The 56751-nt window shown below is 70.2% G+C and carries 50 protein-coding genes and 1 pseudogene (1 of these 51 only partly in view); 29 read left to right on the forward strand and 22 right to left on the reverse strand.

All coding sequences use genetic code 11. The features are described 5' to 3' along the window. Nucleotides 1-670: 670 nt before the first annotated feature. Entirely contained in the window at nucleotides 671-1531 is an 861-nt protein-coding gene (locus HNQ61_RS25440) for a helix-turn-helix domain-containing protein (RefSeq protein ID WP_170034240.1), read from the forward strand. Further along, nucleotides 1521-3041: an APC family permease gene (locus tag HNQ61_RS25445; RefSeq protein ID WP_170034238.1), complete on the forward strand. Its 1521-nt coding sequence runs from the start codon at nucleotides 1521-1523 to the stop codon at nucleotides 3039-3041. The genes HNQ61_RS25440 and HNQ61_RS25445 overlap by 11 nt, the downstream gene beginning before the upstream one ends. Nucleotides 3042-3410: 369 nt before the next feature. On the opposite strand, the gene HNQ61_RS25450 is transcribed toward HNQ61_RS25445, so the two are convergent. The 6 genes from HNQ61_RS25450 to HNQ61_RS25475 all read right to left on the reverse strand — a co-directional run bounded on the left by HNQ61_RS25450 (nucleotide 3411) and on the right by HNQ61_RS25475 (nucleotide 11135). Further along, complete coding sequence (locus HNQ61_RS25450; protein WP_170034236.1) at nucleotides 3411-5852, reverse strand: zinc-dependent metalloprotease; 2442 nt, start codon at nucleotides 5850-5852, stop codon at nucleotides 3411-3413. A 318-nt stretch (nucleotides 5853-6170) separates the two neighbouring features. Then, nucleotides 6171-6938, reverse strand: a complete 768-nt coding sequence (locus HNQ61_RS25455) for a DUF4344 domain-containing metallopeptidase (RefSeq protein ID WP_170034234.1) — start codon at nucleotides 6936-6938, stop codon at nucleotides 6171-6173. Nucleotides 6939-7084: 146 nt separating this feature from the next. Beyond that, nucleotides 7085-7981, reverse strand: coding sequence for a Nif3-like dinuclear metal center hexameric protein (locus tag HNQ61_RS28385; RefSeq protein ID WP_205761417.1), 897 nt, complete (start codon nucleotides 7979-7981; stop codon nucleotides 7085-7087). After that, on the reverse strand, nucleotides 7981-8763 hold the full coding sequence (locus HNQ61_RS25465; protein ID WP_170034232.1) for a metallophosphoesterase family protein: 783 nt from the start codon (nucleotides 8761-8763) through the stop codon (nucleotides 7981-7983). Before HNQ61_RS25465 ends, HNQ61_RS28385 begins: the two co-directional genes overlap by 1 nt. A gap of 242 nt (nucleotides 8764-9005) precedes the next feature. Next, nucleotides 9006-10244 (reverse strand): ISH6 family transposase, encoded by a 1239-nt coding sequence (locus HNQ61_RS25470; protein ID WP_170034230.1) that lies wholly within the window; start codon nucleotides 10242-10244, stop codon nucleotides 9006-9008. Nucleotides 10245-10628: 384 nt separating this feature from the next. Continuing rightward, the gene (locus HNQ61_RS25475) at nucleotides 10629-11135 is read right to left on the reverse strand and encodes a carboxymuconolactone decarboxylase family protein (RefSeq protein ID WP_170034227.1); all 507 of its coding nucleotides are present in this window, start codon (nucleotides 11133-11135) and stop codon (nucleotides 10629-10631) included. Between the two features lie 196 nt (nucleotides 11136-11331). Between HNQ61_RS25475 and sigJ the strand changes: the two genes are divergently transcribed. Further along, a complete protein-coding gene (gene sigJ, locus HNQ61_RS25480; RefSeq protein ID WP_205761406.1) occupies nucleotides 11332-12222 on the forward strand; it encodes an RNA polymerase sigma factor SigJ in 891 nt (296 codons plus the stop codon). A gap of 654 nt (nucleotides 12223-12876) precedes the next feature. Here the strand turns inward: sigJ and HNQ61_RS25485 are convergent. Continuing rightward, nucleotides 12877-14712, reverse strand: coding sequence for a DegV family protein (locus HNQ61_RS25485; protein ID WP_170034223.1), 1836 nt, complete (start codon nucleotides 14710-14712; stop codon nucleotides 12877-12879). A gap of 254 nt (nucleotides 14713-14966) precedes the next feature. Between HNQ61_RS25485 and HNQ61_RS25490 the strand changes: the two genes are divergently transcribed. From HNQ61_RS25490 to HNQ61_RS25505, 4 genes are read left to right on the forward strand one after another with little or no spacing between them, the layout of a single operon-like run. Further along, entirely contained in the window at nucleotides 14967-15866 is a 900-nt protein-coding gene (locus HNQ61_RS25490; protein ID WP_170034221.1) for a deoxyribonuclease IV, read from the forward strand. After that, nucleotides 15863-16381 carry a CAP domain-containing protein gene (locus tag HNQ61_RS25495; RefSeq protein WP_170034219.1) on the forward strand — a complete coding sequence of 173 codons (519 nt, stop codon included), beginning with the start codon at nucleotides 15863-15865 and terminating at the stop codon, nucleotides 16379-16381. Before HNQ61_RS25490 ends, HNQ61_RS25495 begins: the two co-directional genes overlap by 4 nt. Next, nucleotides 16378-16650: a hypothetical protein gene (locus tag HNQ61_RS25500; RefSeq protein ID WP_170034217.1), complete on the forward strand. Its 273-nt coding sequence runs from the start codon at nucleotides 16378-16380 to the stop codon at nucleotides 16648-16650. The genes HNQ61_RS25495 and HNQ61_RS25500 overlap by 4 nt, the downstream gene beginning before the upstream one ends. Beyond that, nucleotides 16647-17108 (forward strand): NanQ anomerase/TabA/YiaL family protein, encoded by a 462-nt coding sequence (locus tag HNQ61_RS25505; RefSeq protein WP_170034215.1) that lies wholly within the window; start codon nucleotides 16647-16649, stop codon nucleotides 17106-17108. Before HNQ61_RS25500 ends, HNQ61_RS25505 begins: the two co-directional genes overlap by 4 nt. Before the next feature lie 509 nt (nucleotides 17109-17617). Here the strand turns inward: HNQ61_RS25505 and HNQ61_RS25510 are convergent. After that, the gene (locus tag HNQ61_RS25510; RefSeq protein ID WP_170034213.1) at nucleotides 17618-17776 is read right to left on the reverse strand and encodes a hypothetical protein; all 159 of its coding nucleotides are present in this window, start codon (nucleotides 17774-17776) and stop codon (nucleotides 17618-17620) included. Between the two features lie 27 nt (nucleotides 17777-17803). Next, nucleotides 17804-19576 carry an amidohydrolase family protein gene (locus HNQ61_RS25515; protein WP_170034211.1) on the reverse strand — a complete coding sequence of 591 codons (1773 nt, stop codon included), beginning with the start codon at nucleotides 19574-19576 and terminating at the stop codon, nucleotides 17804-17806. A 162-nt stretch (nucleotides 19577-19738) separates the two neighbouring features. Here HNQ61_RS25515 and HNQ61_RS25520 point away from each other — a divergent pair. Both HNQ61_RS25520 and HNQ61_RS25525 read left to right on the forward strand, forming a co-directional pair. Continuing rightward, nucleotides 19739-20071, forward strand: a pseudogene (locus HNQ61_RS25520) (FKBP-type peptidyl-prolyl cis-trans isomerase); the annotation flags it as partial. 205 nt (nucleotides 20072-20276) lie between these two features. Continuing rightward, complete coding sequence (locus HNQ61_RS25525; RefSeq protein WP_170034207.1) at nucleotides 20277-21050, forward strand: hypothetical protein; 774 nt, start codon at nucleotides 20277-20279, stop codon at nucleotides 21048-21050. Between the two features lie 229 nt (nucleotides 21051-21279). Here HNQ61_RS25525 and HNQ61_RS25530 read toward each other — a convergent pair whose 3' ends face one another. Further along, a complete protein-coding gene (locus tag HNQ61_RS25530) occupies nucleotides 21280-21837 on the reverse strand; it encodes a GNAT family N-acetyltransferase (RefSeq protein WP_240978684.1) in 558 nt (185 codons plus the stop codon). Between the two features lie 170 nt (nucleotides 21838-22007). Here HNQ61_RS25530 and HNQ61_RS25535 point away from each other — a divergent pair, with 170 nt between their 5' ends. The 15 genes from HNQ61_RS25535 (at nucleotide 22008) to HNQ61_RS25605 (ending at nucleotide 38645) form a co-directional block, all read left to right on the forward strand. Beyond that, nucleotides 22008-22775, forward strand: a complete 768-nt coding sequence (locus HNQ61_RS25535; protein ID WP_170034203.1) for an adenosylcobinamide-GDP ribazoletransferase — start codon at nucleotides 22008-22010, stop codon at nucleotides 22773-22775. 86 nt (nucleotides 22776-22861) lie between these two features. After that, on the forward strand, nucleotides 22862-23251 hold the full coding sequence (gene gcvH, locus HNQ61_RS25540; RefSeq protein ID WP_170034201.1) for a glycine cleavage system protein GcvH: 390 nt from the start codon (nucleotides 22862-22864) through the stop codon (nucleotides 23249-23251). A 101-nt stretch (nucleotides 23252-23352) separates the two neighbouring features. Then, nucleotides 23353-24045, forward strand: coding sequence for a metal-dependent hydrolase (locus HNQ61_RS25545; protein ID WP_170034199.1), 693 nt, complete (start codon nucleotides 23353-23355; stop codon nucleotides 24043-24045). A 675-nt stretch (nucleotides 24046-24720) separates the two neighbouring features. Continuing rightward, nucleotides 24721-25872, forward strand: a complete 1152-nt coding sequence (locus tag HNQ61_RS25550) for a lactonase family protein (protein ID WP_170034197.1) — start codon at nucleotides 24721-24723, stop codon at nucleotides 25870-25872. Between the two features lie 495 nt (nucleotides 25873-26367). After that, nucleotides 26368-27168: a lipoate--protein ligase family protein gene (locus tag HNQ61_RS25555; protein WP_170034195.1), complete on the forward strand. Its 801-nt coding sequence runs from the start codon at nucleotides 26368-26370 to the stop codon at nucleotides 27166-27168. A 55-nt stretch (nucleotides 27169-27223) separates the two neighbouring features. Beyond that, the gene (locus HNQ61_RS25560) at nucleotides 27224-28855 is read left to right on the forward strand and encodes an ABC transporter substrate-binding protein (RefSeq protein ID WP_170034193.1); all 1632 of its coding nucleotides are present in this window, start codon (nucleotides 27224-27226) and stop codon (nucleotides 28853-28855) included. Nucleotides 28856-29378: 523 nt separating this feature from the next. Then, nucleotides 29379-31103, forward strand: a complete 1725-nt coding sequence (locus tag HNQ61_RS25565) for an ABC transporter substrate-binding protein (RefSeq protein ID WP_170034191.1) — start codon at nucleotides 29379-29381, stop codon at nucleotides 31101-31103. A gap of 4 nt (nucleotides 31104-31107) precedes the next feature. Next, on the forward strand, nucleotides 31108-32091 hold the full coding sequence (locus tag HNQ61_RS25570) for an ABC transporter permease (RefSeq protein WP_170034189.1): 984 nt from the start codon (nucleotides 31108-31110) through the stop codon (nucleotides 32089-32091). A 3-nt stretch (nucleotides 32092-32094) separates the two neighbouring features. Beyond that, nucleotides 32095-33276, forward strand: a complete 1182-nt coding sequence (gene opp4C, locus HNQ61_RS25575) for an oligopeptide ABC transporter permease (RefSeq protein ID WP_205761404.1) — start codon at nucleotides 32095-32097, stop codon at nucleotides 33274-33276. A 104-nt stretch (nucleotides 33277-33380) separates the two neighbouring features. Then, nucleotides 33381-33989 carry a Uma2 family endonuclease gene (locus HNQ61_RS25580; RefSeq protein ID WP_170034187.1) on the forward strand — a complete coding sequence of 203 codons (609 nt, stop codon included), beginning with the start codon at nucleotides 33381-33383 and terminating at the stop codon, nucleotides 33987-33989. Nucleotides 33990-34137: 148 nt separating this feature from the next. Further along, a complete protein-coding gene (locus HNQ61_RS25585; RefSeq protein ID WP_170034185.1) occupies nucleotides 34138-34740 on the forward strand; it encodes a Uma2 family endonuclease in 603 nt (200 codons plus the stop codon). After that, complete coding sequence (locus tag HNQ61_RS25590; protein WP_170034183.1) at nucleotides 34725-35882, forward strand: ABC transporter ATP-binding protein; 1158 nt, start codon at nucleotides 34725-34727, stop codon at nucleotides 35880-35882. The genes HNQ61_RS25585 and HNQ61_RS25590 overlap by 16 nt, the downstream gene beginning before the upstream one ends. Before the next feature lie 246 nt (nucleotides 35883-36128). Beyond that, nucleotides 36129-37187, forward strand: a complete 1059-nt coding sequence (locus HNQ61_RS25595; protein ID WP_170035930.1) for an ABC transporter ATP-binding protein — start codon at nucleotides 36129-36131, stop codon at nucleotides 37185-37187. Between the two features lie 180 nt (nucleotides 37188-37367). Next, nucleotides 37368-37871, forward strand: a complete 504-nt coding sequence (locus tag HNQ61_RS25600; protein WP_170034181.1) for a hypothetical protein — start codon at nucleotides 37368-37370, stop codon at nucleotides 37869-37871. Between the two features lie 216 nt (nucleotides 37872-38087). After that, a complete protein-coding gene (locus HNQ61_RS25605; RefSeq protein WP_170034179.1) occupies nucleotides 38088-38645 on the forward strand; it encodes a hypothetical protein in 558 nt (185 codons plus the stop codon). A 266-nt stretch (nucleotides 38646-38911) separates the two neighbouring features. Here HNQ61_RS25605 and HNQ61_RS25610 read toward each other — a convergent pair whose 3' ends face one another. From HNQ61_RS25610 to HNQ61_RS25635, 6 genes are all read right to left on the reverse strand, one after another. Further along, nucleotides 38912-41011 carry a transferrin receptor-like dimerization domain-containing protein gene (locus HNQ61_RS25610; protein ID WP_170034177.1) on the reverse strand — a complete coding sequence of 700 codons (2100 nt, stop codon included), beginning with the start codon at nucleotides 41009-41011 and terminating at the stop codon, nucleotides 38912-38914. Nucleotides 41012-41156: 145 nt separating this feature from the next. Then, a complete protein-coding gene (locus HNQ61_RS25615) occupies nucleotides 41157-41819 on the reverse strand; it encodes a hypothetical protein (protein ID WP_170034175.1) in 663 nt (220 codons plus the stop codon). A 211-nt stretch (nucleotides 41820-42030) separates the two neighbouring features. After that, on the reverse strand, nucleotides 42031-42513 hold the full coding sequence (locus HNQ61_RS25620) for a DUF4112 domain-containing protein (RefSeq protein ID WP_205761402.1): 483 nt from the start codon (nucleotides 42511-42513) through the stop codon (nucleotides 42031-42033). A 680-nt stretch (nucleotides 42514-43193) separates the two neighbouring features. Next, on the reverse strand, nucleotides 43194-44777 hold the full coding sequence (locus HNQ61_RS25625) for a S41 family peptidase (RefSeq protein WP_170034171.1): 1584 nt from the start codon (nucleotides 44775-44777) through the stop codon (nucleotides 43194-43196). Then, entirely contained in the window at nucleotides 44777-46051 is a 1275-nt protein-coding gene (locus HNQ61_RS25630) for a tetratricopeptide repeat protein (protein ID WP_170034169.1), read from the reverse strand. Before HNQ61_RS25630 ends, HNQ61_RS25625 begins: the two co-directional genes overlap by 1 nt. Before the next feature lie 220 nt (nucleotides 46052-46271). Beyond that, the gene (locus HNQ61_RS25635; protein ID WP_170034167.1) at nucleotides 46272-47480 is read right to left on the reverse strand and encodes a tetratricopeptide repeat protein; all 1209 of its coding nucleotides are present in this window, start codon (nucleotides 47478-47480) and stop codon (nucleotides 46272-46274) included. A gap of 271 nt (nucleotides 47481-47751) precedes the next feature. Here HNQ61_RS25635 and HNQ61_RS25640 point away from each other — a divergent pair, with 271 nt between their 5' ends. The 4 genes from HNQ61_RS25640 to HNQ61_RS25655 all read left to right on the forward strand — a co-directional run bounded on the left by HNQ61_RS25640 (nucleotide 47752) and on the right by HNQ61_RS25655 (nucleotide 50172). Further along, on the forward strand, nucleotides 47752-48351 hold the full coding sequence (locus HNQ61_RS25640; protein ID WP_170034165.1) for a hypothetical protein: 600 nt from the start codon (nucleotides 47752-47754) through the stop codon (nucleotides 48349-48351). A 21-nt stretch (nucleotides 48352-48372) separates the two neighbouring features. Next, nucleotides 48373-48975 (forward strand): sigma-70 family RNA polymerase sigma factor, encoded by a 603-nt coding sequence (locus tag HNQ61_RS25645; protein WP_170034163.1) that lies wholly within the window; start codon nucleotides 48373-48375, stop codon nucleotides 48973-48975. Further along, entirely contained in the window at nucleotides 48972-49358 is a 387-nt protein-coding gene (locus tag HNQ61_RS25650) for a hypothetical protein (RefSeq protein WP_170034160.1), read from the forward strand. The genes HNQ61_RS25645 and HNQ61_RS25650 overlap by 4 nt, the downstream gene beginning before the upstream one ends. Nucleotides 49359-49620: 262 nt before the next feature. Next, nucleotides 49621-50172, forward strand: coding sequence for an NYN domain-containing protein (locus tag HNQ61_RS25655; protein WP_170034158.1), 552 nt, complete (start codon nucleotides 49621-49623; stop codon nucleotides 50170-50172). 328 nt (nucleotides 50173-50500) lie between these two features. Here HNQ61_RS25655 and HNQ61_RS25660 read toward each other — a convergent pair whose 3' ends face one another. The 6 genes from HNQ61_RS25660 to HNQ61_RS25685 all read right to left on the reverse strand — a co-directional run bounded on the left by HNQ61_RS25660 (nucleotide 50501) and on the right by HNQ61_RS25685 (nucleotide 56105). After that, entirely contained in the window at nucleotides 50501-51802 is a 1302-nt protein-coding gene (locus HNQ61_RS25660) for a DUF58 domain-containing protein (RefSeq protein WP_170034156.1), read from the reverse strand. 5 nt (nucleotides 51803-51807) lie between these two features. Further along, nucleotides 51808-52776, reverse strand: a complete 969-nt coding sequence (locus HNQ61_RS25665; RefSeq protein ID WP_205761400.1) for an AAA family ATPase — start codon at nucleotides 52774-52776, stop codon at nucleotides 51808-51810. After that, a complete protein-coding gene (locus HNQ61_RS29375; protein WP_170034154.1) occupies nucleotides 52773-53957 on the reverse strand; it encodes a DUF4350 domain-containing protein in 1185 nt (394 codons plus the stop codon). The genes HNQ61_RS25665 and HNQ61_RS29375 overlap by 4 nt, the downstream gene beginning before the upstream one ends. Next, nucleotides 53950-54582, reverse strand: coding sequence for a DUF4129 domain-containing protein (locus HNQ61_RS25675; RefSeq protein ID WP_170034152.1), 633 nt, complete (start codon nucleotides 54580-54582; stop codon nucleotides 53950-53952). Before HNQ61_RS25675 ends, HNQ61_RS29375 begins: the two co-directional genes overlap by 8 nt. A gap of 170 nt (nucleotides 54583-54752) precedes the next feature. Beyond that, nucleotides 54753-55535: a DUF7847 domain-containing protein gene (locus HNQ61_RS25680; RefSeq protein WP_170034149.1), complete on the reverse strand. Its 783-nt coding sequence runs from the start codon at nucleotides 55533-55535 to the stop codon at nucleotides 54753-54755. A gap of 93 nt (nucleotides 55536-55628) precedes the next feature. Continuing rightward, complete coding sequence (locus tag HNQ61_RS25685; RefSeq protein WP_170034147.1) at nucleotides 55629-56105, reverse strand: hypothetical protein; 477 nt, start codon at nucleotides 56103-56105, stop codon at nucleotides 55629-55631. A 398-nt stretch (nucleotides 56106-56503) separates the two neighbouring features. Here HNQ61_RS25685 and HNQ61_RS25690 point away from each other — a divergent pair, with 398 nt between their 5' ends. Further along, on the forward strand, nucleotides 56504-56751 hold the 5' portion of the coding sequence (locus tag HNQ61_RS25690) for a hypothetical protein (protein WP_170034145.1). The gene runs 130 nt beyond the window's last position; 248 of the gene's 378 nt are visible here — the first part of the coding sequence; the start codon lies at nucleotides 56504-56506; its stop codon lies off the right edge, out of view.

Consider the following 56751-nt stretch of genomic DNA (forward strand, 5'->3'; position numbering starts at 1 on the left):
TGGCGCATCAGCGGCGGCGGCCGCGTGTGGGGCGTCGCCGCGGCGACGCCCCACACGCGGGGTGAATCGGAGGAGCAACCAGGCCTGCGCAGACATAATACGGCTCAGGCGCGCATCCACATAATCATACGAGGCTGGACAAGGGTAGATCCTTCAGTCGCGCACGAGTCGTCGCGTCGGGAGACACGGCACGCGCTCCCTCAGGATGACGCCTCTTGGCGCAGGAACGGTAACACGTGGGGGCGGCTAACGCCGACGGCGTCATCCTGAGGCCCAGGCGCGCTGGACCCGCCCGCGCACCGTCCGTCGCGGGCCGAAGGACCTACCCTTCGCCTGCACCCGTGCCCGGGCGCGGTAGCGGCACGGAGCACCGCAAGGGAACGCCGGGCTCGTGCGTCACGCGACGTTGGCTCGGGCGAGCAGTAGATCCTTTGGTCGCGCATGACTCGGCCCGGCGGACAGGGCGGCGCATGCTCCCTCAGGATGACGCCTCGCGGCGCAGTGGCGCGCAATGGCTTCCGCTTACGGCTTCCGCTTACGGCTCGAGGTGGCGAATCCGTGCAGGAGGGGAGAGCTGGGCGCGGTCTCTAGCGATCCCCCAATCAGGATAGCGGGCGGAGGAGCGGATGCGTAGCTTCGGCGGCCCACCCGCGACCGGAGAATCGCCGCGATGCAGACCACCGCTCCCACCCCGCCTCGCGGCATCCTGCGCACGGGGCCGGCGGACAACGCCTTTCAGCTCGGCCGGCGCATGCCGTCCGCCGATGTGGCGGAGTTCGTCGAACACTTCTGGACGGTGCGGTGGGACCTGCGCGGCCGCGAGCCGCAGCTGCAGGAAACGCTGCCGCATCCCTCCGTCCATCTCACCATCGAAACCGACCGCTCGCGCATCATGGGCGTGGTGCGGCGGCGATTTTCCGTCACGCTGGCGGACGAGGGCTTCGCGTTCGGCATCAAGTTCCGCCCCGGCGCTTTTCAGCCCTTTCTGGGCGCGGCGGTCAGCACCATCGCCGACCGCGAACTCTCGCTCGAGGCCGTCTTTGGCGCGGAAGGTACGGCGCTGGACGCCGCCATCCGCTCGGTTGAAGACACGGACGAGCGCGCGGACCGCGCCGAATCCTTTTTGCGCGCCCGCCTTCCCGCGCCGGACGAGAACCGGCTGCTCGCGCGCCAGCTCGTGGACCGCATCCTGGAAGACCGCGCCATTCTGCGCGTGGAAGACCTGGTGCGGCACACCGGAATGAGCGCGCGCACGCTGCAGCGGCTCTTCAGCCGGTACGTGGGCGCCACGCCCAAGTGGGTCATCCAGCGATACCGCCTGCACGAAGCGGCGGAGCGGCTGGCCTCCGGGCAGGACGCGGCCGGCCCGTCGCTGGCATACGAACTGGGCTACTGCGACCAGGCGCACTTCATCAACGACTTTCGCGCCATCGTGGGCGTATCCCCCGCCGAATACGCCCGCCGCTCCGCCGCCGCACGCTGCCCTCGCGGCGTCGTCCCCATCACCCCTCCCGCCACAGATGCCCGATAATCTCGAAACCCGGCTGGACCGCGGCCTGGGCCCGATGGACGCCACGCTGCTGGTGATCGGCTCCATGATCGGCTCGGGCATCTTCATCACCAGCGCGGAAAGCACCCGGCTGGTGGGCTCGCCCGGGTGGCTGCTGGCAGCATGGGCGCTGGCGGGATTGATGACGATCACCGGCGCGCTGTCCTGCGCGGAGCTGGCGGCCATGTGGCCGCGCGCTGGCGGGCAATATGTGTTTCTGCGCGAGGCATACGGGCCCATGACGGGCTTTCTGTTCGGCTGGGGGATGTGGGTGGTGATCCAGACGGGGACCATCGCCGCCGTCGCCGTCGCCTTTGCGAGCTTTCTGGGCGTGATGGTGCCCGGCGTGTCGGGAACCGCGTATCTGATCGACCCGATCATCTTTGGCCGGTACGCCGTTTCGCTTTCCACGCAGCAGGCCGTGGCGGCGGGAATGATCCTGCTGCTGACCGCGGTGAACATGCGCGGGCTGCAGGCGGGGCGGTGGATTCAGAACACCTTTACCGTCGCCAAGACGGGCGCGCTGCTGGGGCTGGTGGTGCTGGGACTGCTGGCGGGATGGAATGCGCGCGGCGCGGCGTTCACCTCGTCGTGGTGGAACCCGTGGGCGAACGGATGGACGCCGGAAAACGTGCAGCCGGGGCTGGGCGTGGCGGGCGGGCTGGCGCTCGTCCTCCTCCTGGGCCGTGCGATGGTGGGGCCGCTGTTTGCGCAGTCCGCGTGGAACAACGTCACCTTTACCGCCGGAGAGGTGCGCGATCCCGGCCGCACCCTGCCGCGCGCGCTGCTGATTGGATGTGGCGTTGTCGTCGTGCTTTACCTGCTGGCCAACGTGGCGTACGTGGTTACGCTGCCGCTGGACGGCATCCGGGACGCGCCACAGAAGCGCGTGGCGGTCGCCGCGGTGCAGCAGATCCTTGGCCCCGCCGGCGCGCTGGCGATGGCCGTGGCGATCCTGGTGAGCACATTCGGCTGCAACAACGGGCTCATCCTGGCCGGCGCGCGCGTGCAGTACGCGATGGCGAACGACGGCCTCTTCTTTCGCGCCGCCGCACGGCTGAACCGCCACCGCGTGCCCGGCGCTGCGCTGCTGGCGCAAGGGGTGTGGGCCGCGCTGCTGACGCTGCCGCGCACCGTCACCACCGATGCCGCCACGGGTGCGCCGGTGTTCGGCAACGTGTACACGCAGCTGCTGGAGTACATCATCTCCGCGGACCTGGTGTTCTACGGGCTGATGGTGGGCGCGGTGATCCTGGTGCGCCGGCGGCGGCCGGAGCTGGCGCGGCCGTACCGCACATTCGGTTATCCATTGACGCCGCTGGTGTACCTGGTGCTTGCGGCGGTGCTGGTGGCGGATCTGGCGTGGCTTGCGCCGGAGACGAGCGGGATGGGGTATCTGCTGGTGCTGACCGGCGTGCCCGTGTACCTGGTCTGGCGCCGCCGCCCGGCCCCCTCGCCCGCGCTGGCGGATACCGCGCGTCCCGCGGTGTGACGCGCATGGGATGCGCAGCGGAGAGTTCAGCACCGGACGCACAGGATCACGTGGCCCCGGGGTGTGTTGAGCGAATGAATCCGCCGCTCAAACCGCGGTAAGCCCCGATCGTGGCCGCTGACGCGTCCACGATCGGGGCTTCAACTGCGTTCTGGATTACGAGCCGGGCTGGGGTGTGCTCCCTCTCCCACATCCGTTCGTGGGAGAGGGTCGTCGTGCGCAGCACGCGGGTGAGGGCCACCGCCCGCCGCCGCGCACCGAACCCACCTCCACACCGAACGGCTCCCCGCGACCCTGAAACACCCGACCCGCATTCCGCATCCGCCCCAACGAAAAGCGCCCCGCGGACACTCCGCGGGGCGCTTCGTTTCAGAACTCGTCTTCGCTGCCGATGGGCTGCCCGGGAGGCGCATCAGGGACGGCGATGCGCTGCTGCGGCTGGTACGGCCGCTCCACGAAGCGCTTGATGTCGCTCACCAGCAGCGCGCCGTGCGCGTCGTACGGCACCGCGTGCTCCGTGATCATCCGGCTGATGTTGAGCAGCACCTGCTGCGCCGTGGCGCGCACCTGCGGCATCGGCGCCGACTCCGCCAGCACCATCAGCCGCTCCACCACCACGCGCTCCACCGCGCGGTCGATCTCCCGCAGATACTCATCGTCCGGACGCTGGCGGAATGTGCGCTCCACCAGCTGGTTCAGCGTCCACTCCAGGTTGGGCATGCGGCGGTCCAGCGCGCCCTGCTCCACCAGCCGCGCGGCGCGCTCGGGGTTCAGAATCATGCCCACCGTCATGTCCGCCGCGGCGGTGGCGGGCGAGATGGCGTCGAAGCCCATTCCCGTCCACCGGTCGAACAGCTCGCGCGTGGGATCGTACGTCATGGGGCGCGGCGGAATCAGCGCCAGCAGCGGGCGCGGCAGGGCGAGCTCCGCCGGGTCCAGCGTGGCCAGCAGCGCATCCAGCGCCGCGCGCTGCTGCGCGGCGGGCACCGGGGTCAGCGGCGTCTGCCCGTCGCCGCGCAGCGCGTACGTGTAATCCACCCCGCCCAGGGCCTTGCTGGCGGCTTCTACCTGGTAGCGGTGGTGCAGGTACACCGGCACCAGCACCTCTTCCAGCGTGGCCAGCGGGCGCCCGGCACGGATCGCGTTCTGCCCGAAGCGGTCCAGCGCGGCCCGCCGCACCCGCATCGTCCGCCGCAGCTCCGCCGTGGCGTCAGCGCCGTTGTCCCACAGGTGCGCCACGGGGCTCACGCTTCCCGCCGGACGAGCGTCCTGGTCCGTCAGCAGAGTGATGCCGCGCGCCCGCGCCTCGGCCAGCACGGCGTCCAGCGCGGCCTGCTCATTCGCGCCCGCTGGCGGATCCCGGTAGCCCCAAGTGATGGCGACCTTGTCCCACGGGCCGATCTCCGCCGTGTACGCCTCGGACAGATCGATGGTCCCGTCCGCGCGCAGCTGCACCAGCGGATGCGGGTAGTCCATCACCGACGCGCGGCCCTGCGCGCTGGCGATGTAGTTGTGCACCAGCCCCAGCGTGTGCCCCACCTCGTGCGCGGCCAGCTGGCGGATGCGGGCCAGCGCCATGCGCTCCAGCTCCGCAGGCCTCTCCGTTCCCGTCGCGTACGGCGCAAGCAGCCCCTCGGCGATCAGGTAGTCCTGCCGAACGCGCAGCGAGCCCAGGGTGACGTGGCCCTTGATGATTTCGCCCGTGCGCGGGTCGGTGACGGTGTTGCCGTAGCTCCACCCGCGGGTGGACCTGTGCACCCACTGGATCACGTTGTAGCGAACATCCATGGGATCCGCGCCCTCCGGCAGCAGCTCCACGCGGAACGCGTCGCGGTAGCCGGCGGCTTCGAACGCCTGGTTCCACCACCGCGCCCCGTCCAGCAGCGCCGAGCGGATGGGCTCCGGCGCGCCGCGGTCCACGTAGTAGACGATGGGCTCCACCGCTTCGCTCATGGCCGCGGAGGGGTCGCGCTTTTCTAGCCGGTGGCGGGAGATCATCCGCTGGACGATGTCTTCGCCCACCGGCGTGGCGTAGTCGAAGTACGAGATGCCGAAGAATCCGCCGCGCGGATCCGAGCGGCGCGGCCGGTACCCCGGCGGCGGCAGCGCCACGAACGACAGCCGCTGGCGCAGGGTGATGGCCTCCGGCGTGGGCGTCACGTCGCGCACCAGGCTGCCGGGGTTGTCGCCCGTAAAGGTGAGCGTCGCCTCGATCTCCGTGTTCCGCGGAAATCCGCGCGTGTTCTGCAGATACAGCGCGCTGCGCGTGGCGTCCAGCCGGTAGTCGCCCTGGCGGCTGCGGCGCAGCGCGGCCACCACGCCGTGCGCGTCGCGAAGCACGAAGTCCGTCGCGTCCACCAGCACGCGGCCATCGGTTTCCGCCGCGACCGTGAATCCCCAGAGCACGGACTGCGCGAACGACTGCTCCACCGCGCGCCGCTCGTTCTCGTCCGGCGACACCGCGCGGTACGCCTGGTTGGGCTGCACCAGCAGCACGCGCGGGCCCACGCGGTCAAAGCGCACCAGCCGCTCGCCGCCGATCTGCCCGCGGTCCAGGCCAATGTCGTTGGAGCCCAGCCCCGCCGGCAGCGATACGACGTAGATCAGTTCCTCGCCGGTCCGCGGCACCTCCATCCACAGCTTGCCCGCGGACGCGTCCCAGTAGACGGGAACAAAGCCGTCGCGCCGTTCCATTCCACGCGTCTTTTCGGCGATGGAGGGAAGCGGCGCCTGCGCGGCGGCGTGCGGCGCCGGAACAGCGGGCGCGAGCAGCAGGACGGCCAGGACCGCCCATCGTGTGGCAAAGCGCATCAACGGAAACCAGGGAGGGATGTGGCCGGATCGCGACGTGACGCTACAATACGAGCGCCCACCCCGCCGGGCAACAGAAAATCTCGCGTTGCGGCTGCGATCGGTACAAATTGGACACCGTGCGAACAACTTTCGTCGACAATCGAAGTGTGGGGCGGGAGAGGATGAACGGCAACTGCCCTGACGCGGGGGGCGCGGAGGTTGGCGGAGGTGCGCGGGGGAACGGAGCGTCGCCGGAGCGCGTCTGGCGGATTACGAGCGGCCGGGGTGGCCGGGGGACACCCGGCGCCGGCGGGCGCCGGCGCCGGGTCTGGGCGTTCAGCCGCGGAGGTGTGGTTGGATCATCCGGTCCCACCGCTGCGCTGTGTTGCGTGCCTCGGTAATGCAGGCTCGCGCGCGGCTCTCGCTCAGGCGGCCTTCGCTCACCACCCAGTCGTGTTTCGCGGGCGCGTAGCCGTAGATGAGGCAGGTGAGCTTCTGCAGCCGCGCCGCGTCCATTCCGGGTTCGGTCGACCTGGGATGCTCCCAGTTGATCCCGAGCTCGTGGAGCGTGATGGCGCCCCGCAGCATGGTCGAGGTCTCCTCCGGTTCGGCGTCCGCCTCGCGTTCGAGGTCCGCGATGAACAGGTCCGCGGCTTCTTCGGCGGGGAGGGACAGGGGAAGATTCAGTTCGTCGACCAGCGCGTGCCCCATCGCGTGAAGCATGACGGCAAAAAAAGTTTCAAAGAATTCCTCGTCACCTCCTCCATCCGCGCGGATCTCCTCGAGCAGCTTCGTGACCAGCTCGTAGCAGAGCCGGACAGCCGGCCGATCCGGCTGGTAGAACGCGCCGGGAACGCCGCATTCGGCCATTTCCACCGTAATGTTGCGTGGAAGATTGAATTCGCTCATGGTCTCGAGCAGGGAGCCCAGCCGGTCCCGGGACCGGAAGCTCTCCTGAAGGGCCGCGTACGCCGGCGTCCGGACCGTCGGGTACGCAGGCACCCAGCGTCCCTGCGCCGCGGCGCGGGCCGGGGACAGCGCAAGGAGGGCCAGCGTGGCGGCCGTGGTGAGCAGGGTCAGGCGCCTGGGCATGGGGATGTTCATCGGGGAATGAGACGGGTAAACAGATGATGAGGATATGGAGCGCTCCGTATCCGGGCAATGCGCGGGCGGTTCGGAGACTGGATGGAGGTCGTGCGACACCGCCGTCGCGAGCCACCGGGGCACCGGACGGGAGCGGCCTGGCGTCACTACCTGGTGTATGGCGGGATCGGGATGGGCCGGACGTTCTGCCGGGCGGTGCCGGGCGCATCCACGTGGAGGCCGGGGAAGCGCACCGCGAGCAGCGCGGCCAGGAGCGCCAGACCGTGCTCCTCCGATCGTTCGTGGCCGATGGCGACGGCCACGATCCCGGTCTCGTCGATGGCGCGGCGGGCGGGGGCGCGAAGCTGGCCCGTGATGTACAGCCCGGCGCCCTTTTCCGCCGCCGCGCGCACCAGCGCATCCGTCATCGCGCCCACGACCGCAATGCGGTGGATGGTGGGCCCGCCAACAGGCAGCGCGACACCATTTTCCGCCACCCGGGGATCACCATCCGCCTCTGAATTCTCCCCCTCTCCCGCGGAGCGGGGGAGGGGGCCGGGGGGAGGGGGCCCCTCCGGATGCGCGAGGCATGAGGAGCCGACCGATCCCCCGCCGCGCACCTCCTCCACCCCGCCGAATTCCGCCACGAGGCGCGCATGCCACGACGCCGCGCCGGACGGCTGCGCGTCGCCGATCATCCCCACGGGGCGGCCGCGGTGCTCGCCGAACGGTTCCACGCCGGTCATCCCCAGCGCCGCGGCGAGGTGCGGGTTGGCGCCCAGGGTGAGGCGCGCGTCGAACGCCGCGTGCGAGCACAGGATGCCCGCATCGTCCGGCAGGTTCAGCGTTTCCGCGCCCCACGGTCGGTGGAGAAAGACGGCGTCCCACCCCTCGTCCCGCGCGCGATCCGCCACGTCCGCGGTCGGGGCGAGCGCAAAGCCCAGCCGCCGCACCGGGCGGGCGCTGGCGCGAAAGATCGTTGGCGGATCGTCGGGGAAGGCGCCGGTGTCCAGCAGTTCATCCGCCGCACGCGCAAGTTCCGCCAGGGACGGCGCGGAATCCATCAGCAGAAGAGCGGGCCCGCGGGCTCGGACCGGGGGATCCCGTCGTCCCACACCAGGTGCAGCGGGCTGTCGGATTCGGGGCGAAAGTAGTTCTGCACGTAGCGCACGCCCGCGATCTCCTGGTCCGCGGGAATGTGCGTGTGCCCGAACACGTGAACGCGCGATCCGAGGCGCCGGATCTGGCTGTCGAGTTCCGTGGTTCCCGCCACCAGCGGCAGTCCCTTGAAGTGCAGCCACCGCACCGCCGGCACCAGTTCCGTCCGTGGCACGAAGTGGCTGAAGCTGATGACCGGCGCGTCGTACGAGTGCAGGTGCGGCTCGTTCAGGGACAGAAAAAAGCGGTCCGGGCGCTCCGCCTCGCGCGGCCAGCGGCAGAAATACCGGTCTGACCATCCCTCCAGTTCGTCCGCCGCCCCCTCGCCGCGCACATCGAACGAGGCGTGGTACCAGGAAAACAGCGGCACCACCCAGGCTCCGCCCACGCGGCCGGGCGCGGTGCGCACGCCGGCCTGGTCGCACACGCGCAGCACCGCGCGGAACTTGTCCACCGAATCGCGCGGCTCACCGCGTACCCACAGTTCGTGGTTGCCGGGGACGAAAAAGACCTCGCGAAACCGCGACGCCAGCATCTCCAGCGTGTCGCGCAGCACGGAGAGCGAATCGGCGATGTCGCCGGCGACGATCAGCACGTCGTCCGCGTGGCCGGTCAGGGGCGCGCGGGCGAGCGCCTCGCGGTTGACGCGGATGTCGGTGTGCAGGTCGGAGATTGCGTATACGCGCATGACGTGTCTGATATGGAACCCCCGTGCCACGTGCGTGTCCACGCCGGCCGGGTCTCCGAATGTGCTGCTCGTGGCGTCTTTCGGGTTTTCGGTGGATGATGATCCACGATCCGGCGCCGGGGGGCAAGAGCCGGGGCGGTTCGGGCGGGGGACTGTGGGGAAGGTTGGTTCTTGTTTCGATGAGCTACGCGCGGCCGCCTGTCCAGGAGCGAATGAATTGATAGCAAGGCCTTTTGTTGGCATCAGGCATGAGGCACCGGGTGGAAAGTGATCGGCTGGACAGGGAGCCAGACACGATCGAAGTCATCCGGATTGAGCCGCAGGGCGTGCCGCAGCTTGAGCATGTTGTTCACGCCCTTCGTGCTCCACAGCACACCGACGTCGGTCCTGCGGTTTACCTCCCGCATCTCCCGCTCGGCCAGGCTCGTGGTCCGCGCGGCAGAGGGTTCGTCGTACAGGATGCGGCTCACGGAATCCCGCAGCATCGCCTTTGCGCGGCGGTACGGCAACGCCTGCCAGAATGCCTCGAAGCGCAGCTGCTTCACCGCCGGCGGGTCCAGGCTCCACAGGATGGCGTTGAGTTCCTGCACCCGCTTCTTGCGCTCCGCGACGGGTACGTGGTCCAGCGCCATCAGGTGCTTCGACGTGTGTCCCATGTGCCACTCGCAGAGCTGGTGGCGCACACCCGGATGCTGGCGGGCAAGGACTTCCGGGATCCCCGCCTCCCGGTCCGTCACGATCACGTCGGACGCGATCCCGGCAGGCAGCGCCTCCGACCAGCCGACCGGCCCGATGGACCAGCCCGCGATCCGCTTGCGGACACGGGGGCGCCCGTTCTCCGTGCAGCGGCCCAGGATCTGGAATGCAATCCGCACGTCGGTGCCATACCGGCTCTTCCCCGCGGGCACCTTGGTCCCATCCGCCATCGCCACCTTGCAGCCAGGGGCCGGGGTGAAGACGACCTTCTCGCCGCGCGCCTGTACGCACCGGTGCAGCGTGCGTGGCGAGACGCTGCTGCCCAGCCACGTCTTCGCCAGCGAGCAGGTCTTCCCGTACGACTGGTTCGTGACGGCCTCGACCAGCTTGCGCTCCAGTTCCTCGGCGATGCGCTGGCGTGGCCTGATGCCGAGCAGTTCCGCGTATGGGCTCCACGTTCTGCCGCACTCGCGACACGTGACCTGCCGCAGCGCGAAGCACAGCACGCCGGAACTGATGCGCAGCTTCCGCCGGCGACAGCCACGGGCCCCGAGTCTGGCGTCCGGACCCACATGTACCACACCGCACCGGTGGCAGACGATCTCCGCCTCACCCGCGAAGACCCGCTCCAGGTGCTCCTCCTGCGCCTGCTCCACAATCCTGGCCGCAGCCCCCAGGGCGAGCTCCCGGCCGATGCGGGGCAGCCCGTTCGCCAGGTCGTTGATCCCGGCGGCAGACACGGTTACGTTCCACGACAGCTGGATACTGGTTTCCAGCGTGAGCATGAGGCGCCTCCCTTCTCGCGTGATGGGTTCGGTGCCTCATGCTCTTTTTTCACCCCGTTGTCAACATAACGCTACGCTATCAATGAATTCGCCGCTGGAACCGCACGAAGTCCGCCTTCGCGGACTGGGTCCGAGACTTTGTCGGGTAGCCCGGATTCCGGCGATTGAAGAAGGTGGGATGATGGTTTTCGGTGCTGGGCAGAGGCGGCAGGCGCGCGGGGCGGATGGCATGGGACGCACTACCTGATCGCGTCTGTTGGGGACAGATGCCGCGCGGCGGGAAGCATGTGGAACGGCACGCTGTGCCCCGCGGATGGCGGGGAGACAGACGAACGGTGCCGGTCGCGCGCGGACCGGCACCGTGCATCGGACACGCGGTTCCCGTCAGGCGCGCGGCGCTTGGCCGACGGGGGTGCGGAAGGTGATGGCGAGGCGGTTCCATCCGTTGATGGCCACGACGGCCATCGTCAGGTTCACCAGCTCGGCTTCCGTAAAGTGCTGCGACGCCTCGGCGTACAGCTCGTCGGACACGCCGCCGTCGCCGATGCGCGTGACGGCTTCGGTCCACGCCAGCGCCGACCGTTCGCGCGGGCTGAAGAACGGCGTTTCCCGCCAGACCGGGACCGCGTACAGCCGCCGTTCCGCTTCGCCCGCCTGGCGCGCGTGGGTGGTGTGCATGTCCAGGCAGTACGCGCACCCGTTCATGATGCTCGCGCGCACCTTGATGAGCGTGATCAGCGATTCCTCCAGGCCGCTGGCCAGCACGTACTGCTCCAGGCCGTACTGCGCCCGCAGCGCGCCCGGCGCCGCGCGGGAGTAGTCCAGCCGCGCGGGATGCTGCGGGTAGAGCACAACGGCCTCCTCGGGCCGGGCAAGTTCAGTTTGCGTCATGGTCGGGTCTCCAGGTCAGATCAGCACGGGCCGGCGGATTCGCCGTTCCTGCATGGTAGACGGAGGCCGGGCCGAGTTGTGACAGCGGATCGGTGCGCGTTATCGTGACGGGAGAAACGACGCGCCCGCTTTGGCGAACCACACGGATGACGACGGAGACGCGACGCGCATGGACGGTCCCCGAGGCGACGCACGCATGAACGCGAACGAACACGCGGCCGCGCCGGAAGTGCTGAAGCACCGGCCCCGGCTGCTGGGCCTGGGCTACCGCATGCTGGGCGACGTGCAGGAGGCGGAGGACGTGGTGCAGGAGGCGTATCTGCGCTGGTTCCAGGGCGAGCGCGACGAGGTGCTCTCGCCCGAGGCGTGGCTGCTTACGGTGGTAAGCCGCCTGTCCGTGGACCGGCTGCGGTCAGCGCAGCGCAGGCGCGAAACGTACATCGGGCCGTGGCTTCCCGAACCCGTGGCGACGGAGCCGCCGGCGGACGCGCGCATGGAGCGGGCGTCGGACCTGTCCGTGGCGATGCTGATGATGCTGGAGCGGCTGGCGCCGGAGGAGCGCGCCATCTTTCTGCTGCGCGAGGTGTTCGGCACGGAGTACCGCGAGATCGCGCGGATCATGGGGCGCGGCGAGGCGTCGGTGCGGCAGACCGTGCACCGCGCGCGCGAACGGGTGCGGGAGGGAAAGCCTCGTTTTGCGCCGCCGCCGGACGTGCAGGGCGAGCTTCTGCGCCGCTTTCGCGCGGCGCTGGCGGACGACGACGCGGAGGCGGTGCTGGCGCTGCTGGCCCCGGACGTCACCTTCACCAGCGACGGCGGCGGCGTGGTGAACGCGGCGCGCAACGTCATCGTGGGCGCGGACCGGGTGCTGCGGTTCCTGCAGGGGATTCAGCGCAAGTTCCCCGGCCGCCTGTCCGGCGAACTGGCGAGCCTGAACGGCGAGCCCGCGCTGACGGTGACGCTGGGCGGCGACGTGATCCTCACGCTCTCGATCGATACGGACGGCGAGCGCATCAGCGCCTTTTACGCGGTCCTCAACCCGGCCAAGCTGCGCGGGTTGATGAACGGCCCGCTTGCGATGGAGTAGGGTGCGGATGGCCCCCACCCGGGCCGGCACCACCGGCCCACCCTCCCCGGCGAGAGCGAATGAATCCGCCGCTCAAACCGCGGGAACCCCCGACACGCCGCCCACAGGCGCCGTTCGGGGCTTCAACTGCATCTCGGGACGGCCGGGGGATCGCGCCTGGTCCGCGGAGGCGGACATTGTGCGGTTCGAGGCGCGGTTTCAACCGCCGGACGGCAACCCTCCGATGCGCACCGAATCTCCTCCCGCGCCTCACCGTCCGAGCCGACGCATCCGCGCCTCGGAATGGAAACAAGCACCGCCCGCGGCAGACACGCCGCGGGCGGTGTTTTTGTCGGCGTTCGCCGAAGTTGCGTGAGGGATTCGCGCCCGGAGGGCCGAGAACCCGGTTCGCGCATGCTTCATCTCCGCGTCGGGCGACCAACCGTGGCGCGAACCGGGGGCTCGGCGCCGTTGGCAACAGCTGTATCGTTGCCTACGGCGCGCGAAGCCCGACCCCGCGCAGCGGGGACACGCCCAGAACCGAAGTGCGTGAGTGCGTTAGTGCTGGGTGCGTGAGTGCGGAACAGCAGTACGAGAGTACGGAAGTACGAGGTACGAAAGTGCGCTGGACCGGGGACGGGAGCCCGATCCAGCGCACATCGTGACTGCAGAAGCTCAATCCTCGACCAGGTACGCGATGCCCCAGGCGCCTTCGCCCGCGTGCGTCCCGATGATGGGCGTGCCGGCGGCCGTAACCACTTCCGTGTCGCGGCCGTACTTCGCCCGGATCGCCTGCGTGACGGGAACCAGCACGTCCGAAGCCGCCACGTGCATCACCCCGAAGCGCACCTTCTTCGCCCCCTTGGGCACCTTGCGCTCCAGGATCTCCAGCATGCGCGGCATCATGTTCTTGCGGCCGCGCACCTTGTCGATGGGCACCAGCTTGCCCGCCTCGTCGATGTCCAGCACCGGCTTGATATCCAGCAGGCTGCCCAGCCACGCCTTGCCGCGCCCTACCCGCCCCGACGCCAGCGCCCGCTCGAACGTGTCCAGGATGATGAAGAAGCCGGACTGCTTTCGAATCCGCTCCAGCTCGGCGACGATCTTCTCGGCCTCCCACCCCATCTCGCCCAGCTCGCTCGCCTTGAGCGCCAGAAGGCCCTGAAGCAGCGAGCCGCCCCGGCTGTCCACCAGGTGCACCGGCACGTCGTCCTGGCCGCGGTGCTTGAGCGCGGCCTGCGCCGACGCGTACGTCCCCGACAGCGCGGACGACAGCAGCACGGCCACCACGTTCTCGCCCTCTTCCGACGCGCGGCGGAAGCCTTCCAGGAACGCGGCCGGCGCGGGCTGCGACGTGCTGGGGTGCGCGCCCTTGCGCAGCTGGTCCACGAACTGCTCGGCCGAAATGTCCAGCCGGTCGCGGTACGCCTTGTCCTCAAAGATCAGGTTCAGCGGCACCAGGTGCATGCCGTGCGCGCGGACGATGTCGTCCGGCAGGTCGCACGCGGTGTCCACCACCACGCTGATGGGCCGGCGCGCCAGCATCATGTGCCCGGCGGCGGAGCGCTCGGCCACCGCGTGCTGGGCGTGCATGTCCTCCGCCTTCCTGGTCGCCAGCTCGCCGAAGCCGCGAAGGTAGCTGAACACCTCCTCCGGCTGGTCGGTGTGCACGTGGATCTTGAGCAGGTCGTTGCTGCGGATGACCACCAGCGAGTCGCCCCGCTCGCGCAGCCACGACTGCACCGTCTCCTGCGTGGGCAGCCCCTGGCCGCGCACCAGCGCCTCGGTGCAGTAGCGGTACTTTTCGCTTTCCGCCGAGTACGCGGCCTGCGCCGCCGCAAACACCGGCACCTCGCCGTCCGCCTCGAACGAGGGCGCGTCCGGCAGCGCGATGAGCGGGTCGCCGCTCATGTAGCCGGCGATCCCCTCCAGCACGTGCACGAAACCCTTGGCCCCCGCGTCCACCACGCCCGCCGTCTTGAGCGCGGGAAGCAGGTCCGGCGTGCTGGCCAGCGCCTCGCGCGCCTTTACCAGCAGCTGCTCGAAGAGCACCACGAAGTCGGAGCCCTGCAGCCTCTCCGCCTCGTCGGCGATGGCGCGCATGATGGTGATCATCGTGCCTTCCACCGGCTTTTCCAGCGCGCGGTACACGTGCTCGGTGGCGCTGCGCAGCACCTCGCCGAACTCGCTCACCCGCAGCCGCGTGCGGTCGCCGATGGCGTCGCTGAAGCCCAGCAGAAAGTGCGACAGGATCATCCCGCAGTTGCCGCGGGCCCCCAGGATCCCCGCCTCCGCCGCCACCTTGGCCACCGCGCCCACGCTGCTGTCGCGGTTGTGGCGCAGGTGGTCGGCGATGGAGTTGACGGTCAGCGCCAGGTTGGTGCCCGTGTCGCCGTCGGGGACGGGGAATACATTGATGCGGTTGAGGTCCGCCCGGTGGCGCTGAACGTACTGCGCCGAGACGATGAGGGCCTCACGCAGGCCGGTTCCGTCTAGAAACGTAGCTTTCATGCGGAAAAGTATAGCGCGCGGTCGGCGCAGGGGCCAGCGGCGCCGCGGGAGGGCGGCCCGGGCCCGTGCGTCCGCGCCCCGGGACGGAGCGCGAAAAGGGCTGGTGCGTACGGGGGTGTCCGGTCCGCAACCTGCCGCCTCGCGTGCGTTCGTGCAAGGACCGCGCACGCGCACCCCTCGCGCGGGAGGGCGGCGCCGCGCTACCATCCATGCGCGAGGCGGGCGCCGCGCATCCACCCCGGACCAGCCATCCCATGCCGAAACACCATCTGGGCGCGCACACGGTCGACAACGGCGGCATTCACATGGCCGCCCTGCGCGCCGGCGCGGCGGGCTTCACCGCGCTGCAGTGCTTTACGGCCATCCCCAAGTTCTACGGCGACAAGAGCACCATCAAGCCGGAACGGGTGGAGCGCTTTGGCCGCGCGCTGGACGAGGCCGGCATTCCCGCCAAGAACGTCGTCGTGCACGCCGCGTACGTGCTGAGCGTGGCCACGGCCGAGCCGGACAAGTGGGAGCGCGCGGCGGCGGGGCTGGCCAAGGAGATGGAGCGGTCCACCACGCTGGGGGTGGGCGCGGTGTGCTTCCATCCCGGATCCGCCACGGACGGTGATCCCAAAAAAGCCGCGGAAAGGGTGGCGAAGGCCATCACCCAGGCGCTACGTTCGGTCGATGGAACCACGCGGCTGCTGGTGGAAAACACCGCCGGCGCGGGCAAGACGGTCGGCCGCACGGCGGAAGAGGTGGCGGATATTCTCCGCCATGTGCCGGACGAACTGCGCGAGCGCACGGGGTACGGGCTGGACACCTGCCACATGTTCGCCAGCGGCTGGGCCATCCACGAATCGGCCAAGCGGCAGAAGGAGATTCTGGATGAGTGGGAGCAGACCACGGGCGAGCGCCCCGGCTTCTTTCACCTGAACGACAGCGAAGGCGCGTTCGCCAGCAACAAGGACCGCCACATGCTGCTGGGCGAGGGGCAGATCGGCGCCGAGCCGTTCCGCTGGCTGCTGGCCGACCCGCGCAGCCGCGGCATTCCGCTCATCCTTGAGACGCCGCAGGAGAACTACGAGATCGCGGACGACGACGCCTCCGCCGATCCGTTCGACCTGCGGATGATGGAGCTGCTGACCTCGCTGGAGGCCCGGCGATGAGCCCCCGCCGATGCGCCGCGGCGGCACTGCTGCTGGCCCTGTCCGCCTGCGCGCCCATGCCCGCGGGAACGGCGGGAGCGGCGCGCGCGGTGCCTGGCGCCGCCTTCCCCACGGACGACGCGCCGTTCAGCGGGCCGGCCGCCATCGAGCACCTGGTGACGATTGTAAACCGCCACCGCGCGACCAAGGGCTGCCCGGCGCTGGAGTGGATGCCGGAAGCGGCGCGCGTGGCGCAGGCGCACAGCGACGACATGGCGCGCCGCAACTACTTCAGCCACATCTCGCCGGAGGGGCGCGCGCCCATGGGCCGGCTGCAGGCCGCCGGCATCCGCTACCGGCGCATGGGCGAGAACATCGCCCAGACCCCCGGCGGGCCCGACGACGCGCTGGGGCTTTGGCTCACCAGTCCGGGGCACCGGGAAATTCTGGAAGACTGCGAGTACACGCACCACGGCATCGGCGAGCGCGACGGCCGGTGGACGCACGTCTTCGTTACGCCCTGGAGCGAGCCGTGAGCGACCTGATCCGCCAGCGCCGGGCAAACCGCTCGCGCTTTCTGGAGATGCTGTACCGCTGCAGCGAGGAGCAGGCGACGGAGTACGTGGACGGGTACGAGATCGCGGACGAGCTGGCCATCGAGCGGGTAGATGCGGAACGCATCGTCCGCTACCTGGAGGATCACGGCTTCGCGGCCAAGACGGGGCGCACAGGAATGGTGGTGCGCATCACGGCCGCGGGCATCGACGAAGTGGAGCGGCGCCTGGCGCCGGAAGACGACGAATGATTCTGACGACGCTGGCGGATTCCGCCGTGTATGAAGTGCTGGGGCCGCGCGTGGCCGCCGGGCTGCGCTGGCTGCGGTCGGTGGACCCCGCCATCGCGGACGGCCGCCACCCGATCGAGGGCGACGACGTGTGGGCGCTGGTGAGCTCGTACGAGACGGGCCCCGCGACCGAAAAGCGCTTTGAGGCGCACCGCGTGTACGTGGACCTGCAGTACGTGGCGGCGGGGACCGAGCGCATTCTGCACGCACCGCTGGAGACGGTGGAAGTGGCCGAGCCGTACGCGGAATCCAACGACATCACCTGGTTTGCGGAGCCGCCGTTTTCCAGCTCGCTGCTGATGCGTACGGGCGACCTGGCCGTCTTTCACCCGGAGGACGCGCACAAGCCCGGGTGCATGGCGGGCGGCAAGCACGCGGTCAAGAAGATCGTGGTAAAGGTGCGGCTGCGGGACCGGTAGATTCAGGACGGCTGATCGACAGCGCCGGCGCGGATCGGCGAATTCCAGGGCGGCCCCCACCCGGGCTCGTACTACTCGCCCACCCTCCCCCAAAAAAGACTGGGGGAGGGTTGTTGGGGCGGATGGGCCGGTGCGGGTCGGAAGATGTAGAGGCGGCGCAGGTTGTCCTGAGCGAATGAATCCGCCGCTCAAAAAGCGGGAAGCCCCGACACGACGCCCACAGGCGCCGTTCGGGGCTTCAACTGCATCGGGGATACACTCGCGAGCCAAAACCGCAGTCCGCGCAGGCGGACTTCGTGTGTTTCGAGGCGCGGTTTCAACCGCCGGACGGAACGCCCGCCGCCCGCGCCGTCCTTTCCCCCGCACCACACCGCCGTGTGCTCCCTCTCCCACATCCGTTCGTGGGAGAGGGTCGTCGTGCGCAGCACGCGGGGTGAGGGCCCCACCGGCCGCCGCGCGAACAGATGGTCAGCGCAGGCGGCCGGCCCGGCGGTCCCCATCCCCGCCGGTCAGAAGTATTCGCGCATGATCTTGCGGCCGTAGTACAGCCCCGCGCCCGTCCCCACCATGCTCCCCACGATGGCGGCAAACATCCCGAACGGCTCCCCGATCATCCAGCCGATCCACCCGCCCACGGCGGTCCCGATCAGCACCAGCAGTCGTTCCATGCGTGGCTCCTTTCGTGTGGATGGCGATCAGCGGTATTCCAGTTCCTGGCGCGTCCACACCTCGCCCGCGCGCGCCACCAGCCGCACCGAGCGCAGGTTGCGCACGTCCGCCAGCGGATCGGCGTCCAGCACCACCACGTCGGCGATCATCCCCGGCCGCAGCGCGCCGATGTCGTCGCGGCGCATGGCTCCGGCCGCCGTCCGCGTGGCCGCCACCAGCACCTCCATGGGCGTCATTCCCGCCTCGGCCATCGCGTCCATCTCGCGGAACACCGAGGCGCCGTGCAGCGTCAGCGGGTTGCCCGCGTCCGTCCCCATGGCGATGGGAATTCCCGCCGCGCGCACCCGCCGCAGGTTCTCGTACATGGTGGTGCGGCGGCGCTCCATCCCGCGGCGGAACGAGGGCGGCAGGTTCAGCGGCGGCAGCGAATCCGTCAGCGCCGCGCGCGCGCGGGTGGACGGGTCCACGCACGCCATGGGCACGCCGGTCGTATCCAGCCGCCGCTCATACAGCTGCACGTATCCGTCCGTCACCGTGAGCGTGGGGACGTAGGTGGCGCCCGCCTCGTGCGCCAGGCGCAGGAACTCGTCGTCCACCGGCAGGTCATCCACGGAGTGGACCAGGAGCTTCGCCCCCGCCCGCAGCGCGTCCTTGGCCTCCCACAGCCCCGTCGCGTGCACGATCATGGGCACGCCCGCCCGACGCGCCTCTTCCGCCACCACGCGGACGCGGGCCTTGAGCGCCACCGTGTCGGGACTGGTGCCTTCTACGAGGTACCACACCTTCATGGCGTCCGTCTCGTATTGCGCCAGCATGCGGGCGCCGGCACGGGTGACGGAGTCGTTGGCCGTGTGGATGAACTGCCGCGACGCGGGCAGGTTGAGCCAGTGGTCCAGCGTGGACAGCAGCGGTCCGGCCGCGGCCACGTGCGGCGCGCTGGTGCTGGCCTCCGCGCGGGCGCGCAGCCCCCACGTCCACGGAAACCCGCCCACGTCGTACGTCCCGGTCACGCCGGAGCACAGGTAGCTGCGGTAGAAGCGTTCGGGGTGCGCCTCGAGCTGGGCGACGGTGCTGTCGTACGGAAAGCGGTCGCGCACGTCCGCCGCGTCGGGGCGCCCATCCGCCCACCCCGTCTGCGAATAGTGCACGTGCGCGTCGATCAGCCCCGGGATGATCCACTTGCCGCGCGCGTCGATGCGCTCCACGTCCGCGCCCGGCGTGCACTCGCCCACGCACTCGATCTTTCCGCCCCGCATGACGACCGTGGCGTTGCGCATGGGCGCGGCGCCGGTGCCGTCGATGACCGTGGCGCCGGTAAAGGCAAAGGCGGGAACCGGCTGGTCGCCCGGCGCGCCGAACGCGGTGCTCACGGCCACCTTCCAGCTTCCGTCCGCCTGCTTCACCAGCACCCGTTCCGACACCCCGCGTGAGCTGCTGCCGCCCTGCGCCACGCGGTAGCGGTACACGCCATACGCCACCCCGGGCGCCACGGGAACGATCTCCACGTGCGAGGCCACGAGCGTATCCGGCCACGAGTCGGGATTTCCCGCGGCCAGGTCCGCGTAGCCGTACTGCACGCCGGCCGGTCCGGTTCGCGCCAGCCGCGGGCTCTGCAGATAGTTGCGCAGGTACGCGGCGCGGTCGCGGCGGTGGATGGCTTCGATGTTGCCCCGGAAGGCGGCCAGTGCCTGCACGCTGTCGCGGGCGCGCGCCGCGGCGGAATACGTCTGGCCGTGCGCGGGAACGGCCGCGGACGCAAGCAGCGCCAGGGCGGCCGCGGAGCGGGCGAGTGTGTTCATCGGAATGGGCGGGATCAGGTTGGCGAGGGGCTGCCGTCAACAGTACCTTGGCGGCCATGCGCGGTCAAACCGGGATCTCGCTTCCGGCTGATTCTGGGTGATGGATGGCGGGCGGACGATCAACTCAACGGGAGAACCAACGTGGCGGAAACAGGGATGACGGCGACGCCGTCGGGGCTGCAGTACCTGGATGAAGAGGTGGGAACCGGCAAGGAGGCCAAGGCCGGCCAGCGCGTTCGCGTGCACTACACGGGCACGCTGATGGACGGCACCAAGTTCGACAGCAGCCGCGACCGCGGCACGCCGTTCGAGTTCGACCTGGGCGCCGGCCGCGTGATCCGCGGCTGGGACGAGGGCGTGGCGGGGATGAAGGAAGGCGGCAAGCGCCGCCTGGTGATTCCGCCGGACCTCGGGTACGGCGCGCACGGCGCCGGCCGGGTGATTCCGCCCAACGCCACGCTGGCGTTCGACGTGGAACTCATCAGCGTGGGCTGATTTCGTTCGTCTCCGGATGATGCGGCGCCGCTGAGACTGGCGGCGGGTTCACGCGGGGAGCGCGGGGGTTCGCGGAGGGAACGGCGGGGATCTGCCGTCTTCCGCGGGCCCCCGCGTCTTTGTGCGCACTGAAATTTAAACTGGTCTAAATCATGCATTCCACCATGTTGCTGATTCGATCTTCTTCCCTGCTCTCCGGAACTTCATGCGCCTCCCGCTTCTCCCGCTCGTTGCCGCGGGCCTGCTCGCCTGTGCCCGCACCCTCGCCGCGCAGGAGTTCGAGCCGGGGGAGATCGAGGACAACAGCTTTCTGCTGGAAGAGGCGTACAACCAGGGAGCCGGCGTGGTGCAGCACGTGTTCACCTTCACCCGTCCGCGGGATGGCGGCGAACGGGAGTTCGCGCTCACGCAGGAGTGGCCGCTGGGCGGGCTGCGGCACCAGATCAGCTACACGGTGCCGTACGTCCGCACGATGGCGGGTGAGGGATTCGGTGACGCGGAGATCGCGTATCGTTATCAACTGATGCAGAGCCGCGTCAGCATCGCGCCGACGCTGGCGGCAACGGTGCCCACGGGACGCGAGCGCGTGGGCGGCGGACGGACGGGGATCGAGGGGCTGGTCCCGCTCAGCCTGCGGGTGACCGGCGCGGTGGCGGCGCACAGCAACGCGGGCGTGCACCTGCTGCGCGGCGCGGACGGCGCGGAATCCACGACGGGCGTAACGCTGGGCCAGAGCGTGATCTGGCTGGCGCACCCGCGCATGAACCTGCTGGTGGAGTCGCTGTGGACGCGCGACGACACGGACGGAGAGATCGAGGAATCGCTCTTCGTATCGCCCGGCGTGCGGGTGCGGTTCGAGGTGGGGGGCGCGCAGGTGGTGCCCGGCCTCGCGATTCCCATCGGCGTGGGCGCGAGCCACGGAGAGCGGCAGATCATGCTCTACTTCAGCGTGGAGCACGCCTTTCAGAAGCAGCGCTGAATCGGAGGAACTGCAACAGCATCTCACGCGGGGGTCGCGGAGGTCGCGGAGGTCGCGGGGAAGAGAAAAGAGGGAGAAAGAAGATGGCCGGCATCCTCTTTCTTCCCTGGCCTTTCTCCCTGTCCTTCTTCTGGAATCCGCGCTGCGGCTGGGGGCCGGCTGCGGTTCCCCCGCGACCTCCGCGACCCCCGCGGCCTCCGCGTGAGGGCAGTTTACATGGCTCGCCGGCTCACGAATCCCGGGAGTACGCCATCATCTCCGCCCACTCCTCGCGCAGCAGCCCGTACAGCATCACATCCCAGAACCGCCCCTTCTGAAACACGTGGTTGCGCAGCAGTCCCTCACGGCGCATCCCCAGCTTCTCCAGCACGTTGGATGACGCCGCGTTGTCCGCGATGCAGTGGGCGTGCAGCCGCGTCAGCCCCTGCTCGCCGAATCCCCAGTCGCGCATGGCCAGCGCCGCCTCCGTCGCAAAGCCCTGCCCCCAGTGGTCGGGATTCAGTTCGTACCCGATCTCCGCGTCGCTGCCGGCCGGGTCGTCGCGCCGCACGCCCACGTTGCCGATCATTTCCCCCGTGGCCGCAAGCTCGATGGCCAGCTGCGTCTTGATGCGCGGCCGGTCTGCCCGCCACGACAGAAAGGCGGCCACCAGCGTCTGCGACTCGCCCGGATCCATCCGCTCGCGATCGTAGTAGCGCAGATACCGCGCATCGTTCTGGTACGCGTGCATCAACTCCCAGTCGTCGCGCTGAAATTCGCGCAGAAGCAGGCGCTCGGTTCGCAGCATCACGGGCGTTCGGCGGATGGAGGAATTCATCCCGCCCATTATGCGCCAGCCGCGTGCATCCGACAACGTCCGTGGCGGAAAGCGGATCGCTCCCGGCCCGCCCCGTGCGGAAGCCGCCTGCTCGCCCCGGCACCGCGCCGGGCCGCTTGCCGACCGACGATCCGCACGGGATGGAATTCACCGAACCACCACACTCGCCCCTGCGCCGGCTGCGGCGCGCGGCGGGGCTGCTCACGCTCTGGCGCCCGCGCGACGCCCATCCGCCGGACGCGGACGAGCTGCGGCAGGCGACGGCTTTCTACCCGCTGGTCGGGCTGGTCATCGGCCTCCTTCCCGCGGCGGCGCTCCTGCTTCCCCTTCCCGCCGACGCGCGCGCCGTGCTGGCGCTGGCGGCATGGCTGCTGGTGACGGGCGCGGACACGCTGGGCGGATGGGCCCGCGCCTGCGACGCCGCCTTCGCCCCGGCCGTATCCACGGACGACGACACGCGGCGGCGGCGCACGGAAGCGCTGGGCGCCTCGCGGCTGGGCGTGATGGGCGGAACCGCGCTGGGGCTGCTGCTGCTGGCCAAGGTGGCGGCGCTGGCGCACGCCCCGCCGGTGGCGCCCATGGTTGCGGCCGCGCTGGGCCGGTGGGCCATGGTGCACGCGCTGCGCACCTACGCCGCCGCCCCGCCGCATGACGCGCGCATCCCCGCGGCGGGCGGGGTGCCGCTCTGGTCCGCCACCTGGGTGGCCGTCGCCGTGCTTTCGCTGCTCACCATCGCCTCGCCGGACCCGGTGTGGACGGCGTACGCCATCACCGCCGGCGCGGTGCTGGCGCTGGCGGCAACCGCGTTTCTGGTGGACCGGTTCGCGGGGGTCAACGGACCCGTCTGCGGGGCCGCGTGCGAGGCGGCGGAACTGGCCGTGCTGTGGATGTTCGTCCCCTGGGGATGACCGTTCGCGCACGCGTCGCTTGACCGGCCCCGGTGCCCGGCCTATTCTCCCGGCGTTCCGAACCGGCTGAACCGCGCGGAGAAACCATGGCCAACGTCCCGCAGGACCTGCGATACACCCGTGAGCACGAGTACCTCCGCCCCGTCGAGGGGCAGGATGGCGTGTTTGCGGTCGGCATTACCGAATACGCCCAGGACCAGCTGGGCGACATTGTCTTCGTGGAGCTGCCCAAGGCGGGCTCATCCTACGACGCCATGGCGCCCTTCGGCACCATCGAGGCGGTCAAGGCGGTTTCCGAGCTGTTCATGCCGCTTCAGGGCGAGGTCGTGGAGAGCAACGGCGCGCTCGACGGCAACCCGGCGCTGGTGAACAGCGATCCGTATGGCGAGGGGTGGATGATCAAGATCCGCCTTGCCGACCCGTCCGCGGTCGACGGCCTGCTGGACGCCGCCGCCTACAGCGCCCTCATCGGCTGACGACGAACGGGAAGTGCGGAGCGGAATCCATCCCCCTCCGCACTTTCGTACTCTCGTACCTTCGTACTTTCGCACTGCTTTTCTCGCCGGAGGCGATTTTCATGGCCCGTCTGCTCTACCACGGACACTCGTGCTTCACACTGGAAGCACCGGACGGGACGCGGATCATGATCGATCCCTTCCTGGACGACAATCCGCTTTCCGACATCAAGAGCAAGGATGTGGAGAAGCTGGACTACATCCTCGTTTCGCACGGCCATTCCGACCACTTCGCCGACTGCGTGAAGCTGGCGAAGAAGCACGACGCCACCGTGATCTCCACCTTTGAACTGGTGAGCTTCTGCCAGCAGGAAGAGGGAGTCAAGAAGGGTCACGGAATGAACATCGGCGGCGCGTACGTGTTCCCCTTCGGCCGGGTGAAGCTTACGCCCGCGCTGCACACGGGAAGCATCGACGGCGACAAGAACGGCGCGTACACCACCGACTGCTGCGGCTTTCTGATCAGCCTGGACGGCGGGCCCACGGTGTACCACGCCGGCGACACGGCGCTCATCATGGATCTGCAGCTGCTGCAGGGGCGCGTGGACGTGGCGCTGCTCCCCATCGGCGACAACTTCACCATGGGGCCGGAGGATGCGGCCCGCGCGGTGGAGATGATTCAGCCGGAAGTGGTCATCCCCATGCACTACAACACGTTCGAGCTCATCAACCAGAACCCGGAAGCGTTCCGGGAGATGGTGGGCGACACCGCGCGCGTGGAAATCATGCAGCCCGGCGGCTCCTACGAACTCTGATCCACCGTCGTTCCGTGGATGAAAAGCGCCCTTCCCGGCAACCGGGGAGGGCGCTTTCTCGTTCGGTGGATGACGCAAAGCGGTGCGTTGCGCATCCGGATAGACGGATGCGCGGCGACAGGCCGGGACGACAAGAAACAATGCCGCGCGTCCGCGGCTTCGTTGAGCGGATGAATCCGCCGCTCCAACGGCGCAAAGCCCCGACACGGCGCGCTGCGCGCGACGTTCGGGGCTTCACCCGCGTTGAGACCTGGGAGTCAGACCGCGCTTGCGGCCACCAGAGCGGGCAGTCGGCCGACGCGCCCCGGACCCGCCTCCGCGCCGAACGGCTCCCCCTCCCCCGCTTGCGGGGCGAGGGGCTGGGGGGAGGGCGGAGCCCGCCGCCGCGCCGGGCTTCGCTGGGCGCACGATCCGGTCCCACGCCCGGCCAACCGACTGGACAAACCTTCTTCATACCCGCGCTTCTTTTCGGCCTTCCCAATCTCCACCCATCCCCCAAAGGCCTGCAGACCATCCGTTTGCGCACCGGAAACCGGGTCCGCCTCTTGCCTGACCGGCGCCCCGGCCCGACGTGTTCGCCGATGTCATGGCGAACGCGCCCGGCCGGTCTGAATGTCCTCCGCCGGGGCGGCGGAAGGACGAGTACGGGATTACCCAGGGATGTGGAGGCGTGGAATGAAAGCATGGTGGATCCTCGCGGCGGCTGCTCTGCCGCTCGCGGCGTGCGACGGCGTGTTCGACAGCGACGACGACGACAACAACAACGCGGGCGCGGTGTTCACGATGAACAACGCGGCCAGCGCCAACTACGTGATCGTGTTTCAGCGCTTTGACGACGGCACCCTGGCGCGCGTGGACTCGGTGGCCACCGGCGGGCGCGGCAGCGGCCCGCACCCGGTGTTCGGCGCCGACCCGCTGGAATCGCAGGACGCGGTAATTCTGTCCAGTGACAACCGCCTGCTCTTTGTGACCAACGCCGGCAGCAACGAAGTCACCTCGTTCCGCGTCTCCAGCTCCGGCGCGCTCACCCGCGTGAGCACGGTGAGCTCCGGCGGCGTCATGCCCGTGAGCCTGGCCCACAACGGCGACGTGCTGTACGTGGTGAACGCCATGAACGGCGGCAACATCAGCGGCTTCCGCGTGGGCACCGACGGCACGCTCACCGCGCTGTCCGGCAGCACCCGCCCGCTCAGCGGCGCGGCGATGACCGGGCCCGGCTCCATCCGCATCACCCCCAACGGCCAGGCCATCATTGTCACCGAAAAGATGACCAACAACCTGGTGCTGTACGGGCTCAACAACGGCGTCACCGCGACCGGCCCCACCGTCATTCCGTCGCCCGGGCCCACGCCGTTCGGCGCGGACTTCGATGCGTCGGGGCGCTACATTCTGTCCATCGGCAACATCGGCCCCAACCGGGCCGCGGTCATGGACGGCAGCTCGGTGGCGTCGCTGGTGTTCAGCGGCAACGGCGTGACGCCGGTGGCCGCCGCGGTGCCGACGACTGAAACGGCCGCCTGCTGGATCCAGACGACCCCCGACGGCCGCTACGCCTACACCACCAACACGGGCAGCGGAACCATCACGGGCTTCAGCATCGGCAGCAACGGCGCGCTCACCCGCATGCGCAGCGACGGCGTGAGCGGCTCCACGGGCGCCATGAGCATGCCGCTGGACATGGCGTACGCGGACGGGTACCTGTACGCCCTCACCGCCGGCGACCGCGGCATTCACGTGTTCCGCGTGGGGAGCGACGGCTCGCTCACGCCGCAGAACAACCTCACGGGTGCGTTCCCCGTCAGCGTGACCGGCCTCGCGGCCTTCTGACGCACGCCGCCTGACGGAAAACGGACGGGCTGCTCCCATCGGAGCAGCCCGTCCGCGCATTCCGGCCCGTCGTTACATTCGATACGTAACATCCTTAGCCGCCATCGGATGGCAATCCCCCGCCCCGCCATCATCCGCCCCGCCCTCCCCACCGCCCTCCCCACCGCCCTCCCCACCGCCCTCCCCACCGTCGTCCCGCTGCCGAGCCCGGCGATCTGCCATCCCGATGAGCGCACCGCGGCAAGCCGTGAATCGATCCTCATCATTCCTCCCATCGGTCGATGATTGACGCAGCGAGCCACGAACGACGCTGTTCCCTGCGGATGGCGGGCGAAAAAGACGCGTGGCAGCCCGGGATGATTTCCCTCTGCTGCTCCGCTGCTCTGCGTGATCCGCCGTTTTCCTCGCCCGGGATGGCGAGCGGCGGTGCAAACGGGCGGAAAGCGTCCGTATCGCCTTGACGCCCGCCCCCCCGGCGGCCTACCATCCACCCACATGCAGACCAACCCCGAGCCCCGCCCCGCTTGGCGGCTGCTGAACACCGCGCCGGCCCCGGGGGCGTGGAACATGGCCGTGGATGAAGCGCTGGCCGACGCCGTGCGCGCGGGCGGCCCGCCCACCCTGCGGCTGTACCGGTGGAACCCGGCCTGCCTGTCGCTGGGCCGCAACCAGCCCGGCGACGGCTACGACCGCGACCAGATCCGCCGCCGCGGGCTGGACGTCGTGCGCAGGCCCACGGGGGGACGCGCCGTTCTGCACGCCCGCGAACTCACCTATTCCGTCGCCGTGCGCGACAACGTGCTGGGCTCGCCGCGGCACGCGTACGCCGCCGTAAACCGCGCCCTGGTGGCCGGCCTGCGCGCGCTGGGCGTGGACGCGCACCTGCAGCCCGCGGGCGGTGGGCGCGCCCCGCTTCCCTCGCTGGCGCCGTGCTTTGAGCAGCCGGTGGAGGGGGAGGTGGTGGCGGGCGGCCGCAAGCTGGTGGGGAGCGCGCAGCGGCGGGAGCGCGGCGTCATTCTGCAGCACGGCTCGCTGATCCTGCACGACGACCAGGCGCTGCTGGCGGAGCTGATGCACCCCGGCGCCGCCCTCCCCGCCGCCTCGCCTCCGGCCGCGCTGGCCGAGCTGATGGGCACCGTTCCGGACTGGCGGGACCTCTCCAACGCCATCGCCGGTGGATGGCGCGAATCGGTCGGCGGCGAGCTCGTGGAGGACACGCTCTCCGCCGAGGACGAGGAGCGCGCGGCGGGCCACCGGGCGCGCTACGAGGACCCGGCATGGACTTGGCATCGTTGACCCGTTTCGCGGCCCCGAGCCGCGCGATCCAACACCGACGATCACGGGGAATGGGATGAACGCCAGACACGCCAGGACCGCGCTGGCCGCGCTGCTCGCCGCGGCCCTCACCGCCTGCGGCGGAGGAGACCGGGGCGGCGACGCGGGCGGAGCCGGCAAGGACGACGGAACCCCGCAGCGGGGCGGCACCGGCGTCGTGGCCGTGCTCACCGACTTTCAGGCGTTCAACCCCGTCACCAACACGGCGCTGACGACGGACGACGTCATCAAGCACATGCTGTTCACGCCCATCATCCAGTATGATGAGAAGCTGAACCCCAAGCCGTGGCTGGCCGAGCGCTGGGAGCTTTCCGACACCGCCGTCGTCTTTTTTCTGCGCAAGGACGTGAAGTGGCACGACGGCCAGCCGGTGACGGCCGAGGACGTCAAGTTCACCTTTGACCTGGCCAAGGACTCGGCCACCGCGTCGCTGATCGGCTCGGCGTACGTCAACATGATCAAGTCCGCCACCGTGGTGGACCCGTACACCATCCGCTTCGGCTTCGTGGCCCCGCACGCGCAGGCGCTGGACGCCTTCTGGTGGCCGCCGCTGCCCAGGCACCTGCTGGCCAACGTGGCGCCAGGGCAGCTTTCCACCGCGCCGTTCAACCGCAACCCGGTGGGCAGCGGGCCCTTCAAGTTCGCGGACTGGAAGCCCACGCAGTCGGTGACCTTCGAGGCCAACCCGGACTTTCCCGAGGCGCTGGGCGGCCGCCCCAACCTGGACCGCGTGGTGTTCCGCATCGTCCCCGAGGCCACCACCATGGTCACGGAGCTGGTGAACGGCACGGCCGACATGATCGGCTACACCCTGCTGCCGGACCAGGCCAAGTCCATCGACGGCCAGCGCGGGCTGGAGCTGCGCCACTACCCGTCGCGCGAGTTCACCTTCTTTGCGTGGAACAACACCCGGCCGCTCTTTGCCGACGCCCGCGTGCGCCGCGCGCTCACCATGGGCATCGACCGGCAGCAGATCATCACCGGGCTGCTGCAGGGCTACGGGCAGCCGGCAACGGGGATGATCCCGGCGTGGAGCCCCATGTACACGCAGATGCAGCCGCTGCCGTACGACGCCAACGCGGCCAAGCAGCTTCTGCAGCAGGCGGGGTGGACGGACACCAACCGCGACGGCGTTCTGGACAAGGGCGGGCAGCCGCTGCGCTTTTCGCTCACCATCAACTCCGCCAACCGCTCGCACGGCGACATCGCGCAGGTGGTGCAGCGGCAGCTCAAGCAGATCGGCGTGGACCTGCAGATCCGCCCGCAGGAGTTCCAGTCCATGCTGCAGCAGTACAAGGGGCGCGAGTACGACGCGGTGCTGGCCAACTGGAGCCTGGACACCTTCAAGGTCGATCCCTCGCCCCTGTTCTCCTGCGCGCAGGCGCGAGTAAAGGGCAGCGCCAACCGCACCGGGTACTGCAATCCCCAGGGCGACGAGCTGGCCAGCCGCGCCATGCGCAGCACCGATCCCGCCGCCGCCAAGCAGCTGTGGGCGCAGTGGTCGCAGCTGCTGCAGCAGGACCAGCCCATCACCTTTCTGTACTGGACCGAGGACCTGGCCGGGGTGGGCCCGCGCGTGCGCAACGTGCAGACCGACGCGCGCAGCAAGATCGTGAACATCGCCGAGTGGTGGCACCGCGGCCGCTAGACCGCCGGATCCGCAGGCAGGCATACCGGGGGAGCCCCGCCAGGCGCGGGGCTCTCCCGCGCCCGGCTCCCCCGGCGCGCGAACCGCTCTCCTGACGTTTGATGACGACGATCCCCGGTCGCGCGGATCGTGAACCGAAATCCCGCCCACGCCGCGCTACCTTCACGATCTACGCGGGCAGCCGCGAGCGGGCGGACCGTATCGGACCTGCCCCGTGAGGTCCGGACCGGGCCGGCGCGGTCGGGATGGCCGTCGATGGCCGGGCCGCGGGCGGATGGACGGAAGCCGTCCGTGAACGCCCTACCGCGCACCATCGACCAGGCTCGAGACTTCCACGGCATCATGGACGGCGAGGCGCGTCGTGCAGGCGGCTGGCTGACCCCGCGCCTTTTCCTGTTCCAAAGAGCGCCTGGACGATGTGAGCAGCCGGGTGCGCGACGGGCACGCGCCGGCGCGCCGGGCGCAGACAGTGGGTACCTTCTCCCCAACGGCCGCGCCCGGCAGGGCGGCGGCGGATAACCGGATGAACTACACGGGCGGATGGATGCGGGGCGCGCGGCGGACGGCCGCCGCGCTGGCGGTGGTGCTGGGGGCGTGCACGGACGGCGGCGGCGGGTCTGGCGAGAAGACCGCCGCCCCGCGCGGCGGCGGCGCGGAGCCTAAACTCGGCGGCACCGTGGTGGTGGCCGAGGCGGGCGACGTGCAGCAGCCGCTTCCCCTGCTGTTCACGGGAGCGCCCGACGGCGACCTCATGGACATGATGTACATGGGGCTCACCGCGCAGGCGTGGGAAAACGGGCGTCTGGTCTACCAGACCTCCGACGACTCGCCCATGGCCATCGCCTGGCTGCACGAGTACACGGGGCCGGACTCCACGGCCATCCGCTTCCGCATGCGCAGCGCGCTGCGCTGGTCCGACGGCAAACCCATCACCGCGCGCGACGTGGTGTGGACCTACCGCACCCTGGCGGACCCGCGCGCCGCCTCGCCGCACTCCGACGTCACCAAGCAGCTGGACTCGGTGCGCGCGGAAAACGACTCCACCGTCGTCTTCCACTTCAAGCGCCACTACCCGGAAATGCTCTTTGACGCGGGCACCGGCATCATGCCGGAGCACGTGTACGCCTCCACCCCGCCGGAGCGGCTGGCCTCGCACCCCGTGCTGGGGCGGCTGGAGACGATGGTGGTGAGCGGCCCGTGGAAGGTGGGCGCGCGGCAGGCCGGGCGGCAGACCACGCTGGTGCACAACCCGCATTTTCCGGAGGAATTCCGCCCGCGGCTGGACCGCATCGTCCTGCGCGTGGTTCCCGACCCCGGCACCCGGGTCACGGAGCTGCGCAACGGCACGGTGGACGTGGGGCGCGGCATCACCTTCGAACGGGTGCGGGAGCTGCGCGGGCAGGCACCCAATCTGCGTTGGGAGCGCGAGGACGACCGGTACTGGGAGTTCGTGGCGTACAATCAGCGCAAGGTGGCCGCCTTTCGCGACGCGAGGGTGCGGCGCGCGCTGGGGATGGCGGTGAACGTGCCGGGGATCGTGCAGACGCTGGCCATGGGGGAGTTCGCCACCCCGGCCACCGGCCCGTACCCCCCCATCTTCCGCGATCTGTACGACCCGGCCGTCCGGCCGCTGGCGTACGACACGGCGGGGGCGCGGGCGCTGCTGGACTCGGCGGGGTGGCGCGACGCGGACGGCGACGGAATCCGCGAAAAGGACGGGCGGCCGCTGCGCTTTACCCTGCTGACCAACACGGGCAACCAGCGCCGGCAGGACGTGTCCACCATCCTGCAGCAGCAGTGGAAGGCCGTGGGGGCCGACATGCGGATCCAGATGCTGGAGCTGGGCGCGCTCAACCAGCGCATGCTGGTGGACCACGACTTCGAGGCCGTGCTCACCAGCTGGGGCGTCTCGCTCACGCCGGACGTGTCGGCCATGTGGACCAGCGGCGGTGCGTACAACCTCACCGGGTACAGCAGCGCCGAGACGGACTCGCTGATCGCCCGGGCGGCGGCCCAGGCCCGGCCGGAGGGGGCCAACCCGCTGTGGCGTTCCGTGGCGGCCAGGATCGTGCAGGACCAGCCGTATACGTCACTGTACTACTACGACCCGGTAACCGGCGTTAACAACCGGGTGCAGGGCACGCACGTCACCAGCTTCGGCGCCTACGCGCGCAGCTGGGAATGGTGGGTTCGCGACGCGCCGGGGCGCGGGGCGAAGGCCGACAGCTCAGAGGGAGGATCGAGATAAGGGGATGATCGCATACCTGGTCCGGCGGCTGCTCGGCGCCATTCCCCTTCTGCTGGGGATCCTGACGCTCATCTTCTTCGTGCTGCACATGGCGCCGGGCGACCCGGTGCTCAAGTTCGCCAGCCCCAACGTGAGCCCCGAGGTGCTGGACCAGATGCGCCGCAACTTCGGGCTCGACCAGCCGCTGCACGTGCAGTACTTCAAGTGGCTGTGGAGCTTCGTGCGGGGCGACTTCGGCTACTCGTTCGGGCAGATGCGGCCCATCAACGAGATCCTTCCCGAGATCCTGTGGAACACGCTGCAGCTCACGCTGATCTCCCTGGTGGTGATCTTCGTGATCGGCATGCTCATCGGCATCGTGCAGGCGGTTCGCCAGTACAGCATCGCCGACAACGTGCTGACCTTCGTGGCGCTGTTCTTCTATTCGATGCCGAGCTTCTGGTTCGCCCTGATGCTCATCCTCATCTTTTCGCTGCACGCGGGGCAGGCCGGATGGCCGCTCGCCCTGCCTGCGTCGGGAATGACGAGCATCGACTACGACTACCTTTCGGCGGGCGGCAAGATCGGCGACCGCTTTCTGCACCTGATCCTTCCCGCCATCGCGCTGGGCGTGGGCTCGGCGGCGGGCGTCGCGCGGTACATGCGCGGCGCCATGCTGGAAGTGATTCACCAGGACTACATCCGTACGGCCCGCGCCAAGGGCCTGTCGGAGCGCACCGTCATCTTCCGCCACGCGCTGCGCAACGCGCTCATCCCCATCATCACCCTGCTGGGGCTGTACCTGCCGTTCCTGCTTTCGGGCGCGGTGCTGGTGGAAACGATCTTCGCCTGGCCGGGAATGGGGCGCGCCATCGTGGAAGCCATTCTGGCGCGCGACTACCCGATGGTGATGGCAACCTCGTTCGTGATCGCGGCGATGGTGGTGTTCGGCAACCTGCTGTCGGACGCGCTGTACGCCGTGGTGGACCCCCGCATCCGGAACGACTGAACCATGGTCCGCGTTTCTCCCGACGTCGAGTCCGTACCGCCCGAGCCCATGCCGGCCGGCGGCATGCCTCTCCCCCCCACCGGCAATGGCCCCCGCGGCGGCGGCGTGGTGTGGACGCGGGTGGTGACCCTGGTGCTGGCCTGGGGCTTCACCTTCGCGGTGCTGTTCATCAGCTGGTCCACCATCCAGGCCCGGCGCGCCAACCCCACCGGGGTGCGGGTGCGGTGGGACTGGTACGTGGCACTGGTGGCGCTGGCGGCCGTGGTGCTCACCATGCTGTGGTGGACGTGGAAGTCGGTGTCTCCCGCGCAGCTGGCCAAGGGGCGGGTGCGCGGCGACTCGCAGTGGTCCATCGCGGCGCGCCACTTCAAGAAGAACCGGCTGGCCATGTTCGGGCTGGCCATCATGATCCTGCTGTACGTCATCACGCTGCTGACGCCGCTGATCGCGCCGTACGACCCGGCCGCGCAGGGCGACATCATCACCTCGCGCTACCTGGCCCCGTCGGCCGAGCACCTGTTCGGCACCGACAAGTTCGGCCGCGACATCTTCAGCCGCACGCTGTACGGCTCGCAGATCTCGCTGTCCATCGGCTTCGTCGCTGTCGCCATCAGCATCACGCTGGGGACGATGGTGGGCGCGCTGAGCGGCTACTTCGGCGGCTGGGTGGACGGCGTGCTGATGCGCTTCACGGACATGATGCTGGCGTTTCCGCGCCTGGTGCTGCTGATCGTGGTGATCGCCATCTTCGAGAACCCGTCGTTCTGGCTGGTGGTGGTGGTCCTGGGGCTGACGGGATGGATGGGCACGTCGCGCATCGTGCGCGGCGAGGTGCTGAGCCTGCGTGAGCGCGAGTTCGTGCAGGCGGCGCGGGCGCTGGGGATGAACGACCTGCGCATCATCATGCGGCACGTCATCCCCAATACCATGGCGCCGGTGATCGTGTCGGCCACGCTGGGCATCGGCCTGACGATCCTGACGGAAGCGTCGCTGTCGTTCCTGGGCCTGGGCGTGCAGCCGCCCACGCCCACGTGGGGCAACATGGTGAGTGACGGGCGCGACGCGCTTACGCAGGCGTGGTGGATCGCCACCTTCCCCGGCCTGGCCATCGTGCTGACCGTGGTCGCCTTCAACCTGCTGGGCGACGGCCTGCGCGACGCGCTGGACCCGCGCCTGCGGACCTGATCTTTTCGCACGACGACGACTCCCGCGGTTCCGGTGTGGACCGCGGGCCCCGGCAGGACGCCGCATGGTGATCCCCCGGCCCGATGAACGCAGAGGTGAATGGCATGTTCGCACACGCTGAGCACCGATCGGACTGGGTCAGCTACGAAGACTTCCTCGCGAACGCCGAAGGAGTCCGGGCTGAATGGGTGGACGGGGAGATCCTGTACATGAGCCCGCAGACGGACCGGCACCTGCTGATCAGCGGGTTTCTCTACAAGGCGCTGGGCGGATACGTGCGCCTGAAGGGGATCGGCGGACGGGTGATGCAGGCCGGCTTTCAGGTGCGGCTGGGACCCAGAGTGGGGCGCGAGCCGGACGTGTCGTACGTGGCGCCGCAGAACATGCACCGGCTGACGCGGACGTTCGTGGAGGGGCCGGTAGACCTGGCGGTGGAGGTGATCTCGCCCGACAGCCGCGTGCGCGACCGGCGCGACAAGCACCGCGAATACGCGCAGTACGGCGTGCGAGAGTACTGGCTGATCGACCCGGACAAGGAAACGATCGAGGTCTTTCACCTCGGTGCCGGAGGAGAGGTTTACGAGCCGGTCGCGCTCGGCACTCCCGCGCGCGTGACGAGCGACGTCATTCCGGGGTTGTGGATTGATCCAGTGTGGATGTGGGCCGACGATCCGGATGAGTTCGCGGCCTACAGGGAATGGGGATTGATCTGACGCGGAGCGACGGGCCCGACCCGTACCGCGGGACGTGATCTTTCCGTTGGATGAGAATGCTCCGCGAGTCCGGTGACCCGGACCGCGGTGACCGGCTGGACGCCGCGCATGGCGACCCCCCGGCCCGCTGAACGCAGAGGTGAATGGCATGTTCGCACAGGCTGAGCACCGATCGGACAGAATCAGCTACGAAGACTTCCTCGCGAACGCCGACGGAGTCCGGGCTGAATGGGTGGACGGGGAGATCCTGTACGCGAGTCCGCGAACGGACCGGCATCTGCTGATCATGCGCTTTCTTTCTTCCGTGCTCGACGGCTACGTCGACCGCAAGGGAATCGGCGGACTGGTGGGGCCCGCGGGATTTCAGGTGCGGCTGGGCCGCTCCGGGCGCGAACCGGACGTGTTCTATCTGGCGCCCGAGCACATGGACCGTTTTCACCGCACGTACGTGCAGGGCGCGGTGGACCTGGCGGTGGAGATCCTGAGCCCCGAAAGCCGCGTGCGCGACCGGCGCGAAAAGTTCAGGGAGTACGCCGAGGCCGGCGTGCGCGAGTACTGGATCATCGATCCGGAAGCGGAGACGATGGAACCGTACCGGCTGTCCGCGGGCGGTGCGTACGAACCGGCGCCGCTGGACGGCGCGGGACGTGTAACGAGCGAAGTGATCCCCGGGCTGTGGATTGACCCGACGTGGATGTGGGTGGAGCGGCCGAGCCAGTGGACCGCGTACAGGGAATGGGGGTTGATTTGACGCAGAGCGACATCCACGTGGTCCCGGCGGCGGGAAGCGGGCCGATTCTGCAGGTGGAAAACCTGCGCACCTGGTTCAGCACCGACAACGGCGTGGCGCGGGCGGTGGACGGCGTGTCGTTTCACGTGAACCCCGGCGAAACGCTGGGGATCGTGGGCGAGTCCGGCAGCGGCAAGAGCGTCACCTCGCTTTCGGTGATGCGCCTGATTCCGCAGCCGCCGGGCAAGATCCAGGACGGATCCAAAATCCTGTTCCGCGGATCCAATGGCGAAATGGAAGACCTGGCGCGCGCGTCGGAGCAGCGGATGCGGCAGATCCGCGGCAACGACATCGCCATGATCTTTCAGGAGCCCATGACCTCGCTGAACCCCGTGTTCACGGTGGGCGAGCAGATCATGGAATCGCTGCGGCTGCACCAGGGGCTCAGCAAGAAGGCCGCGCGCACCCGCGCCATCGAGATGCTGCAGCTGGTGGGCATTCCCATTCCGGACCAGCGGGTGGACGAGTATCCGCACCAGCTGTCCGGCGGCATGCGGCAGCGGGTGATGATCGCCATGGCGCTGGCGTGCGACCCCAAGCTGCTGATCGCGGACGAACCCACGACGGCGCTGGACGTGACGATTCAGGCCCAGATCCTGGAGCTGCTGAACAAGCTGCAGCAGGAGCTGGGGATGAGCATCATCCTGATCACGCACGACCTGGGCGTGGTGGCCGAGACGTGCGACCGGGTGATCGTGATGTACGCCGGCCAGGTGTTTGAAGAGGGGCCGGTGGACGACGTGTTCCACAATCCCCAGAACCCGTACACCGAGGGGCTGCTGCGCTCCATGCCCAAGCTGGGGCAGGACGTGGGGCGCCTGGCGGTGATTCCGGGCGTGGTGCCCTCGCCGCTCAACTGGCCGCAGGGGTGCCGCTTTCAGGACCGCTGCCCGTACAGCTGGGAAAAGCCGGAAAAGGAAGAGCCGCCCCTGTTCGAGGTCGGTCCGGGCCGCCGCAACAAGTGCTGGCTGGTGAAGTACCCGGAGCGCCGCGCCATGGGCGGATGGACGGATGGAAGCACGCTGGCGGGCACCGCCGCCGCCACGCCCGTCGCGGGCGAGCTGCCGGATGTGCCGGCCGCTGACGACTTGGAGGTTCTGTAGATGGCGGCCACGCCGGAAGGGCGCACCCCCGCGGGGGGACAGGGCGCCGGAGATGGACTGCGCAGCGGGGGCGAGCAGGCACACGCCGCAAGCGAGCCGCTGATCGGCGCGGGGGTGGAGCGCGCCGCCGCGGGCGGGAACGCGGCGACTGCGTCCAGCCGCGCCGTGCACAAGGCGGGATCCGCCGCCGCCGCGCTGCCCCCCGCCAAGGGCGACAGCGATCTGCGCGGCGAAACGCCCGACGACATGGAGGCGCCGGAAGGCTCGCTCCTGGTGGTGCGCAAGCTGAAGAAGTACTTCCCCATCCGGAAGGGCTTCTTCAACAGCCACGTGGGCGACGTCAAGGCGGTGGACGGGGTCTCGTTCTTCCTTGGCCGCGGCGAAACGCTGGGGCTGGTGGGCGAATCCGGCTGCGGAAAGAGCACCACGGGACGCGCCATTCTGCGGCTGATCGAGCCCACGTCGGGCGAGGCGAGCTTTGACGGGCGCGACATCCTGGCGATGGACAAGACGGAGCTGCGCAAGATGCGGCGCCGGGTGCAGATCGTCTTCCAGGACCCGTACAGCTCGCTGAACCCGCGCATGACCATCAGCGACATGCTGCGGGAAGTGCTGTCGATTCACGGGATCGCGACGGGGCAGAAGGCCAAGGACCGCATCGCCGAACTGCTGCGCGTGGTGGGGCTGCGGCCGGAGCACGCGGTGCGCTATCCGCACGAGTTCAGCGGCGGGCAGCGGCAGCGGCTGGGGATCGCGCGGGCCTTGGCGGTGGAGCCGGAGCTGATCGTGTGCGACGAGCCGGTGTCGGCGCTGGACGTGTCGGTGCAGGCGCAGGTCATCAATCTCATGCAGGACCTGCAGGACCAGCTGGGGCTGAGCTACCTGTTCATCGCCCACGACCTGTCGGTGGTGGAGCACATGGCCAACCGGGTGGCGGTCATGTACCTGGGGCGCATCGTGGAGCTGGCGGACAGCAAGGAGCTGTACCGCAACCCGCTGATGCCGTACACGCAGGCGCTGCTGTCGGCCGTCCCCATTCCGGACCCGCGGATCAAGCGCGAGCGCATCATGCTGCAGGGCGACGTCCCTTCGCCGGCCAATCCGCCGTCGGGGTGCCCGTTTCACCCGCGCTGCTACCATCCGCTCAAGGACCAGGACTGCGCCAACATCGTCCCGCCGCTGGCGGACAAGGGCGGCGGCCACTTCGCGGCGTGCATCAAGGTGCCGCTGGGGGCCGGCTACAACGGCCGCCCGCCGGGCTCGCTCCCCATCCTGGACCCCACGCCGCCGCGCGTGGCGATGTGATCCGGGCCGGGTGATGGACACGCGGGGCGCGGCAGATGGATCGCCGCGCCCCGCGCCTCATCCCTCCCGAGCCGCATTCTTTCGCGGCGGATGCGCGGAAGGCCCGAGGCGGACCTCGCGTCGGGCATGCAAATCATTGCCATCACGAAACCTCGACTGCTGATTTCGGGAGCTTTTTCCATGCGGCTTCGCGATTCCCTGCGCCGGCTGGCGGCGCGCCTGACCCTGTCGCTCGTCCCGGCCGCGGGAGGTGCGGCGATGCACGCGCCCGCGGCCGTGGCGCAGGATGAGCTCTTTTCGCCCGAGATCTCCAACTACCGGCTGACCGCGCCCACGCTGCAGAAGTGGATGCAGGCGTCGCGCAACCTGGAGGCGCTGCAGGGGCAGCCGATGCACATCGACGACCAGATGCCGGTGTCCCGGGCGGACGATGAACTCGGGGAGATCGCGGGGCTCATCGACAGCGCGCCGCTCATGCGCAACGCCATCCGCAAGGCGGGGCTCTCCACCCGCGAGTACGTGCTGATCCAGTTCGCCCTTCTGGAGACGATGATCAGGTCGGGCGAGGTGGACGCACCCGGCGCGAGCGGGTTCGCGCGGATGCCGCCGGGCGTGGCCCGGGACAACATCCGCCTGTATCGCGAGCACAAGGCGGAGATCGAGCGCGCGATGCAGAATCTGTAGGAGTGAGCGCAGCTGGTTGGTGGATGATGCGAGGGGCGCGGCGGATGAATTCCGTCGCGCCCCTCGTTCGTCCCCCTCCCGCTCTGCAACTTTCCCGGATCGCGCCGCGTAGGTGCCTATCAGGGCGGTGGACGCCGCCGGGGCGCGTGATTATCCTACGCTGCCCGCCCGTGCCGCCGCGCACGATTCTCATCGTCATCCCCAGGAGTTCATCCCATGCAGCTTCTTGAATCTGCCCGCCGTGTGGCCGCGCGCGCAGCCCTGTTCGGCACGCTGGCCCTGGGCGCGGTGGTGGCGCACGCCCCGTCGGCTTCCGCCCAGTTCCCCATGTTCACCGAAGAGGTGTCCAACCACCGCCTGACCATGGAGGGGCTGGAGAAGTTCGTGACGGCCACGCGCAACCTGGACGCGCTGGAAGACGAGAGCATCAACATGGAGAACCGGTTCGAGGTCTCCGAGAACGAGATGCCGGACATCGGCATGATCGCGTCGGCGTTCGAGAGCGAGCCGCTCATCCGCGACGCCATCGGCAAGGCGGGGCTTTCGAGCCGCGAGTACGTGACCTTCCTGTTCTCCATGGTGCAGACGATGTTCACCGCCACGATGGTGGAAATGGGCGGGGAGAGCGCGTTCGCGCAGATGGAGGCCGGCGTGCTGAAGGACAACGTGGCTTTCTTTCGCGAGCACAAGGACGAGATCCAGCGCCTGGCCTCGGAACTCGAGAGCCTCGCCGACGCCCACGGCGATCACGACGGCGACGACGACAGCAACTGACCGTTGCGCGGGGGATGAGAACGAGCGGCGGTGCGCGAAGTGCGCACCGCCGCTCGGCTTTTACGGATCAACTGCTCTCACGCGGAGGTCGCGGAGGTCGCGGGGGAACAGCAGGGGGAAGAACATCGTCCGAATCCCCAATCCCCCTTATTTCTTTGGTTCTTTCTCTGCGCCTCTGCGTCTCTGCGTGAGGCCCTGTCTTTTACTCAGTTCCTCCGCGACCCCCGCGACCCCCGCGACCTCCGCGTGAGGGCAGTTGAACAGACTCAGCGCCCGCCCAGAGCCCCGCGCGCATCACGAAGCGCCGCCGCCGCGCCCTCGAAGCGCGACGCAAGATCCGCGATCTCGCGCACGGTGAGTTCGGCGTTGCGGTCGCGCACGGCTTCGGAGATGGACGGAAACACGACGTTGCTGTAGCCGTTGTTTTCGTCCGCCGCGTAGATCAGCGCGCGGAACCAGGGACGCGTGCGCAGCCCTTCCGGCCGGGTGAGCGCCCGCTCCACGCGCATGAGCGCCGCGTTGGTGCGCCGCAGCGTCTCGCGCCCGGGCGCGCCCGCCGCCAGCGCCGCGTCGCGCGCGGTGGCGAACTCCATCGCCGCCGTGCGCATCGCCTCGATCGCGTCGCCGAGCCGCGCGGTGGAGGCGGTAATCCCCTGCTTCTGGATCGCCGCATCCATCGCGGGGAGGTAGCCGCTCATGGTGCGCGCGAACTCGGCGTAGTCGTACGGCAGCACGTCGGCGTTGGCCAGGCGCAGCATGAGAGCGGCGCCCACCTGCGCCGCGGCGGCGTGCGCGCGGAACTCCGGATCGCCAAAGCGGCGCATCCACTCGAACGAATCGTACTGCGAGTGATACACGCCGTACGCGCCGCCGAAGCCCCACTCGGAGTGCGGAATGCCGAGGTGGTTGTAGAATCCGGCGAAGTCCGATCCGCCGCCCGGATCGTCCATGGCGGGCTCAAGCGAATCCGGCAGAAGCTCGCGCCGGCGCCACGCCTGGTACACGCTTCCCTGCCCCGACGGGTCGGGCACCCCGCGCGCCACCGACCGCAGCGCGGCACGCAGCGAGGGCGACCCGCCGCCGCTGAACGCCAGCCCGGTGGCGGCCACGTCCTGGTTCAGGTACGCCACGGCGCCGCGCATGAGGCGCGCGGAATCCTGCTCCACGAACTCGGTGCTGCCGAACAGGCCCCACTCTTCGGCGTCCCACGTGGCGAACAGCACGGTACGGCGCGGCGGGTTGCCGGCGCGCGCCTGCTCCATCACCGCGCGCGCGGCCTCGATCACGCTCACCGTGCCGCTCACGTTGTCCGCCGCGCCGGGGCCCCAGCCGTCGCGGTGCCCGCCGATCACCACGATCTCATCCGGGAACTCGCTCCCGCGGATGACGCCAAAGGTGTCGTGGATCTCCTTGTAGCCGCGGGTGGCGGCATCCGTCTGCACCTGCACGCGCGCGACCACCGGGCCGGGACCCACGTGGTATCGGAACGGCAGCCCGCCCTGCCAGTCGCGGGGAATGCGCGTGCCCGCCAGCCCGCGCAGCAGTTCCGCCGCGTCGCCGTACGCCATGGGCACCACGGGAATGCGCGGGATCTCCATCTCCGATTCCGCCAGGCGACGCGCGCCTTCCACGCTGGGCCAGCCCGGGGTGGAGGGGTCGCCGTCGCCGTTCAGCACGCTGCCGCGCTGGATGGCGTCCGCGGGGCGCATGGGGCCTTCGGGATACACCTCGCCCACCTGGTATCCGTCATCGCGCGGATCGCTGTAGATGATGAGCGCCGCCGCCCCGTTGCGCTCCGCCTCGCGCGCCTTGATGCCGCGGAACGAGCGGCCGTAGCGCGCGATGGCGATCTTGCCGCGCACCCTCACGCCCAGCGAGTCCAGCCGCGCGTAGTCCTCGATCAGCCCGTAGTTGACGTACACGACTTCGGCGGTGACGTCGCCGGCGCCGCTGAAGCCGTTGGCCGCCGGGTACTGCGCCAGCCCGGAGGTGCTGTCGCCGGGGACGGCGGGCTCGCCCAGCTCCAGCTCGCGCATGTCCGGCGAGACGCGCCACACGTGCACGGAGGTGGCGTGCGGCATGTACACGCGGTAGGTGCGCACCTCGGTCTGCATGCCCATGGCGCGCATCTGCGCGATCACGTAGTCGCGGGTGCGCTCCTGCGCGGGGGTGCCGGCCACGTGCGTTTCGGCGCCGAGCGCGCGCGACAGGGTGCGCGCCCGGTCGGGGCTGGGCACCCGCACGGCGGCGGCTTCGGCGGTGCGCTGCCGGGCGGCCGCCGCGGCCGAGTAGCCGGTCAGGGGCTCCTGCGCGGCGAGCGCGGCCGGCAGCAGCGCCAGGGCAAGCGGAGCGAGACGTCTGTACACGGGTCTCCGGGATGCGAAATGGTGGATCGGACGATCGACCCAAAGTACCCGCGCGCCACCGCCCGGGAAACCCGCCCCACGACGAGAAGTGCCCCGCATCCATCTTCGGATGCGGGGCGCTTTCTTGTTCCCGGTCGATGAACTGCTACGCGGCCTGTGGACGTCGCGCGGCGCGGTAGCCGATCACCAGTTGCCAGAGCCCGATCGCCGCGCAGACGGCGAACATCGCCAATCCCGCCATCAGCGAGCCGCGCCCGCCCAGGCCGCGCGTCACCATCACCAGCGTGGGCCCGGCGCCCAGCACCACGGTTGCCGTCATCGCCAGCATGCGCGCGTCGCTCCACGCCGGCGCGGTGCGGCCGAGCGCCGTCGGCTGGGGAAAGACGATCCCCTTGAGGCGCGGGTAGTCCCAGCACAGCAGGTACAGCCCCGCCAGCAGCATCGCCCCGGTGATGAACGACGTCCCAGCGAAGCCGACGGACACGGTGATCAGAAAAATGTTGAGGATGACGGGAAAGAACACCACCGCCCCCAGCGTGGCCGTCCGCGGAAAGATGAGCAGCACGGAAGCCGCCACCTGCGCGAAACCCAGGAAGTTCCAGTAGAACCCGGTGCGGTACATCGCCTCAAAGAAGAAGCCGACCGGGCTGCTGAGCGGCAGCGTCGTGAAACGGTGGCCCATGAGCTTCACCATCCCCGACGGCATGAAGGACAGCGCCAGCAGCCCGCGCGTGACGGCCGTGAACGGATAAGCCCACCACCACGCCGCCACCCGGGCGTGCAGCCGGTCCAGCGATTGTTGAATCATCGTCCATGCAGGGATGCGGATGTGCGGAATCCAGAGTTGCGGATGTGTACGGATGGGGAGGATGCGGGTTTCGGCGTACACCGGGTCGGCTGACCGGGTTGAAGCGACCAGGCGCAGCGGGCCGGCGCGGCCGATGCCTCGTCCAGAGACGCGTCCGGGCGCCGCGGATGGTTGCGGCACCAGGACATGTCCATCCAGACGATGGTGCGCCTCAGAAGATGAACCGCCAGAGCGCGCGGGCGATGAGGAACGCGATGAAGCCGAATACGCCAAAGATGGCCAGCAGCGCCACCATCACCCCGATAACGACCGCCGCGCTGCCGCGGCGGGTGCTGCCGGGCACCTCCATCTCCCGGCGCAGCAGGGTGACGTTGCGCGCGTTGGACTTCCACGCCGCGTCGAACAGGTCGCCCGCGAACGGGATGGTGCCCACCAGCGCCTCGGTGCCCACGTTCAGCAGCATGCGCATGAGGGTGGGGACGGATGCCCCCATCCGCGCCGCCTGCACCACGATGTACGCCGACATGGCCGAGCCCGCGATGTCGCCGAAGCCGGGGATGAGGCCGATGACGGCGTCCAGCCCCACGCGCGCCTGCGTGCCGGGAACGCGGATGGAGTTGTCGAGCAGGTAGCTGAGCGAGTCCAGGCGCCGCAGCCGTTCGTCGCGGGCGGGAAGGCGGTTGTCGCTGTTCACGGTGGGTCGCTGGAGGTGGGGATCGGGATGCCTCTCGCCGTCGCGCGGCGGTGTTCCGGGTGGATGCATAGAAGGAGCGTGCCGTCCGCGCGGATGCGGGCGCCGGAAGTCGCCGAGGCCGGTGCTGGGGCGACTGAAGTCGCGGCAACAACGGCGCGAAGTCCGCCTGCGCGGACTGCTGGGGCGGCTTTGGCGTGAGGGGCCGACCATCGTGAGTCCGCCTGTCCAGGAGCGAATGAATTCGCCGCTGGAAAAGCACGAAGTCCGCCTGCGCGGACTGTGGCCGCCGCTTCGGCGTGGCGGCGGGGATCGTCGGGCGGCGGGAGAAATGGCGAGTTCCAGCGGGGCGTGTGGCGGCGGTGAGTTGCGTGAGGGATTCGCGCCCGGAGGGCCGAGAACCCGGTTCGCGCGTGCTTCGACTCCGCTCGACGAGATCAACCGTGGCGCGAACCGGGGGCTCGGCGCCGTTGGCAACAGCTGTATCGTTGCCTACGGCGCGCGAAGCCCGACCCCGCGCAGCGGGGGCACGCTCGGAACTGAAGTGCGTGAGTGCTGGGTGCGTGAGTGCGTCAGTGCGAGAGACAGAAGTCCGTCGTGGTCTTTGGAGCAGATCGCCGTACAAAGACGAAGGAGCGCCCCGGCGTGGAGCGCTCCTTCTTTTGATCCACCCACGATCACGATCAGGGGGCGGCGTTCAGGATCTGGCCGGCGCGGCCGAATTCGGCGGCGGCGGCGGTGATCTGCGGGTCCAGCGCCGCCGACACACGGTAGTAGCCCGCCGAACCCCACTTGGCGCCCGCCAGCACCGGGAGCAGCATGTGCTCCAGCGCGCGGTCCGCGTCGGCACCCTGCGGCAGCGTCTGCCCCTGCGCCGTGGCAAAGGCGCGAAAGCCCGCCAGCCCGCCCGCCGGCAGCCGCGGATCGGCCGCCAGCGCGTCCGCCGTGGTGAACGCCGCCGCCTGCTCGGTCAGGTACGCGCCCACCCAGCGCGTCACCACACCCTGCTCCGAAAGCCGCGCCAGCCACACCGGCGTGGGCTCTTCCTCCGGCATCACCACGTCCGGATAGATGCCGCCACCGCCGTACACGGTGCGCCCGCCCACGGTGCGGCAGGTGGGCCGCCCCGCCGTGTCGCGCTGCGTGCGGGCCAGACGGTAGTAGTCCGCCTGCCGCAGCCCGCGGTACTGCCGCTGCACCACGCGCCCGCACGGCGTCTTCACGTGGCCGATCACCAGCATCATCAGCGAGCCGTCCGTCAGCGGAAAGCCCTGCATCAGCAGCGCCTTGCCGAACGTGGGCCGGCCCACGACGAGCGCGCGGTCGTTGTCCTGCAGCGCGCCCGAAAGCAGCTCCGAGGCGCTGGCCGTGCCCTCGTTCACCATCACCACCAGCGGGTACGCCCGGTCGCGCCGGAACAGGCCGCCGCGCACCGTGACGCTGTCGTGCACCTCGGCCTTGCGCCCCTCGGACACGTACACCGTGGCGCCCGTGGGCAGGAAGAGGCTGGCGATGTTGGACGCCTCGCTCACGATGCCGCCCCCGTTGTCGCGCAGGTCCAGCAGCAGGCGCCGCATTCCCTGGCCTTCCAGCCGCGACACGGCGGCGCGCAGGTCCTCGGCCACCTTGTCGTTGCTGAAGGTGGTGACGCGCAGGTAGCCGGTCTGCGCGTCCAGCATGATGGCCACGGGGACGGCGCTTTCCTCGTCGCCGCGCTCGCGGCGCACCGGGCGGTCCAGCTCCACGCGGGTGCCGTCGGTGCGCTCGCGCTCAAAGCGCAGGTTCACCGTGGATCCGCGCGCGCCGGCCAGCAGGGCGGAAAGCTCCATGGCGCTTTCCGCCAGCACCGGCTGTCCGTCCACCGCCACCAGCACGTCGCCCCGGATGATGTCTTCCCGCGCGGCGCGGGTGCCGGGCGCCACCGCGGCCACCACGGGCACGGAGCCCACGTACTGGAAGTCGATGGGCACTTCCATCAGCCGGCCGGCGCGAAGCTGCGCCATGCGGTCCGCGGAAAGGCGCGTGGCCGGGATTACGTACGAGTGCGGATCCGTCGCCGTCACCAGCCCCTGAATGGCCGACATCATCACCCGGTGCGAATCCAGCGAGTCCGGGTGGTTGACGCGGATCTGGTTGAGCACCTGGCTGAACAGCTGCAGGTCTTCGCTGAGCGTGCGCGGGCGCGTGGCGCCGCTGGCCTGCGCGTGCGCCGCGGCGGGAAGGGCAAGGGCGGCGAGCAGCGCCGCCGCGCGAATGCGAATCGTCATCAGTTGGCTCCGGGGGCCGGCAGGGAAAGGTCCAGTTCACGAACGAGGCGCTCGGCCACGGCGATGCGGGCGTGGCCGCGCGGGGCGCGGGCCAGAAAGGCGCGGTAGGCGTTGAGCGCGGCGGAGCGGTCGCCCATCCGTTCGCGCGCCACCCCCAGCGCGAACCAGCCGTCCGCAAAGTACGGCGCCGCCTGGGTCACGCCGGCCAGCCGCTCGGCGCCGCGCTCCAGGTGGCCCGCCTGCATCAGCGCCACGCCGTGCACGTAGCCCACGGCGGGTTCGCCGGCCGCGGCTTCGGTGGCCAGCTCCAGCTCGGTGTTCATGGTGGTGGTGTCGCCCGCCATCAGCGCCATCACCCCCATGCGCATGTGCGCCGGGTAAAAGGAAAGGTCTTCGGCCAGGGCGCGGCCGTACGCCTCGCGCGCGGCGGCCTCGTTGCCCATGCGCTCGTGCAGCCGGCCCATGCCGTACTCCAGCAGCGCCTTGCTTTCATACAGGTAGACGAGGTCGCGCTCGTCCTCGCCGCGCAGGTCGTTGAGCGCCAGGGTGAACTCGGCCGCGGCGGCGGAGTCGTTCTGGATGTGAGCGTACAGCCGCGCCCGCTCCGTGCGCAGCCACGACTTTCGCCCGCGCCCGCCCAGCGCCTCGTCGTACAGCCGCAGCGCGTCGCCAAAGCGCCCGTCGCCGTACGCGCGCTGGGCACGCAGCGTGGGGCCGGCGTTCTGCAGCCACACGTCGATCCAGTGCGAGATCAGCGCGTCGTTCACCCCGCCCGGCCCCTCCTCGCGCTCCAGGGCCGCGCGCGCCAGGGTGCGCAGGTACACGCGCACCACCTCCGTCTCGTGGCGGCGGTACAGAAACGGGTCCATCGTCAGCGCGCGAAAGTACATGGAGTCGATGCGCTGCACCGCCGGCGAGTTCACCACCTGCCGCCGCCCCTCCATGTAGTTCACCAGCCGGCGCGGATCAGACACGAGCTCGGCGGCGTAGCGGCCGTACAGCGCCTCGGCGGAGCCGGGGTCCAGCTGCGCGGCCCAGTGAAAGGCGGCCAGCGCCACGTCCGGCCGGTTGTGCAGCGACTGGTTGCCCAGTTGGAGGTACGCGGCGGCGCTGTTGGTGTCGGCGCCCGCTTCCAGCGCGGGCCGTCGCGGCGCGGGCCGGCCGCGCTGCGCCTCCACGCCGGTGTCCGTCATGGGGACCGCGGCGGCGGCCAGGAGCAGGAGCGCGCGCGGAAGCGCCCGCGTCCGCCGGGGAGTTCTGTTGATGATCGTCATCGGGTCACATGAAGGTGGTTCGGAATCAGATGCGGATCAGCTTCGATCGTGCTCGTGTGGATGATCGTCCACGCCCGCCGCCAGCAGCCTTCCACCGGAAGGCCGGACCGGCGGTTCGCGATCGCGGGCTCGTGGACAGGATTGAGTACCTGTGCACCGGATGCGGATCCGGAACAACAGCGGGACGCGCCGCGCGAAGGCGGCGCGTCCCGCGCGGAGATCAGCGGCCGTCCGACGAGGCGGGGGCGGCTTCCAGCTCCTGCAGGCGCTGCTGGGCGGCGGCCAGGCGCGGGTGGTTGCGGGCCGCGCGCTGCACGAAGCCGCGGTAGGCGGCCGCGGCCTCGGCCGGCTTGCCCTGCCCGTCGCGCAGCGCGCCCATCACCAGGTACGGATCGGCGTAGAAGGGAGCGCGGTCGATGACGCTCTGCAACTGCGTCACCGCGTCGTCCACGCGGCCGGCGCGCGCCAGGATGGTGGCGTACGCGTAGTTGACGGTGGGCTCCACCGCGCCGCCCTCGGCGGCCAGGCTCATTTCCGAAACCGCGGTGGCGGTGTCGCCGGCGGCCATCGCCATCATCCCCAGACGCACGTGCGCCGGGTAGAAGGCCAGGTCCTCGGCGATGGCGCGGCCGTACGCTTCACGGGCGGCATCGGCCTCGCCCATGCGCTCGTGAAGCTGCCCCATGCCGAACTCCAGCAGCGCCTTGCTCTCGTACAGGTACACCACGTCGCGCTGGTCTTCGCGGCGCAGGTCCGCCAGCGCCCGTCCGAACTCGCCGGCGGCGGCCGAGTCGTTGCGCACGTGCGCGAACAGGCGGGCGCGCTCCGTGCGCAGCCACGACTTGCGCCGCGCGTCGCGGACGGCCTGGTCGTACAGCCGCAGCGCCTCGTCAAAGTTGCCCTTGCCGTAGGCGTCCTGCGCGCGCAGCGCGGGACTCCCGCTCTGAACCCGGCGGTTGATCCAGGTGTCGAGACCCGCCTCGGAACTCCCGATCTCCTTGCGGTACCACGCCGTCATGTACGCGCGGAACAGCTCCGTCTCGTACCGGCGGTACAGGAACGGGTTCATGGTCAGCGCGCGGAAGTACAGCGAGTCAATGCGCTGCACCTCGGGCGAGCGCACCACGCGGCGCACTCCTTCCCAGTAGTCCACCAGCCGCAGGCCGTCCACCATCAGTTCCGCGGTGTAGCGGCCGTACAGGGCGTCGGCGGAGCCGGGCTCGATCTGCGAGGCCCAGTAGAAGGCGTCACGGGCGATCTGCGGGCGCGTGGCCACGTTGGCCTGCGCGAACTCCAGGTAGGCCTGGGCGCTGTTGGTGTCGGCGGCGGCGGCCAGCGCGGGACGGCGCGGCGTGGCGGGTGCGCGCTGGGCGCACAGGGGTGCGGCGAACGCGGCCGCGGCGGCGGCCAGGAGCACGAAATTGCGCATCGGGTACGGGCGGGTGCGGCGGGTGAACGGCGGGCCGCGCGGGGCGGCCGGATTGCGGGTACGGCGGGTGAGGCGACGAGGTCCGCGAAGAGGAGTCCGGCGGGGCCGCGGATGCGAGGAGAATACAGGAATTCCGCCCCTTTCGCAACGACCATCTGTTTCCGCCACGCACTGCTCACCCAACGCCGGCCGGGGCGGAGTGGTACTGGAGGATGCACGAGACGCGGCGCCCCGCCGCCGCACGCACCGAACCCCGTCAGGATTGCCGCCGATGAAGTCCCTTGTACGATTCGCCTTCGTGGCGCTGGCCGCCGCGGCCGCCGTCCCCGCCGCCGCGCAGACCCCCGCCGCACCGCCCGCGGCGCGCCGTCCCATGGAGCAGCGCGCGCAGCCCCGCCGCCCGCTGGACCGCCTGCTGGAGCGCCGCGCCGAGATCGGCCTGACGGACGCGCAGGTGTCGCGGCTGCAGGAGATCGGCCGCGGGCTGGAAACGCGCAACGCCCCGCTCCGCGAGCGCCTGTCCGCCGAGCGCCAGCGGTGGGCGGCGGAGCGCCGCACCCAGTTGCAGAACATGCCCGAGGAGCAGCGGCGCCAGGAGATGCGGCGGATGCGGCGCGACCCGCAGGTGCCGTCCACCATGCAGCCGCTCGTCCGCGAGATGAGGGAAAACATCGCCGGGGCCATGCGCGACGCCAACGCGGTGCTGACCCCGGAGCAGCGCCAGCAGGTGCGGCGCGTGCTGCGCGAAGACCGTCGCGGGGGAATGCGCGGCCGGCGCGGCGGTCGTGACGGGCACGGACGCGGAACGCGGGGCCGCGGGCCGGGCACGGATGCGGCGCCCCGCGCCGAACCGGCCGCCACGCGTTCGTAGCCGCCGCGCGCACCGCCGCCCGTGACGGCCATCGCCCCGGTGCACGCCTCCCCCTCCCCCTCCGCGCCGGCGGAGGAGGAGGACGAGCGCGTTCTGCTGGAGGGCGTGCGCCGCGGCGACCCCGCCGCGTTCGACCGGCTGGTGACGCGGTACATGCGCCGCGCGTTCGGCGTGGCCCACCGGCTGCTGGGCAACCGCGAAGACGCAGAGGACCTGGTGCAGGACGCCTTTCTGACCGTGCTCGCCCGGATCGACGGATTCGATCCGGCCCGCCCGTTCGCGCCCTGGTTCTTCCGCATCCTGGTCAACCGGGGATTGAACCAGCGCAAGGCGCGGGCGATCCGCGCCACCGACCCCATTCCGGACACCGCCGCCGCCGGCGCGCACTCCCCGGAGCGGCAGGCCGAACAGGCGGAGCTGCGCGACCGGCTGCGGGTGGCGATCGACCATCTTCCCGAGCGGCAGCGGGTGATCGTACAGCTGTACGAGATGGAAGGGTTCGGCGGGCCGGAGATCGCCGAAATCCTGGAGATCAGCGATGGAACGGTGCGCTGGCACCTTCACGAGGCGCGCCGGGCACTGCGGCAGGCTTTGGCCGTGTATGACAGGAAAGGTGATGGATGATGGATCCGATCGAACGCGACCCGCTGCTGGCCGCGCTGCGCGATGAACCGCGCGACGAGCCGGACTGGGAGCGGCTGCGCGGCCGCGTGGCCGCGGCGGCGCAATTGCCGCTGGCCCGCCGCCGCGCCGCCCCGCGCGCAGCGGGTTCGCGATGGCTGCGCGCGCTCCTTCCGCTGGCCGCCGCGGCGGGAATCGCCGGGCTGGCGTGGACGGCGCTGGACCGGCGTCCGGCCCCGCTCACCCCCGCGGAGCGCAGCGAAATCGACGCGGCCGTGGCGGAGGGGCTGCCGGACCAGGTGCGCCTCCTGCTGTCTGGCGAGGCCGCCGAAGCCGCGCTGCTGGACGTGGTTGAGCTACGCCCGATGGCGGAAACCGAAAGCTGATCAGAACCCTTCCCGCCACGAACGCGCAATTCAACTGCATCTACCCGGGGACGCAGTCTGTGCAGCTCGTGGCGGGAGCCGTAAGGTTTTGCGCCGCAAGGGAATGGACATTCCGTGGGGGCGCTTGACATATGGGGCGCCGACCCGTAAAACCATGGGGCGCGAGGCGGAAAAGCCTGTCTGCGCGGGCCGCCGCGAGGGCGGCCCACAGAGCCTGTCCCGCCGCCCGCGCGGCGGGTCTTTGTTTACTTGGACGGCACCCATGAACGCAGCCATCTTTATCGACGGCGGGTACTTTGACCGGGTTTCCCGGGACTGCGGCTCGCCGCGCATCGACTTCGGAAAGCTTTCCGCCGAACTGGCGCGTCCGCACGAACTGCTGCGGACCTACTATTATCACTGCCTTCCGTACATGGGCCCCAACCCCTCCGAACAGGACCAGGAGCGGTACGACAACAAGCATCGCTTCTTCAACGCCCTGACCCGGCTGAACCGGTTCGAGGTGCGCGAGGGCAAGCTGGAGTACCGCGGAACGGACCGGGAGACGGAGCGCCCCATCTTTGAGCAGAAGCGGGTGGACATCTACCTGGGCGTGGACCTGGCGATGCTGGCGGTAAAGCAGCGGATTCACCGCGCCATTCTGGTCACCGGCGACAGCGACTTCCTTCCCGCCATCCGCGCGGCCAAGAACGAGGGCGTGCTGGTGCACCTGTACCATGGCAGCGGGCCGCAGCAGCCGCACAAGGATCTGTGGGACGAGGTGGACGAGCGCACCACCATCACCCCCGACCTTCTTTCGCACTTTCTGCTCTGACCGTCGTCGGTTCGATGACAGAACGCCCGCCGCGATCCTCGTGATCGCGGCGGGCGTTTTCGTTTCTCGTGTCTCTTGAACAACTGCCGTTTCACACGGAGGTCACGGAGGATGCACGGAGGGCACGGAGGAAAAGAAAGAAGAAAAGGAAGGGCCTCACGCAGAGCCACGGAGACGCAGAGAAAGACGGGGAAGCGATGAGTTCAACCTGAAGTCCTTCTTTCTGTTCTTCTCTCTGTGTCTCTGCGGCTCTGTGTGAGGAAGTCTGTTGTTACCTTTACTCCGTGACCTCCGTGCATCCTCCGTGGCCTCCGTGTGAAACGGCAGTTCAGAGCGATCCGCGCCGCTTCACATCCAGGTAGCGGTTGATGACCGCCGGCACGGCATCTCCGGGGCGCGTGTCGGCCACCAGCACCCCGGAGCGCTGCATGGATGCGAGAGCGGCGGCGCGCGCCTGCAGAAGCTCCTCGGCGGCGGCGCGGCGGTACACGCCGGCCTCATCATCCGCGGGCGCGGCGGCGGCGGCTTCCACGTCCGGGTTGCGGATGGCCACCACCAGCGGCAGGTGCTTCTCCGCCGCGCGCCCCAGCTGCGAAACGACCGCGGCGGACGAGAGCGGGTCCAGGATGTCGGTGAACAGCACCAGCAGCGACCGCTTGCGCACCTGCTTGGAAAGATAGGTGAACGCGGCGGGATAGTTGGGCTCCACCATGGAGGCGTGCACCTGCCCCAGCGCCTCCGAAAGCCGCGTCATGGAGTTGCGAGCCGGGGGGATGAAGGCGTGCACCCGGTCGGAAAAGACCAGCAGCCCCACCGCGTCGTCGTGCACGCCGGCCACGTCCGCCAGCAGCAGCGCGGCGGTCAGCGCGTAGTCCAGCCGCTCGCGCTCCCCCACCTTCTGCGTCATCAGGCGGCCGGCATCGATGCACAGCACCACGTTCTGCCGCCGCTCCACCTGGTACTGCCGCATGATCAGCGCGCCGCGCCGCGCGGAGGCCTTCCAGTCCAGGCTGCGCGGATCGTCGCCCCGCACGTACTCGCGCAGGCTCTCGAACTGCCCGCCCTCGCCGCGCTGGCGCATGCTGCGGAAGCCGGCGTCGCGCAGCCGGTTGCGCAGGCCCAGCAGCCGGTAGCGCTTTCCCTCGTTCACGCCGGGCACCACGCGCAGCGGGTCTGCCCGGTGCACGCGCCGCTGCCGCCACGCGAATCCCGCGGGGCCCGCCACCCGCAGGTGCACGTCGCCCAGCAGGGCGTCACCGCGCCGGTCGGCGCGCACCGTGTACGCCACCCGCTCCTCGCGCCGGTCGCCCAGCCACGTGTCCGCCACGTCCGCGCCCACCCGCGACAGGATGGCGGGAAGGTCGTCCGTCACCTGCACGCGCACGCGGCGCGCGGCGCGGTTGTCCAGCAGCAGCGCCACTTCCGCGTCCGCCCCCAGCGCAATGCGCGGCGGCGAACGGCGGGACACGCGCAGCTTGTCCTCACCCGGCACGGCCAGGGCGTCCGCCGCCAGCGCCAGCACGAGGATGGCGTCCAGCAGCAGCGCCAGGGGCGCGTTCACCAGAAAGACGAGGGACGCCGCCGCCGCCAGCGTAAGCCAGCGGCCCGTGGGAAGCACGTTCAGCTGCACGCGGCTCAGCGCGGGGCGGGAAGGGTGGAGAGCAGCCCGGCCAGGCGCCCGTCCACCGACTGCCCCTCCACCTCGGCCTCCGGCGTCAGCACCACGCGGTGGCGCAGAACGGGAAGGGCCAGCGCCTTGACGTCGTCGGGCACCACGAAGTCGCGGCCGGACAGAAAGGCTTCGGCCCGCGCGGCCAGAAAGAGCGACACCCCGGCGCGCGGCGACGCGCCCAGCGCCAGGCTGGGCTCCTCGCGCGTGGAGCGCACGATGCGGGTGATGTAGTCCAGAATCGTCGGCTCCACGTGCACCGTCGCCACGGACTGGCGAAGCGAGATCAGTTCGCCCGCGCCCAGCACCGGTCGGATGCCGAAGCTTTCCGCGCGGTCGGCGCTGAAGCCGCCCACGTAGCGGTCCAGAATGGCGCGCTCCGCCTCCAGCGGCGGGTAGCCGATGGTGATCTTGAGAAGAAAGCGGTCCAGCTGCGCCTCCGGCAGCGGGTACGTTCCCTCGTACTCCACCGGGTTCTGCGAGGCGAACACGGTGAAGCCGGCGGGGAGCGGCCGCGTGTTTCCATCCACCGTCACCTGCCGCTCCTGCATGGCTTCCAGCAGCGCCGCCTGCGTCTTGGCCGGCGCGCGGTTGATCTCGTCCGCCAGCAGCAGGTCGGTGAACACCGGGCCGGCGTGAAAGCTGAAGTCGCGCTTCAGTTCATCCAGCACGTTCACGCCGATCAGGTCCGTCGGCATGAGGTCCGGGGTGAACTGCACGCGGCCGAACCGCAGCTCTAGCGCCATGGCCAGAGAGCGGATGGAGAGCGTCTTGGCCGTTCCCGGCACCCCCTCCAGCAGCGCGTGGCCGCCGGCCAGCAGCGCCACCATCATCTGCCGGAGCATGTCTTCCTGCCCCAGAATCACGGTGCTCAGCGAGTCCAGCACCCGGTGGGCCTTTTCGGCCGCCACTTCGTTCCCCATCAGCGTGCTCACGGTTTCCTGACCTCGTCCAGTAGCCTGTCAACGCCACGGGCCACGGACACCAGGTCGGCGTCGCTCCCGCGCTTCCATTCCGTCTGCAGCGCCGCCGCCGCGTCCCGCCCCACCGGGCTCGACGCCGACAGCCGGCCGATCAGCTCCGCCGCGCCGGCCTCGTCCGCGGGCGCGCGCCGGCCCAGCCGCCGCGCCAGTCCCGCCACCAGCAGCCGGCGCGCGGTGCGCTGCGCCCCCGCCTGCCGGTACGCGCCCGCCAGCGCCTCCACGTGCTCCAGCGGCGAGCGCCGGCGGGCAGGCGCCGGCGGCAGCGCCGTGCCGAAGCGCCGTCCCGCCACGGCCAGCAGAAGCAGCAGCACCGCCATCACCTGCAGCGCCGCGTGCCCGGCCGGGTGGTGCGCCAGGAACAGGCGCAGCCCGCGAACCACGCTTCCCTCGCCGCGGAACCCGTGGTACCACTCGCCGAACTCGATGCGCCCGTCCGCTCCCGCGCCCTGCGCCGCGGCCCGCGCAAAGATCGCGGCCGCGCCGCTGGTGCGCAGGTGCTGGTTGGTCAGCGGAACCGGGTCCGCCCACACCATCACCTGCCCGCGCCCTTCCCGCCACGACAGGGCCGCCACCTCGCGTCCCACGGAAAGCAGGCGGGTGGCGCCGCGCCGGGCCAGCGCCTCCGAGCTGTCGGCAAAGGTGGTGCGCACTCCCTTTACGGCGGCGGTGCCCTGCGTCCACGGGTGCGGTTCGGTGCGCGCTTCGCGCCCGGCCGAATACTCCGGCGTGCCGCGTCCCGGCTCGCGCAGGGAGTGCGGATACACCCCCAGCGAGTCGTACAGCGGCCCGCCTCCCACCGCGGGGTGCAGCGCAAAGATCAGCGTTCCGCCCTCGCGCACCGCCTGCAGAATGGCGTGCGCCTCCGCGGGGGAGGGCGATTCCTCCGGGGCGATCAGCACCGTCACCCGCCCGACGGGGTCGGCGTCCACGTACGGCTGCGTGCGCCGGTGCACCGGCAGGTCCAGCTCGCGCAGCGTCTGGTACAGCGCGCCCATCCCCGCGGGGCCGGTCAGAAAGCTGCTGGCGCGAAAGTCCTGCGCCCCCGTCCCCTCCGTGCTGCGCGCCAGAAAGCCCATCAGCAGAACCAGGACGATCAGCGCGAAGAGGAGAAGGGTGTCGCGGCGGCTACCCACGGGCGCCCTCCGGACGTGCCGCCTGGCGCAGCGCCTCGTACGACTGCGCATCCACCGCGCGCCCGCCAAAGACGATGGGCTCGAACCGGCGCAGAAAGCCGGTGAGGGTGCGGGCCGCGTCGGCCTGCCCGCGCACCTCGCGGCGATAGTCGCCGGGCGTCTTGCTGGGGTCGTAGCGCAGGGCGCCGCGCTGCTCCAGCCGCAGCAGCAGCGCGTGGTACAGCGCTACAGAAGCTTCGCGCAGGCGGCCCTCCGCGGCCAGGCGGCGCGCTTCGTCGTCCCACTCGTCCACGCTGCGCGGGCGGGTCAGGCGCACGCGTCCACCGGTGGCGGAGCCGGCGCCCGGCCGGTCGGGACGGGTGGTTCTCACCGCGCTCCACACCAGGAAGCCCAGGATCGCCAGCGCCGCGATCGACAGCAGGGCCAGGATGAGGAGGAAGACGTAGGGCGCGGTGAAGCGCAGCCCGTCGGAGATGCCCAGACGGTTGATCAGCCATTCCCACGCGTTCGCGATGGGCTCCATCAGGCGGTCCCATACGGACTCGGGCGGCTCGGGATTGTATTCCGGGCGGCGGTAGACGGCCTCCACGGCCCGGTGCACGGCCGTGCTGTCGGGAATGGGCATCAGGAGGCGCGCGGGGTGCGGTCGGCTGCCCCCGCGGGCGCACGGGTCAGGATGGACAGGAGCATGGAGCGGGGGATGAGAAGGGCGGGGCGCCGGGCAACGCCGCCAAGCTAGGGCGCGCCGCCACCGCGGTCAAACCACGGCGGCGGCGCGCGGGAGAAGGGCCGGGCTCAGGCGCCGGCCATGCCGGCGGCCAGGTGCACGTCCAGCGCTTCGGCCTTTACCCGCCGGTCGTAGTACAGCACCACGGTGGCGGCAATGGAAAAGGGCGCGGTGATGGCGCCCACCACGGTGCTGGCCGCGGCGCCGATGGCGGCGGACATGGTGCCGGGCTCGGCCTGCAGGGAGGTCAGGATCTGCACCGCCCAGCCGGGAAGCCCGGTGATGATGACGGCCACCAGCAGCACCAGGAAGATGGGGCCCCACGCGCCGCGGGCCAGCTCCTGCGAGCGGGTGAGCGACTCGACGGCGCCGCGCCCTTCCACCACCACGGCGGGGATGACGGCAAAGAGCATGATCCACACGAACACGGCGCCGATGACCAGCCCCAGGAACCCCACGCCGATGCACAGGCTCATCAGGAACAGGGCGCCCAGCAGGCTGAAGAAGCGCGAAAAGCCGTGGCGGATGGAGTCGCGCGGAGACACGGGCTGCCCCATGTACGCGCGGCTGGCCTGGTAGGTGAGCGCGCCGAACATGGCCACAAAGCACACCACCCACAGCGGCATGGCCAGCAGGGCGAGCAGGCTCGCGGTGAGGGCGGCTGCCGGGTTGATGTCGCTCCCGGCGGTCATGCTGCTGGTCATGGCGCCCGCCACCAGCTGGAAGGCGGCCAGCGGAAGGTACAGCGCCATGGAGGTGCCCAGCATGGTGCCGAACTGGTTGCGGTACACCTTGAAGGCGCCGTCCAGGATTTCGCCGACGCTCAGGGGGCGCAGGGCGGGTACGTTCATGGGGAACTCCGGAGGGGGATTCGTGGGGAGGAAAACGGACGGCACAAGGGTAGGGGGAGCGCCGCGGTCCGTCAACGCAGCCGCGGCGTCCGGTCAGCGCAGTGTGACGGGAACCGTCTGCGAGGCGCCTTCGGCCACGGTGCGGTGGTCCTGGCCGGACCAGCTCAGGCGCAGCGTGGTTGCTCCGGCGGGAAGGCGGGGGAGCGTCCACCGGTAGACGGTGCCGCGCACGGGCGCCAGTTCCGTGGAGGCGGCCATCAGCTCCGTTCCGCCCACGAACAGGTGCAGGTGGCGCCCGTCCGCGTTCCACCCCATGGGCCCCAGGGTGAGCGCGGTCCCGGCGTCCAGTTCCACGCTCAGCGGCTGGTCGGCGACCGTTCCCGGCGCGGGGCTCAGAATCCGCAGCGCGGGCGCGGCGGCTGTCCGCGTTCCCGTGTCCTGTGCGCCGCCCGTGAAGGAGCGCACCAGAAACACCAGCGCCAGCAGCATCAGCGCGCCACCGATGATCCCGAACACGCGGTCCGCCCTGCCCTGCGCGCCGGCCGCGGCCTGCTCCGTCCGTATCTCCATCCGTCCCACCGTGTTGAAAGTCCCCCGCCGCTTCGGTGCAAACCTCGGCCGGGCGGCCGCGCCGCGCAATCGGGAAATCCCCCGCATCCATGGTTTCGTCCGTGCTCGCAATCGGAGAACTTCCGTTTCACACGGAGTACACGGAGGATGCACGGAGGACACGGAGGAACAGCAACGGATCGGGATCACGCAGAGCAGCAGAGCAGCAGAGGAAAAGCAAGAACAACATCAACAATGCTTTATCTGTTCTCTGCTCCTCTGCTGCTCTGCGTGATGAATGCTGTTGTCCTTCCTCCGTGTCCTCCGTGCATCCTCCGTGACCTCCGTGTGAAACGGCAGTTTACTCCGGAGCCCGCGGGCAGTTGCGCGGAATCGGATACCCGTATACCCTATAGGTCATGAGGACGCTGCTCACTTTCCTGCTGCTGGTCTGCTTCGGCACGACCCAGGCGGCGGCCGTGGATTGCCCGATGGCACCCGCGCCCGCCGGGCAGGACGCGTCCGCCCCGCATCATGCGTCCCACCACGCGGGGCACGGAGCGGCGCACACCCATCCGGACGCGCCCTCCTCCAATCACGACCACCATCCGCTGCAGCACGCCAGCACCGGGTGCGGCATCGCCATGTCGTGCGGCGTCTCGGCGCT

It is taken from the genome of Longimicrobium terrae, from assembly GCF_014202995.1.
Taxonomy (GTDB): Bacteria; Gemmatimonadota; Gemmatimonadetes; order Longimicrobiales; family Longimicrobiaceae; genus Longimicrobium; species Longimicrobium terrae.

Excerpts from the sequence above, each read along its gene's own strand:
- HNQ61_RS25440 (WP_170034240.1), top strand. The coding sequence starts at position 671 with ATGCAGACCACCGCTCCCACCCCGCCTCGCGGCATCCTGCGCACGGGG.
- HNQ61_RS25445 (WP_170034238.1), top strand. The coding sequence starts at position 1,521 with ATGCCCGATAATCTCGAAACCCGGCTGGACCGCGGCCTGGGCCCGATG.
- HNQ61_RS25450 (WP_170034236.1), bottom strand. The coding sequence starts at position 5,852 with ATGCGCTTTGCCACACGATGGGCGGTCCTGGCCGTCCTGCTGCTCGCG.
- HNQ61_RS25455 (WP_170034234.1), bottom strand. The coding sequence starts at position 6,938 with ATGAACATCCCCATGCCCAGGCGCCTGACCCTGCTCACCACGGCCGCC.
- HNQ61_RS28385 (WP_205761417.1), bottom strand. The coding sequence starts at position 7,981 with ATGGATTCCGCGCCGTCCCTGGCGGAACTTGCGCGTGCGGCGGATGAA.
- HNQ61_RS25465 (WP_170034232.1), bottom strand. The coding sequence starts at position 8,763 with ATGCGCGTATACGCAATCTCCGACCTGCACACCGACATCCGCGTCAAC.
- HNQ61_RS25470 (WP_170034230.1), bottom strand. The coding sequence starts at position 10,244 with ATGCTCACGCTGGAAACCAGTATCCAGCTGTCGTGGAACGTAACCGTG.
- HNQ61_RS25475 (WP_170034227.1), bottom strand. The coding sequence starts at position 11,135 with ATGACGCAAACTGAACTTGCCCGGCCCGAGGAGGCCGTTGTGCTCTAC.
- sigJ (WP_205761406.1), top strand. The coding sequence starts at position 11,332 with ATGAACGCGAACGAACACGCGGCCGCGCCGGAAGTGCTGAAGCACCGG.
- HNQ61_RS25485 (WP_170034223.1), bottom strand. The coding sequence starts at position 14,712 with ATGAAAGCTACGTTTCTAGACGGAACCGGCCTGCGTGAGGCCCTCATC.
- HNQ61_RS25490 (WP_170034221.1), top strand. The coding sequence starts at position 14,967 with ATGCCGAAACACCATCTGGGCGCGCACACGGTCGACAACGGCGGCATT.
- HNQ61_RS25495 (WP_170034219.1), top strand. The coding sequence starts at position 15,863 with ATGAGCCCCCGCCGATGCGCCGCGGCGGCACTGCTGCTGGCCCTGTCC.
- HNQ61_RS25505 (WP_170034215.1), top strand. The coding sequence starts at position 16,647 with ATGATTCTGACGACGCTGGCGGATTCCGCCGTGTATGAAGTGCTGGGG.
- HNQ61_RS25510 (WP_170034213.1), bottom strand. The coding sequence starts at position 17,776 with ATGGAACGACTGCTGGTGCTGATCGGGACCGCCGTGGGCGGGTGGATC.
- HNQ61_RS25515 (WP_170034211.1), bottom strand. The coding sequence starts at position 19,576 with ATGAACACACTCGCCCGCTCCGCGGCCGCCCTGGCGCTGCTTGCGTCC.
- HNQ61_RS25525 (WP_170034207.1), top strand. The coding sequence starts at position 20,277 with ATGCGCCTCCCGCTTCTCCCGCTCGTTGCCGCGGGCCTGCTCGCCTGT.
- HNQ61_RS25530 (WP_240978684.1), bottom strand. The coding sequence starts at position 21,837 with ATGCTGCGAACCGAGCGCCTGCTTCTGCGCGAATTTCAGCGCGACGAC.
- HNQ61_RS25535 (WP_170034203.1), top strand. The coding sequence starts at position 22,008 with ATGGAATTCACCGAACCACCACACTCGCCCCTGCGCCGGCTGCGGCGC.
- gcvH (WP_170034201.1), top strand. The coding sequence starts at position 22,862 with ATGGCCAACGTCCCGCAGGACCTGCGATACACCCGTGAGCACGAGTAC.
- HNQ61_RS25545 (WP_170034199.1), top strand. The coding sequence starts at position 23,353 with ATGGCCCGTCTGCTCTACCACGGACACTCGTGCTTCACACTGGAAGCA.
- HNQ61_RS25550 (WP_170034197.1), top strand. The coding sequence starts at position 24,721 with ATGAAAGCATGGTGGATCCTCGCGGCGGCTGCTCTGCCGCTCGCGGCG.
- HNQ61_RS25555 (WP_170034195.1), top strand. The coding sequence starts at position 26,368 with ATGCAGACCAACCCCGAGCCCCGCCCCGCTTGGCGGCTGCTGAACACC.
- HNQ61_RS25560 (WP_170034193.1), top strand. The coding sequence starts at position 27,224 with ATGAACGCCAGACACGCCAGGACCGCGCTGGCCGCGCTGCTCGCCGCG.
- HNQ61_RS25565 (WP_170034191.1), top strand. The coding sequence starts at position 29,379 with ATGAACTACACGGGCGGATGGATGCGGGGCGCGCGGCGGACGGCCGCC.
- HNQ61_RS25570 (WP_170034189.1), top strand. The coding sequence starts at position 31,108 with ATGATCGCATACCTGGTCCGGCGGCTGCTCGGCGCCATTCCCCTTCTG.
- opp4C (WP_205761404.1), top strand. The coding sequence starts at position 32,095 with ATGGTCCGCGTTTCTCCCGACGTCGAGTCCGTACCGCCCGAGCCCATG.
- HNQ61_RS25580 (WP_170034187.1), top strand. The coding sequence starts at position 33,381 with ATGTTCGCACACGCTGAGCACCGATCGGACTGGGTCAGCTACGAAGAC.
- HNQ61_RS25585 (WP_170034185.1), top strand. The coding sequence starts at position 34,138 with ATGTTCGCACAGGCTGAGCACCGATCGGACAGAATCAGCTACGAAGAC.
- HNQ61_RS25590 (WP_170034183.1), top strand. The coding sequence starts at position 34,725 with ATGGGGGTTGATTTGACGCAGAGCGACATCCACGTGGTCCCGGCGGCG.
- HNQ61_RS25595 (WP_170035930.1), top strand. The coding sequence starts at position 36,129 with ATGGAGGCGCCGGAAGGCTCGCTCCTGGTGGTGCGCAAGCTGAAGAAG.
- HNQ61_RS25600 (WP_170034181.1), top strand. The coding sequence starts at position 37,368 with ATGCGGCTTCGCGATTCCCTGCGCCGGCTGGCGGCGCGCCTGACCCTG.
- HNQ61_RS25605 (WP_170034179.1), top strand. The coding sequence starts at position 38,088 with ATGCAGCTTCTTGAATCTGCCCGCCGTGTGGCCGCGCGCGCAGCCCTG.
- HNQ61_RS25615 (WP_170034175.1), bottom strand. The coding sequence starts at position 41,819 with ATGATTCAACAATCGCTGGACCGGCTGCACGCCCGGGTGGCGGCGTGG.
- HNQ61_RS25625 (WP_170034171.1), bottom strand. The coding sequence starts at position 44,777 with ATGACGATTCGCATTCGCGCGGCGGCGCTGCTCGCCGCCCTTGCCCTT.
- HNQ61_RS25630 (WP_170034169.1), bottom strand. The coding sequence starts at position 46,051 with ATGACGATCATCAACAGAACTCCCCGGCGGACGCGGGCGCTTCCGCGC.
- HNQ61_RS25635 (WP_170034167.1), bottom strand. The coding sequence starts at position 47,480 with ATGCGCAATTTCGTGCTCCTGGCCGCCGCCGCGGCCGCGTTCGCCGCA.
- HNQ61_RS25640 (WP_170034165.1), top strand. The coding sequence starts at position 47,752 with ATGAAGTCCCTTGTACGATTCGCCTTCGTGGCGCTGGCCGCCGCGGCC.
- HNQ61_RS25650 (WP_170034160.1), top strand. The coding sequence starts at position 48,972 with ATGATGGATCCGATCGAACGCGACCCGCTGCTGGCCGCGCTGCGCGAT.
- HNQ61_RS25655 (WP_170034158.1), top strand. The coding sequence starts at position 49,621 with ATGAACGCAGCCATCTTTATCGACGGCGGGTACTTTGACCGGGTTTCC.
- HNQ61_RS25675 (WP_170034152.1), bottom strand. The coding sequence starts at position 54,582 with ATGCCCATTCCCGACAGCACGGCCGTGCACCGGGCCGTGGAGGCCGTC.
- HNQ61_RS25680 (WP_170034149.1), bottom strand. The coding sequence starts at position 55,535 with ATGAACGTACCCGCCCTGCGCCCCCTGAGCGTCGGCGAAATCCTGGAC.
- HNQ61_RS25685 (WP_170034147.1), bottom strand. The coding sequence starts at position 56,105 with ATGGAGATACGGACGGAGCAGGCCGCGGCCGGCGCGCAGGGCAGGGCG.